The sequence below is a fragment of the Marinospirillum celere genome (genome assembly GCF_900112235.1).
Taxonomy (GTDB): Bacteria; Pseudomonadota; Gammaproteobacteria; order Pseudomonadales; family Halomonadaceae; genus Marinospirillum; species Marinospirillum celere.
Window position 1 is genome coordinate 230686 of sequence record NZ_FOLH01000003.1, and the last position, 56741, is coordinate 287426.

Sequence of the window (56741 nt, forward strand, 5' to 3'; positions counted from 1 at the left end):
ACATTATGAGAATCAAAACTGGTATTTTTTACCTTGGTGTAAGGTTTCATCCAGTCAATACGCTTACCCTGCTCTGCCCAGAAGGCTTCGGGATTTTCCACCGACTCCTTGTACATGGACAGGTATTTTTCCTTGTCGATCCAGGCCGTTTTTGCCAGTTCGGAAGGGACAGGATAAAGCTTTTGTTGTTCGCTCATCAGACTCAGCCTCTGTGTCTCAATGGATTTGTTTTTGTGTCGACTTACTGCAGGAAGTTATACATGCCTGAAGCAGGGTAACAACATTAGACCTTGGTAGAAGCTTTTTTGTATTATTTTTCAATAGCTTACAACCAAGTGACCAATAGGTCATCCTTCGGTCACGCTTTGATCCAGACGTACAAAGCCTAAAAAGCTATTGCACTCCCGGCAAATGTATCGCTGGCCACGCAAAATCTTGTTGTGACGCCTGACTGTCAAAGCGTGTTCTTTACCCGGACAGGCACATTGATAAATATAGCCCTGTCGAGCCGAACGTCGAGTATCAAATTGATGAGTAGCTTTGGGTTTCAGCTCAAAAACCTGTTGCATGATTTGCTGCCATTCACGGCCATGGGGTTTGATTTTTCGCCCATGCAGTTGCCAAGCCAGTAAGTGTGCCACTTCGTGAGGTACCACCTCAGACAGAAAAGCCTCCTGATTTTCTTTTAATAGCACCGGGTTAAACCTCAAGCGATTCCGGTTTAATTCAGCCACCCCGGCACTTCGCCCTCGAAGATCAAGACGCACCTCAGGGCGAGGAAAGGATTTCAGATAAAAGTTCTCTGCCAAGGCATAGCAATGCAGAACCTGACTGCGCAGCTGCACAAAGCCTGGGTTATGCCTAGGCCGGGCCAGAGACTCAAAAAGTGACTGCTGTTCGTTCAAAAGCCTGTTAACCTTGTGCAAATCCAATTTAAGCAAGATTCTAGCATGCAAGAAGATCAACAACCCCCTCAGAGCCTGCTCAATGACGACCAGTTGGAACAACTGGATGGGCTTCTATCACAACTGAACCAGGATGACGAGGCTACCAACCTGTTTACCAGCCTGGGTTATGTGACGGCTCAGGCCATGAACCCCCAACCCGAAAACGCAGCAGTTTGGCTGGATGCGTTGCTGGATAACCCTGAAGCAGCAACTACAGCCAAACAAGAACTGCTGGGGCTTCTTCAACAAGCACATCGCCTGGCAGCCCAGGGGTTTTACCAGGGGGCAGGAATCGAACTCCCCTTTATACCTGAGTGGCAGGATGAAACGGCTGAGTTTATTACCGACTGGTGTGCAGGCTTTATGCAGGCTGTCTTTGAACAGGAAGACGTTTGGTTCGATGATCAGGAACAGGCACTTGCCGAACTCCTGCTGCCTATCATGGCATTATCCGGTCTGTTTGCTGAAGAAGCTGACTTTGCAGAAATGGAAGAAGACCCGGCACTGCTGGATGCCTTTGCACGCCAGCTGCCTGAGTTGCTACTGGATATTTACTGCCAGCTCAATGCTCCAGAAGAAAAGCAGCCAAAAAGCACTGGCAAACCCAGTTCGGGTAAAAAAAACCGACGCAGGCGTTAACAGCTAGCTGGGGCTTTTAAACCGCTGAATCACTTCATCAAGCAGGCCCCAGAAATATTCCCTGATTTTTTGTCGGCGCGAACGCCTTTTCCAAAGCTCGGCATCCAACCAAAGGCTTTGCGCCCGACACTCTTGAAACCAGCTTTCAACCTGTTCGGCAAAAGCTGCATCCAATACCTCCTGGTTAGCTTCAAGATTCCAATGCAGTCCCCAGTGATCAAAATTGCAAGACCCCACCGAAGCCCAGTCATCGCAAAGGCTAACCTTGGCATGCAAAAAACTGGGTTGGTATTCATAAATCTGCACACCGGCAGCCAGGAGCTTCTGATAAAACCTTTGGCCAGCATAGCGAACTGGGGGATGATCCGTTTCTGGCCCTGGCAAAAGTAGATGCACCTCAACACCTCGACGGGCAGCAGCCATCAGGGCACGGCGCAAGCGCCTGCTGGGAGCAAAATAAGGCGTAGCCAACCAAATCTGCTGTTTGGCCTGCTGAATATTTCTCAATAGCGACAGCTTGATAGCGTGCAAATAAAGGCCTTGCCCATAGACCAAGCGGCCTTCACCACCCTGACGGTAAAGAGCAGGCGGTGAGCAGGCAAGCAGCTCCAGTTTTCGGCCTCGGGCCTGATGCCAGGTTCGCCAAAACAGGGTTTGCCAGTCAGCCACACAAGGCCCCTCGATTCTCACCACCACCTCTTGCCAGGCTGCTTCGCTGCCCGCAAAGTCATCAGTCAAACCAAAGCCACCGGTAAAAGCAATGCGTCCATCCACCAATAGCAATTTACGGTGATCACGCATCAAGTTACGACTGACCTTGCGCCAATGCAGGGGATTAAACCAGTTAATACGAACTCCGGCTGCAAGCAACTGCAAGCGCTCATCATCATTCAGTTGGGCAGCACCAAAGCTGTCCAGCAGCAAGGCAACCCGAACACCGCGCAGTGAAGCTGCAACCAGGTGCTGAATCCACAGCTGGGTTTGCTGGCCGGACTCAACCAGATACACTTCCAGCAAAATATATTCAGTTGCCTGATCTATCTCGGTTAACATGGCTGGAAAAAACTCCTGGCCCTGCACCAAGAGCTGTAACTGATTACCAGCACGCCAGGAAAAATGTTTAGCCATTAACGGTGGCTTCCTTACTCTTTGTGATTACAACAACCATGCTCAACCAACTGCTCAAGCCTCTGACCTACCCGGCCCGCAAGCTCATCAGCTGGCCCCTGTTACTTTGGACCAAGGCCCGTTTTATTCAAGAGCCCAAGGCTATTGAAACGGATAGAGAGACCTACTATCTACTGGCCCGTAGCAACCTGACCGAACCCCTGTTGCTTGAGCACCTTACCAAAAAGCAGCAACTACCGGCGGCTTCCAGCAACCGCTTGTTGTTTTTAGAGCAGGCACCCCCCTGGTGGAAGAGTCACCTGGGGCCACAAACCCGTGATGACCTTTATCAACTCTGGCAGAGCCTACAAGAAGACCCCGAGCGCCAGGTTCAGGTTATACCGGTTAGTTTCTACTGGGGTCGAGCACCCGGTCGGGAAGAACCCCTGGTTAAAATTCTAACCGCCGATACCTGGGCGTTCATGGGTGGTATCCGGCGTTTCCTGACCGTTATCCTTCATGGTCGCCAGCTCTGGGTTGAAATGGGCGCACCTCTCAATCCGCGCGAGGTTGTGAATCAGCAGCAACTGGATCAACGGGGGGTTGAATTTGCTGCAGAGAAGAGTTTGCGTCTGCTTAGACTCTACTTTCGCAGAGCCAGAACCCGGATTCTCGGTCCAGACTTATCGCATAGGCGCACCCAACGTAATACTCTAATGGCCAGTGCTCAGGTTCGTGAAGCTCTGGCCCAGGAAGCAAAAACCAGCTCACAAAAAAAAGCTCAGGACCTGGCCCTGCGCTATTTTAATGAAATAGCATCCAACGTTTCCTACCCGGTTCTACTGGTTTTGGACCGCCTGCTATCCAGCCTTTGGAACCGCCTTTATGACGGCGTAAGAGTAACCGGGCTTGAACAGTTGCGTGACCAAGCAGGCCAATACACTCTGGTTTACCTACCCTGCCACCGCAGCCATATCGATTATCTACTCCTCTCTTATCTGCTGTTCAAACAGGGACTCATGCCTCCCCATATCGCTGCAGGCATTAATCTCAATATGCCTCTGATTGGGCCTCTGCTCAGACGCGGCGGGGCCTTTTTTATGCGCCGCAGCTTCAAAGACAACCCCCTTTACTCAAAAGTATTCAATGAATACCTCTATCAACTCTACAATCAGGGCCACCCCGTAGAGTTTTTCATTGAGGGTGGACGCTCAAGAACTGGACGTACCCTGCCGCCACGTCCTGGCCTTCTGGCCATGACACTCAAGGCCGCCCAAAGAGGAACCAAAAAACCCTTGTTGTTGATTCCTGTCTATGTCGGCTATGAAAAAGTGCTCGAAGGCTCAACTTACCTGCATGAGCTGAAAGGAAAAACCAAGAAAAAAGAGTCGCCACTGGATTTACTGCGGATGCTGCGTAGCCTGAAACAGGAATTTGGCCAGGTCGATGTCAGCTTTGGCCAACCTCTGGCTTTAGAAGGGCAAACGCTCAAGCATCTGAATGATCTGGATAGCCATGAAGCTGTTGCCTATCTGGGCCTAACTCTGGCGACCAGAATCAACCAGGCAGCCACCCTCAATCGCGTCAATCTGGTTGCTGTGGCCCTGCTGGCCAGTAGCCATAGGGCGCTGGAAGCAGACAATCTTCAGGCTCAACTGGAAACCCTCTCCGCACTGGCAGGCATGGCAGGGGTCGCCCAGCAGCCCGCTGGTCAGCCTCAACACTGGATAGAGACCTGTGAGCACCTGGGCTTTATCGAACGTCTTGGGCATCCTCTGGGACCCATTTATCGCTGTGATGAGCGCCAGGGCATTTTGCTGACCTGGTATCGCAATAATATCCTCCACCTCTTTGCTCTACCAAGCCTGGTCGCCTTTTTGTTTATCAATCAAAAGGAAGTCACCAGCGAGCAGATCTACCAGCAGGCCGCCAGTGTTTATCCCTTGCTGGCCCGTGAATTCTTTCTGCCCTGGAATGACGAAGAACTCAACCTGCGCCTGCTGCAAACCCTCAATCAACTGGCTGAGCTGGGCTTGCTGGAAAAAACGCAAGATGGCAAATGGCAAAAGCCTGCTGAACAACTGGGCAGCCATATGCGACTGCGGTTGCTGGCCCAACTGGTTCAGCCCACCTTGGAAAGAATTTATCTACTCTTGGGATTACTGGAAAGGGAAGGTAGCGGTGAGTTAAGCCGTGACGAACTGGTCAAGCGCACTCAGCAAATGGCCCAGCGCCTCACCCTCTTGCAAGGCCTTAACTCTCCCGAATTTGCAGATAGCCGCTTGTTTGAGCAGGCTCTGGAACTCCTGATCAAACTGGATTGGCTACAAGAAAACACCCAAGCCAAGCTGACCTTTGATGAACAGCTCGTGGATGCCATGAGCCGGGGTCGCCAGCTGTTTGATCCACAGCTCAGGCACCGCCTGCTCAGTTTAACCGCAGGTCAATCCAGCCCCTTGTTAACGGGCGAGTGATTTGAGGGGATAAATATCAAAGCGGTTGGCCTTACCGGTTAAGGTTAGTCCTGGCTCACGTCCAGCCAAAGCTGGGGCCTTGCGCGGCCGTTTCACAACCACCCTATGGCTGGCCAAGTCCAGGGCACTAGTCAGCAATTGGTCAGCATCCTTATCCTTGCCGACCAGCTCACGAAAGAACTGCATTTCTTTTTTAACCTGGGCCCCTTTGCCGTCCTGCGGAAACATGGGGTCCAGATAAATCACCTGAGGTTGAAAAGCCATCTGCTGTGCCAGCTTGGCCATATCCTGGATGGCATCCCCCTGAACCAAGTGAAGCCGTTCAAGTATCAAAGCCAACTCAGGATCCGCTTGCCTTCCTCTTTGCTTAGCATCACTCACCAAAGCGGCGACCCAAGGGTGACGTTCAACAGCTAAAACCTCACAGCCCAGACAAGCCAGCACAAAAGCATCACCTGCCAAGCCAGCGGTCGCATCCAATACTCGGGGCGTTATTCCTGGCTTGAGTCCACAAGCCTTGGCAAGTGCCTGACCTCGCCCACCGCCATACATACGGCGGTGAGCTGTTGAGCCAGCGGTAAAATCAACGCGTACCGGATGGGTTTTAGAAGCCTCGGCAGAGGCCAAAGCCAGGCCTTGGGCATCCAGAAGTAAATAGTAACCAGAGGCTGGCGGTTCGAGTACCAGGGGAAGATCAAGAAGGTTTGCCCAATACTGAGCAGCTGCCGAATCAGCAGCAGAGGAAGTCATTAACATCAAACGTAGAGATCTATGCGCCGCCACTCTGCCCAAAGATGGCCTTGGTGAGCAACTGACCAGTAACCCTGAAGCGCACGGCGTGCTGAATGGGAAAGCTCCCGATCATCCCAGGCAGGCGTTTCTTCGCCAGAAATATAATCCATTTCTGGTGCCAAGCGAATAACCTCTGGTTGAGTCTGCGCTGGCAGTGGCGTTTTGTCTGTTGCCTCTTTACGCCTGCGGGGTGGCGGTAAGGGGGCTTGTAAGGGACCCTGAACGCGCATGAACACTCCTTGGGTTAAGCGCTGGCTGTTTACTAACTATCGACCTTAATAAGCTCAACTTTAACGCAAGCTTGGAGTTTTGACCATCCAATAAAGAGGACTTACATCCAACGAGGCACTTTGGCCTTATAGTTCAGATAGTCTTCGCCAAAGGCTTCTTCCAAAACAGCCTCTTCAGGAAGCACTTGAAACAGGTGCAAATAACCCAGGAAGAGTGGCAAAACCAGTAGTAACCAGGGCGAAGCCAACCAGGCTCCCCAAGCCGCCAGAAAACAGCCAAAACCAACATACATGGGGTTGCGGGTAATGCGATACACACCCTCGGTAACCAGCTCGCTGGTCTTTTCAGGGGTGCGCGGGTCAACCGTCGTCCGTGCCTTCTTGAAAGCACTGATTCCTGCCAGGCAAAAGTAGCTCCCCGCAAGCAGCATCATTAAAGTAATAATCCAACTCACCGGCTGATGCACTTCATAAACTGGAGTGATGGCTTCCAAGGTCCAAAGCAGAAGCAAAAAACCAATCAAAAGCAACAAAGGGGGAATTTTCTTTTCCAAAAAATGCATGTCTCGCTCCCTTAACCGGTGACCTGGTCTCGCAAATAAATCGGCTGACCTTCAGCAGCATCAACGGCCTGGCCAGCTTCCCAAGCTTCGGCAGCCAAGTAAACCAAAGCAGCAGCATCGGGATAGAGTTCGGGGATCTCTTGTTGAATTTGGCTGCGTAACACGGGTGGCAAGCGGTCACTGTAGACAGCACCTGAGCCAACTAGCAACCAGTCCTCACCCAGCTCTGGAGGCAACACCGCTTCAGGCTTGGCCAGACTTTCTTCAATTAAGGCCTGAGGAGCACCGGAGCCGGCTTGCCAAGCACACCAGTAGACCTCATCCATCCGGGCATCCAAGAGGGTCAGAATTTTACGGGCAAAGTATTTCTTCTGGGCACTCAAGGCAAGGGCTTGCAGGGTTGACAGGGGCAAGAGCGGCAAATCCCTGGCCAGAGCCAAGCCTTGTGCAGTGGCAGCAGCGATACGCAGACCGGTAAAAGAACCCGGTCCCCGACCAAAGGCCAGGGCATCCAATTCTTCCAAACGCACTCCGGAATCAGCCAGTAGCTGTCCTAACTGGGGCAAAAGGGCTTGAGCATGCTGGCGGGGTAGCATCTGAAAGTCTGCGGTGACTGTCCCTTCATTCCACAGGGCTACCGAGCAAGCATCAGATGACGTATCCAGGGCAAGGATTTTACTCATAAATCAGTATCACAAGGCGGCTAATGAATGGCGGGCAGTATACCAGCATCTAAAAAAAGAGGCCTGAACTTTCAGGCCTCTTGGTGTGTGCAGGATCCAGCTAATTACTGACCCAAGGCCTTAAGGACCTGTTCACGAATGGCTTCGACACTGCCAATACCTTTAACACAGGTATATACAGGTGCCTGCTTAGGGTCCTGGCGAGCCCAAGCCTGGTAGTACTCAACCAAAGGCGCTGTCTGCTCATGATAAACAGCCAGACGATGGCGAACTGTATCTTCGTTATCATCTTCACGCTGGATCAGATCATCACCGGTAACATCATCCTTACCTTCCACCTTGGGTGGGTTATGGATGATGTGGTAGGTACGACCTGATGCAGGGTGAACACGACGACCGGACATACGCTGAACGATCTCTTCGTCATCGACAGCAATTTCGACAACATTGTCCAGTTTCACACCGGCTTCTTTCATAGCATCAGCCTGGGGTAGGGTGCGCGGAAAACCATCAAACAGGAAACCCTTTGCACAATCTGGCTGAGAAATACGATCCTTAACCAAGCCGATAATAATATCGTCTGAAACCAAACCACCAGAATTCATGATTTCTTTAGCTTTCAGACCCAGCTCGGTTCCTTCTTTAACGGCTGCACGCAGCATGTCACCAGTAGAGATCTGAGGAATTCCAAAGGCTTCACAGATAAATTGAGCTTGGGTTCCTTTACCAGCTCCGGGCGGACCCAACAGAATTAGGCGCATGCATGTCTCCTTAATCGTTTGTTTTATTTTAAAATTGATTTTATTGGTTGAATAATTTCAGATTTAGGGACAATACAGGGAGTCCCCTCAGCTGACAAGCATCAGGGACTAAGACATAAGGCGAGTAGATCAGGAGATTTTAAAAACGCTGATCGCCTCTTGCAGCTCTTCAGTGGTTGCAGTCAAGGCACGGCTAGAGGCTGCCGTTTCCTGTGCTCCCTGGGCACTGGCATCACTACCATCCCTAATCCGCTCCAGATTAGCATCAATTTCACTGGCCACCGCTGACTGTTCTTCTGCTGCGGCAGCAATTTGCTGACTCTTGGAATCTATCGCGGTAACACCTTCCAGAATAGCAGCTAGGCTGGCATCCACTTGCTCAGACTGTTCAGCTGTCTGCTCGGCACGCTCACGGCTTTTGTCGATATGGCTGACTACACCATCCACGCCTTGGTGCAGATCAGCAATGATTTCTGCAATTTCATGGGTGGAATTTTGAGTTCGACTAGCCAAGGAGCGCACTTCATCAGCAACCACTGCAAAGCCCCGCCCGGCATCGCCGGCCCTGGCTGCTTCAATGGCAGCATTCAAGGCCAGCAGGTTGGTTTGCTCGGCAATACCGCGAATCACTTCCAAAGCTTCACCAATTCGGCTACTTCTTTCTACCAAAGAGTGGCCGGCTTCACCTGCATCCTGCAAGGCCAAAGCCAGGCGTTGCATACGATCACGCATCTCACCAACCACCTGCTGACCCTGCTCGGCTTTCTCCCGAGCAGTGGCAGCAGTAGTCGCTGCCGAAACAGCATGTTCTGCAACCTCAGTTGCTGTTGCCGTCATCTCATTCATCGAAGTGGCAACCTGCTCGGTTTCCGCCTGCTGCTGCTCACTTGTGCTTCGAGCCGTATCGGCATTACTCGATACCTGGCCGGCCTGACTACTAACCTGCTCAGCGCTAGCCCCCACCATACTGACCAGTTCGCGCATGCGTTGCGACATCTGTGCAAAGGCTTCGGTTAGAGTACCCATTTCATCCTTGGTACTGGCCTGAGGTGTCGTACGCAGATCACCTTCTGCAAAGCTTCTGACGCTTTTCAACAGACTGCGCATATTGCTATGCATGGAGACATAGAAGCAGGTGTATAGATAAGCAATAATTAAGAGTTGAAACGTAAGCAGGCTTCCCATCAAAAACAGGTTACGGTTCTGGCCGGTTTCCGCTGAGGCGAGTATCTGGTCAGCTTCACCCAGCAAGCGGTTACCCACGCTTACCAAAAGATCCCGTACCTGCTGGCTTTCCTCGTAAAACTCTTCCCAAGGCTCATCCAGACCTATCGCAAATACCACCTGATCTTCCAGAACTTCCTGGAAGTCCAATAAACCTTGGCTCACCTCATCGCCTAGAACCTCCAAACGCTCTGCCAGTTCAGGCGCACGAAATGCCAGACTATCCAAAAGAGATTGCCAGTTTTCATCCTGTCGACCCAGATCATCCAGAACGCCTTCAAGTTCGGTGCTGGTTCTTGAGTCCATGTACTCCTGCAGTAGAGCCAGATTGCCATAGCTGCGCCCTGTGCCAACACTTTCCAGAAGCAAAGGCAGCTCTGTGGTCAAGAGCATCTGCAATAGCTGGATTTCAGTACGGGAGTCACGCATCAGATCACTACTTTGTCTGATCTCCTGAAGAACACGCTGAGAACTGATCACCAGAGGCTGATAATGAGCCAAAGCAAGGCTGAAATTACCTAAGCGAGGGTCTTCATTGAACAGGGTTTCGGCTTGCTCGCGGAGAACATTCAAGTTGGCATTTAAATTGGAAGCCGCAAGAAGTTCGCTACTCAGCTCCACAAGCTGCTCATGAATATTCAACCAATGAGTTTTGGCCTCGTCAGAACGCTCCATAACTTCTGGGAGGTCACGGGTTTCCAATAGTGAAGCCAGGTCGCGGTAATCTTCCGCTGCTGCTGCAAGATCAAGTGTTAACCCCTGAAGCTCCAAGCCGGCTCTTTCTCTTTGGATTTGACGAAGATCACTCCAAAGCTGCTGAATCTGGATGCTGCTCAATAGCAGCATCGGTAGCAGAAATAGAATTGCCACCAAAGAAAATTTGGAAAAATAGGCCAGACGGTTCATTAAGGCCATGCCTGGTTGCAACAGCAGATTAAGCATTGCTTAAGCCCTCTCGTTTGTCCTTTTGTTTTTGTTTGCGGCCATTTGGCCACAGGACACTACCCCTACCTTAGCGAAAGCCAAGAAAAAATCAAACGCATGTTTTACTTTTTTTTTGAAGTAATTTATCAAGCCTTTCAGATTCAATACCTTACAACCAGTACAAAAAAAGGCCTAACCCTTTTTAAAGGTAAGGCCTTTTAATGAACTCCCTCTAGCTGTCTTTACAGACTAGAGAAGCATCTTGCGAATATCACCTAGCTGCTGGGACAGGAAGCTGGTAAATCGAGCCGCATCAGCACCATTGATTGCCCGGTGATCATAGGACAAGGACAGTGGAAGCATCAGACGGGGTTCAAATTTACTACCATCCCAAACCGGCTGCATACTTGCCTTGGAAACACCCAAAATGGCGACTTCCGGCGCGTTAACGATAGGTGTAAAGGCTGTGCCGCCAATAGAACCCAGAGAGGAGATGGTAAAGCAGCTGCCTTTCATGTCATCGCCTTTCAGCTGTTTCTTTTGAGCGCGTGCACCCAGATCGGCGGTTTCCCGCGCCAGATCATAGATACTCTTCTTATCCACATCCTTGACCACTGCGACCAGAAGACCATCAGGTGTATCCACTGCGAAACCTATGTTGATGTACTTCTTCCAGATCAGAGTATCACCAGAGGCACCTAGAGAAACATTGAACTGAGGGTAGGTCTGCAGAGCCAAAGCACAGGCTTTGATGATGAAAGGCAGAGGTGTCAACTTGGCACCCTGCTTTTCCGCTTCAGCCTTGACTGATTTGCGGAAGCTTTCTAGCTCAGTGATATCGGCCTGGTCAAATTGAGTCACATGAGGCACATTCAACCAGGAGCGATGCAGATTGACGGCACCCGCCTTCAGCAGGCGACCCATGGGCTTTTCTTCAATCTCACCAAACTGGCTGAAATCCTGTACGGGGACAGGTGGAATACCTGCGCCACCTGAAGCCGCTGCAGCACCGCCACCTTGCTGGGCTTGCTGCATCACCTGCTTAACATAGGCATGCAGGTCTTCTTTCAGAATACGTCCCTTGGGACCGCTACCCTTAACCTGGGCCAGATCAACACCCAATTCACGTCCCAGCATACGTACCGCAGGGCCTGCATGAACCGATTTGGCAGGCTTGTCTGCAATGGCCGAAGGCTGAGATGCCGCCGGCGCTGAAGCAGGGGCAGCGGCTTGAGGTGCCGGTTTTTCTGCTGGCTTGTCAGCGGCCTTTTCAGTTGAGGCAGCCGCAGCTGTGGGTTCAGCTGCCTGACCCGCACCTTCAGCCTGCATATAACCGATCAAATCCCCTTCGGAGACCTTGTCACCTTCTTTAACCAGCAGCTCCAATAGCTTGCCAGTGAAAGGACTGGGCACATCCATGGTGGCCTTATCGGTTTCCAGGGTAATCAAGGGGTCTTCTTCGTTGAGGGAATCCCCTGCTTTTACAGCGACCTCAATAATCTCAACTTGATCATGGCCGCCCAGATCAGGCACCCGGATTTCTTCTTTACTGCTTGCTTTTGCAGCTGGCTGAGCGGTTTCTTCCTGTTTGGAAGCAGCGGCTTTTTCTGCCTCTGGCTCAGGTGCCTTTTCTTCAGCAGGCGCGGCTTTGTCTTCCTCTGTGCCTCCCGAGGATCCCTCTACTTCCAATTCCAGAATATCGCTGCCTTCTTTAACCTTATCGCCTTCCTTAACCAGCAGTTTTTTAACCACGCCGGATTTGGGGCTAGGGATATCCATGCTGGCCTTATCGGATTCCAGAACGATCAAGGTATCTTCTTCTTCGACCCGATCACCTGGCTGAACGTTGAGTTCAATAACCTCAACCTCTTCATTACCGCCGATATCAGGTACTTTTATAATTTCATTACTCAAGGCTTTACTCCTTAAAATTCGGTCAGGACTGGCCCCTTGGGCCAGTCAATTCGCACCCGGCTGGCCTCAGCAGAGCAGAGGATCGCATTTTTCAGGGTTGATACCGTATTTTTTAATGGCCTCGGTGACTTTCTTGGGCTCAATTTCACCTCGGTCAGCCAGGGCCTTGAGAGCTGCCACTACCACAAAGTAACGATCTACTTCAAAGAAATGGCGCAGCTTCTCACGCGTATCTGAACGGCCATAACCATCCGTACCCAGTACCTTGTAATCGGTCGGCACCCAGGCACGTACCTGATCAGCAAACAATTTCATGTAATCTGTTGCTGCTATGGCCGGTCCTTGACGTCCTTCCAGCTGTTGGGTAATAAAAGCTTTTTTCTGTTCAGCTTCAGGGTTAAGGAAGTTGTGGCGCTCAACAGCCAGAGCTTCACGACGCAGCTCGTTAAAGCTGGTTGCACTCCAGATGTCAGCTTCAACGCCAAAGTCAGCTTTCAGTAACTCCGCCGCAGCTTCTACTTCACGCAAAATCGTACCTGAGCCCAAGAGCTGCACTTTCTGCTTGCTCTTGCCACCTTCTTTCAGCAGGTACATACCCTTGATGATTTCTTCCTCAATGCCTTTACGGTCGGGCAGCTCTGGATGCTCGTAGTTTTCATTCATCACGGTCAGATAGTAGAAGCAATTTTCCTTGTCTTCATACATCCGCTTGAGGCCGTCCTGAATGATCACCGCCAGCTCATAGCTGTAGGTAGGGTCATAACTACGGCAGTTGGGAATAGTGCCGGACAGCAGGTGACTGTGGCCGTCCTGATGCTGCAAACCCTCACCATTGAGAGTAGTGCGCCCGGCTGTACCCCCGACCAAAAAGCCTCTTGCCTGCATGTCACCTGCGGCCCAAGCCAGGTCACCGATACGCTGGAAACCAAACATTGAGTAGTAGATGTAAAAGGGCACCAAAGGATAGTTGTTGTTACTGTAGCTGGTTGCGGCTGCTATCCAGGCCGACATGGCGCCAGCTTCGGTGATACCTTCTTCAAGAATCTGGCCCTTCTTATCTTCTTTGTAGAACATAATCTGACCAGCATCTTCAGGCTTGTACTTTTGACCTTCAGACGTGTAGATACCCAACTGGCGGAACATGCCTTCCATACCAAAGGTACGCGCCTCATCGGGAACGATGGGCACGATACGCTGACCAATCTTCTTGTCTTTAGCCAAACCGGTCAGGATGCGCACGAAAGCCATAGTTGATGAAATTTCGCGCCCTTTGGAGCCCTGCAGCATGGCGTCAAAGGTTTTGTCCTTAAGTTCAGGGGTTTGCAGAGATTCAAAGTCAGAACGGCGTGCTGGCAGATAACCGTTTAACTCTTCACGCGTCCGGTTCATGTACTTCATTTCCGGACTGTCATCAGCTGGCTTGTAGAAGGGAACGTCTTCCAGCTGCTCATCACTCAAGGGAATACCAAAGCGATCACGGAATTTTTTTAGCGTTTCCAACTGCAGAGACTTGACCGAGTGGGTGTCATTTTTTGCTTCGCCATCATCACCCGTACCATAGCCTTTAACAGTATGCGCCAGCACGACTGTTGGACGACCATTGGCATTATTTACCGCCTCATGGTAAGCCGCATAAACCTTGTAGGGATCATGGCCGCCGCGGTTCAGGGCATAGATATCGTCATCCGTCAGATCCTTGACCATTTCTTTTAGTTCAGGGTACTCACCGAAGAAGTTTTCACGGGTATAAGCACCACCGCTGGCTTTGTAGTTCTGGTATTCACCATCAACTACTTCGTCCATGCGTTTCTGCATCAAGCCTTTGGTATCCTTTTCAAACAGCGGGTCCCAATGACGGCCCCAAACAACCTTGATGACATTCCAACCAGCACCACGGAAGACGCCTTCCAGCTCATCCATAATCCGGCCATTGCCACGAACCGGGCCATCGAGGCGCTGCAGGTTACAGTTAACCACAAAAATCAGGTTATCCAGATTTTCACGACCAGCCAGGGAAATCGCTCCCAGAGATTCAGGCTCATCACATTCGCCGTCACCCATAAAGCACCAGATTTTACGATCCAGCATGGGTTTTTGCTCACGTGAATCCAGATACTTCATGACGTGGGCCTGGTAAATGGCTTGAATGGGTCCAAGGCCCATGGAAACCGTCGGGAACTGCCAGAAATCAGGCATCAGCCAGGGGTGAGGATAGGAAGAAAGCCCCTCTCCATCCACTTCCTGGCGGAAGTTATCCAGCTGCTTCTCGCTCAGACGACCTTCAAGAAAAGCCCGGGCATAAACACCAGGGGCACCATGACCCTGGAAGTAAACCAAATCCCCTTCAAACTCATCCTTGGGAGCACGGAAAAAGTAGTTGAAGCCCACATCATAAAGGGTCGCACTCGACATAAAGCTGGAGATGTGTCCACCTATACCTGGCTTGGCCTTGTTGGCGCGCATAACCATAGCCATAGCATTCCAACGAACCAATGAACGGACACGTCTTTCCATGAATAGGTCACCCGGCATCCGGGCTTCGCGATGAACAGGGATGGTATTACGATGGGGGGTAGTGATGGAGAAAGGCAGCTGAGAACCATCACGACGCATGCGATCAGCAAGCTGAGTTAATAAAAATTTGGCTCTTTCTTCACCCTCATGGGTAAGTACCGAATCCAGGGACTCCAGCCATTCCTGAGTTTCCACTGGGTCCAGGTCTTTTACCTCCTGATTCATATAAAGATCTCCACTTATAGTTGGGATAAAAACAACAATGTAGCCTGACTACAGCTCAATAAGATCAGGCCAGAAAAAATCGGGTAAAAACCGGGTTCATGTACGCTGCCTTAGGAACTTCACTCCTAAGGTAAGCAGAAAAGTTGGCTATTTTCATGTTGCAGCGCACCATAAAACTCAATACCAGCAAGGACTTCAGATCCTTTTATAATTTCTTGTAATTTTACTACAAAAACTTCCAAATAAAAGCCCCTTCTGCTCAATTGGAAGAAAGGGCTTTAAAATCAGATGAGTAAGCTATCCCCAGAAAATCACACCCAAGGCAGTGATAGCAACCCAAAGAGCCAAAGCCTTCCAAATGCGTTCTTTTAGCTCCAATAATTCCTGGTCCGCTTCCTCAGTCATAATTTCAGGGCGCTGAACACAAACGTCGGCCACCTCATCACCATTGGAAACGACACCATAACCAGTCAGCAATTGACGGTTCAAAAAGTCTTCAGTAGGCAGTTGCCAGCGCAACAGATCCGCCATAAACTGTTTTAGACCCAAGAGTGGACGCCCCAACAGAGCTAAACTCAAGCCCAGCAAGCGGGCTGCAGGCCATTCCAAAACCCGCTGAAAGCGCTCTATCTGCTCATCACACCCCTGCTCGGAATCTTGACGAGCATTGGCAAGTGCCTGCTCACTCAATCTGGCCAACAAGGCGCCAACAGGTCCTAGCAATAGATACCAGAAGAGCACCAAAAACAATCGGTCAAAAGCAAAATAGGTCAGTCGGGACTGAACACGTGCGTGCAGATGACAGGGATCTTCACCAATTTCATCATCTTCAAGGATTTCCTTGGCATAGTAGCTAGCAGCCTGAAAATCTCCCTGGCGCCAGGCCACCATATAGCGCTCCACCCACAGGAGCTCACTGCGTCTACCCAGTGCATAAAAGACAATCAGCAGATGTATCAGCAGGGTAAACAAAGACCAAAAGGCAGCTTCCACCCACCAAAGCAGCAGCCACAGCAAGAAAATCCAGGGCAGAATACTGACCAAAAAACTGGCAGAAGCACCAGGATCATACCCCATGCGTTCGGCCACCCACCGCTGCCAGTCTCTAAAGGCCCTATCCAGAGTCCGAATCGGTCCCTGACCCGGCATTTCACGTAAAAAAAGCACTGCCAGCATTACAAAAAACTTCATCCTAGAGCTCCGCCAAGTAACTTTGCCAATCAAACGCAGGACCTGGATCAGTTTTGCGGCCATGCGCCAAGCTTGCGTGGCTGCAAATACGTTCCTGGGTAATGCCCGGGTACACATGCATCAGTGACCGGGTCACCTTGATCAACTGCTGGTACTGCACCTGAGTATAGGGCTGGTCGTCCGAACCTTCCATCTCTATACCTATAGAAAAGTCATTACAGTTCTCTCGACCCTGAAAATAAGACTGGCCTGCGTGCCAAGCCCGCTGATTAAACGCCACAAACTGGATCAACCGACCTGTACGCTCTATCAGCAGGTGTGCAGAAACCCTGACCCCGGCCAGACTTTCAAAATAAGGATGCTCGGTTGGCGGCAACTGGCCCTGAAAAAACTTTTCAATCCAACCTCCCCCATAGGTTTTTGGCGGCAAGGCTATATTATGGATCACCAGCAGGCTGATATCCTCTGGGTCTGGCCGTGTGTTGTAATGAGGCGAGGGGCAGGTTTCCGCCTCCTGCAACCAGTGCTCGAAGATCTGCATGATTTAATTGCAACAAATTTAAAAGTTAAGGGTGCAGCCAAGCGCCCTGAGTCCTCTTATAATGCACAGCCTCTCAGCTATTTTTCAATCCATGGAGCCTCCTATGCAGCAGTTTATTCAACCACCACCTACTTACCTTCTCGCCCAGCAGGTTGCTCTGGCCCTGCAAGAAGATGTGGGTAGCGGTGATCTGACTGCCCAATTGATTGCTGCAGACAAAAGGGCTAAAGCCCGTGTGATTACCCGCCAAGCCGGTGTATTTTGTGGCGGCCCCTGGGTTCGTGAAGTTTTCCACCAGTTGGATTCAAGAGTCACTGTTGACCTTCAGGTTGAAGAAGGCGAACGTCTGCAGGCCAATCAAACCCTTTTTGAGCTCAGCGGCCCAGCACGCGCCCTACTAACCGGTGAACGCAGTGCCCTGAATTTCGTACAAACCCTTTCGGCAACTGCCAGCCATTGTCGGGAGCTGGCCGATCTGGTCGCTCATACCCAGGTGCGCCTGCTGGATACTCGCAAAACCCTGCCTGGGCTGCGCCTTGCTCAGAAATATGCAGTAACCTGTGGTGGTTGCTACAACCACCGCATAGGGCTTTTTGATGCCTTCCTGATCAAAGAAAATCACATTGCCGCTGCGGGTGGCATTCAGGCCGCCGTTGATCGGGCCCGTCAACTCGCACCTGGAAAACCTGTAGAAGTTGAGGTTGAAAACACCACTGAACTGGAAGAAGCCCTGGTCGCTCAAGTCGATATCATAATGCTGGATGAGTTTTCTCTGGAAGCCACACGCGATGCTGTTGCCTGGGTTCAAGGCCGCTGTAAACTCGAAGCCAGTGGTGGCATTGACCGTGAAAAGCTAGTCGCTGTTGCTGAGACAGGGGTTGACTATATTTCTCTGGGAACCCTGACTAAAGATATCAAAAGCCTGGATTTGTCTATGAGGTTAAGTCAGTGAGCACAGTGAACGAAAAAGAAGGTGTCATTCAATATCTATGCGAGCTGAAAGAGAAGCAACAGCTCTGGCCAGCGGCCGTGTTGCAGAAGCTCAACCACTGGCGTGACAAGATGCTTGAAGCTGGCTGGATGGGGCAAAACCCTCAACGCTATCAAGGCCTGGGGTTTGGCAATCTGAGTCTGCGCTATCCGCAGGACCCGCACCCCCATGCTTTCATCATCACCGCCAGCCAAACCGGACATCTTCAGCAGCTTGACAGTGAGCACTGGCCTCTGGTTGTCAGCGCTGACCCTGACAACAACCGCCTCCTTGCCCAAGGCCAGCATTCTCCTTCTTCAGAAGCCCTCACTCATGCTGCTATCTATCAAGCGCTACCCGAAGCCGGAGCGGTGATTCATATTCACAGCCCGCAACTCTGGCAACTAACCTGCAAAGACCCTCAGGCTACTATTTCCTCTGAAATCAGCTATGGTACTCCTGCCATGGCTCAGGCTTTGGGGCAAAGTGCTAGGCAGCCGAGTGGGTTTCTGACACTTCTAGGGCACCAGGATGGCCTGGTCGCCTGGGGAAAAAACCTGGAAGCGGCAGCCGATCAGCTCTACTCTTTACAGCAAAGCTTAAGCCAATAAAACTATCAAGATTGCTATCCAGTCAGAAGGACTTACGAGGAAGTGCAGACCATGACAGTCACAGCCAGCTACGATTTACTTATTATCGGCGGAGGCCAGCAAGCAGCCGAACTCCTAAAACAACTACCGGAAAATATTGGCAAACTGGCAGTCATCGACAGCCGGTCTGGTTTTCCACCCGTTACCGTTGAAGCCAGTAGAAACTTAGAGCTTGGCAAGACCACTCTTGATCTGGTCGAAGCAGCGCCGATTATTGATCTGCGCCGCACACCCGATGGCAACTATCTCGCTAAAAGCAACCATGACAAGTATTTCCAGGCTCCACTGGTTTGGGTCGCAGCAGGGGCAACAACGCTCAAGCTGGCCCACAAGATGGGCTATGGACTGGATTACTTAGTATTTCCGCTTAAAGGCTATGGCTTCCAAGTAGAGGATAAGCAAGCAGAGGTGCGCTACTTTACTTTCCGGTTGGATGAGCAAAAAGCTTCTTCAGTATTAGATTTTTTCAGGCTGTTAAGGTTAGAGCGCCGCCTGCTGGCGGTGCTGCATTGCCTGATCAGCAGCAAGCTTACCCGAAGAGCAATGCTGGCAGGCTTCGGCTATCGCCTACCCTGGCTCAAAGACCAGCTGCTAAAACGCCAGGTACAAAAGCTGGCCGGTTCAGAAGTTTCTGATGACGCCTTGGAAATCCTTGGCCCCCTACCCCTGCAACGCCTGCTCGTTGACACTAAAACCAACAGGGTTCATGAAGAAAGCTTTCAGCTATCAGCCAGTGAAGGACTCAGCTTTTATTTCCCTGGAAGCAGCTTAGGGAGTTACTAAGCTCTTAGTTTTGCCAAATAAAGTTGGTCAGGAGGACATCCTGAACCACTTCAGCACCGATTTCTTCTTTCAATACCCGGTTAAGGGCTTCTTTCAATTCACTGCGAATTCTTTCCTGGCCGCGTGAAGTCACCACATTGTTCTCTGATTGCCGCGCCAGGTTAAGAACGATGGTATTGCGAACCAAAGGCCGATGTTGCTCAACGGCCTGATAAGCGCGAGCACTACCCAGCTCAAGGGTAATATCTGCTTTCAGGTACTTAAGCCGTCCCGGTCCACCATAGTTGGTTACAAACCCCGGAGAGAGCTGCAAATAATAAATATCACCAGAAGGCTCCGGATCCTGTGCAAATAACTGAGCTGGCAACATCAAGCTGACAACCAGCAGCAAACTAAGCAGGGGTAAGCGCATTTTCCTCTCCCTAAGGGCCTTTAGGTCTTAATATTTTCAAGTTTATAAATTTCCAGCCTGCTAGGCTAGCCTAACTGGCCAACAAAGACGATAGCCAAAACGTTAACGCCACTATTAAATTTGTGATCCAATAAGCAGGTGCTTGCGAAAGTCTACAAAATTACGTAAAACTAACAGCCTTGATTAAAGCAAACCTGTGGAGAACAACATGCTGGAATCCTGCAAAAATGCCCAGGAACGCTGGGGCGGTGTCCACCAGCTCATTGACCGCTGGCTGCAAGAACGCCGTGAGCTTTTGGTCAGCTTTAATCGACTGAGCCAAGCCCTACACCAAAAAGGCAAGGTTACCAGTGATAAAATTGAAGAATTTCGTGAACTCCTGGTGGACTATCTCAGTGCCGGCCATTTTGAAATCTACGAACAGCTGATGCATGAAGCTGAAGCTTTCAAGGACCAAGAGGCGCTTAAGCTTCTAGATACCACCCTGCCTTTGCTGCATGAATCCACCCAGCAGCTGATGAAGGATGAGGAGCACCTGGTTCCCATGGGGCTTAATGATCTGGAAAAAACCCTCAGCCATGTTGGCGAACTTCTTGCTGAACGTTTTGAACAGGAAGACCAGCTGATTGCAAAATTGCATGCCGCCCATGCTCCCCAGCAGCCAGCTTAAGCGTCCAAAGAAATTCCCAGGTTGCTGAAGCCCTGATTTCCAGCCAAGTCCCGAATACTTTTCAAAATTTCAGGATGCGGCTGGAATTGTGCTGAAACCAAGTTCAATAGCTCGTCCTGAAACGCATTTTCATCATCCATCAGATCCTGGTAACGCACCCACTGGCTGAGCTCCTGGTCATCCAAGTCTTCAGGAGCCTGCATTTCCAGGTATTGACGTACAGTAGAGCGTGACAGTTTACTGGCACGAATGGCATTTTCCTCATCATGCTTGAAGGCCTGCTCCACCGCCAATTCCAAAGCCATAATCGCATCCAGTGCCGGATAAACACCATAAACCTCAAATGCATCTGGGTTGGGCTGTAAATCAGGCAGCTTCTCCTGCTGCACTTCCCAATTAATACTGGCCGCTTTGGCTGTCAGTTCTTCCCAGAGCAGAGCCAGTAGCTTGAGATATTCATCTCTATGGCCAAAGTCGGTCGCCTCACTAAATAACAGGAAGTTAGGCGCTGACCGCTGCGCCAGAGCGGTAGCAAAAGCAAGTTGCTGCCAAGGGCGCAGACGTCTGAGCCGCTGATTGAAGGAAGGGGCTTTTTTCTCAGTCATACTAGGCTTCCCAAGCTTCTGCCAAATGCTTGTCTTTCAAACGCATATAATTGCCTGCTGTGTAGCTAAAAAAACGTTGCTCTTTCTCACTCAAGGCTCTGACTTGACGCGCTGGACTTCCTGCATACATATAGCCTGACTTGAGGGTCTTACCGGGTGTTACCAAAGCGCCAGCGGCAATAATGACTTCATCCTCCACCGTCACGCCATCCATGACTATAGCTCCCATCCCAACCAGTATTCGATTACCCAGCGTACAGCCATGAAGTACTGCTTTATGACCGATAGTGACCTCCTCACCAATAATCAGAGGGTAACCACCGGGATTAAAATCACTGGCATGGGTAATGTGCAATACTGAGCCGTCCTGAACACTGGTGCCCCGACCTATACGTATACGGTGCATATCACCCCGAATAACAACCATTGGCCAGACAGATACATCATCACCCAATTCCACATCACCCAGGACGACGGCCGTAGGATCAATAAAAACCCGCTCACCTAGCTTAGGGGCAGAACCCTGATAACTTCTTATGGTCATAAGCATCTCTTGCGTTTATAAAATGCTCACAGCTTACCTTTCAGCGTGAGCTTGGCAAGCTTTTTAAACTTGATAAACTTCTTTCAAACCCACCTAGACTCAGAGCCAAGTCAATGTCATCAACCCAAAAATCCAAAAACAAACCACGCCTTCTTCCCCGTTGGATTCAACACCTTTTAACCTTTGCAATTATCGCAGTCAGCTTAGCCCTAGCCTGGGCTCTGCTGCCAACGGATAGCTTTGACACTGATCTGCAAAAAATTGGACAAGGCCAACCCATTGCGGTTTTGATCCATGAAACCGCCAGCCCCAACAGCATGGAAGCGATGGACTTAATTAATGAAATCAGATACGAAGTTGAACCATTGGAATTTATTGTGGCAACTCTGGGCCATCCTGAGGGACGGGAGTTTGCACGACAACAACAGACAGAAACTCCCGGACTGCTGCTTTTTTTTGATGGCGAAGGCCAGCGCACGGAGGTTGTATTCGTGCAGTCACTGGAAGATATCAACCGGGGTATCCGTAGCCTTTTGTAAGCCTTGTGCTGGGCCTTTTTATTTACGTTAGAATACAGTTATCTATTTTCTGGATGGAGCTCCACCATGAATGCCAGCAACCCCTTATTAAATATTTCCGATCTGCCTGCTTTCGAAAAGATCACCCCCGATCAGGTCGAGCCAGCGCTGGATCAGCTACTGGCAGCCAATCGTGCAGCGGTTGAAGAAGTTCTTGCTCAAGCCAATCCTGATTGGAAATCCAGCATGGAGCCCATTGATGAAGCCGGCGACCGCCTGTCTCGCGCCTGGTCACCAGTCTCTCACCTGAACGGCGTCAAAAACAACCCGGAACTACGCGAGGCCTATGAAAAATGCCTGCCCAAGCTCTCCGAGTTTTCCACCTGGTTCAGCCAGCATCCAGGCCTTTATGAGCTCTACAAAAAACTGGCTGCCAGCGCAGATGACCAGGCACTCAATCCGGCTCAACGTAAGATGCTGGAAAATACCCTGCGAGATTTTCGCTTAAGCGGCATTGAACTACCGAAAGAAAAACAACAGCGCTTTGCGGAAATTCAAAAGCGCCTCTCAGACCTTTCCAACCGCTTTTCCAACAATGTCCTGGATGCCACCCAGGGTTGGACCAAGCTGGTCACTGACGAAGAAGAACTCAGTGGCCTGCCCCAGTCAGCCAAGGACTCAGCAGCAGCTGAAGCCCAGACTAAAGGTGAAGAAGGCTGGCTGTTCACGCTCAACTTCCCCAGCTTTCAGCCGGTGATGACCTATGCCGATAACCGCGAACTGCGCCGCGAAGTCTATACCGCCTTTGTCACCCGCGCTTCCGACCAGGGGCCCAATGCGGGCGAGTGGGATAACGCCCCACTGATGGAGGAAATCCTCGCCCTGCGTCACGAAAAAGCCCAACTCCTGGGTTTTGAGTCCTACGCACACCTGTCCGTAGAGCGCAAAATGGCGCGCAGTCCCGAAGAGGTAATGAGCTTCCTCACCGATCTGGCAGCCAAGGCCTACCCTCAGGCGCAAAAAGACTTTGCTGAGCTTCAAGCCTTTGCTAGCGAACAGGGTGTGGATAAACTGGAGCCCTGGGATGTCGGCTACTACTCGGAAAAGCTGCGCCAGGCCCGCTATGCCATCAGCCAGGAAGAACTGCGCCCCTGGTTCCCTGCACCCAAAGTACTTGATGGCCTCTTTCAGGTGGCAGGCAAGCTGTTTGATGTCGAGTTCAAGGCCGACCCTCAGGTTACCACTTGGCACCCGGATGCCCAGTACTTCCAGGTACTGCGTCAGGGACAGCCTCTGGCTGGCTTTTACCTGGATCTCTATGCCCGTGAAGGCAAGCGGGGCGGTGCCTGGATGGCCGATTGCCGTAACCGCCGCCGTACAGCAAATGACCAGGTGCAACTGCCGGTGGCCTTTTTGACCTGTAACTTCACGCCCCCGGTGGATGGCAAGCCCAGCCTTTTGACCCACAATGAAGTCACCACCCTCTTTCATGAGTTCGGACACGGCCTGCATCACATGCTGACCCAGATCGAAGTACCGGATGTCGCCGGCATCAATGGCGTGGCCTGGGATGCCGTGGAGCTACCCAGCCAGTTTCTGGAAAACTTCTGTTGGGAAAGGGAAGGTCTGGACCTGATGACCGGTCACCATCAAACCGGTAAACCCCTGCCCCAAGAGCTGTTCGAAAAAATGCTGGCGGCAAAAAACTTCCAGTCCGCCATGCAGATGGTGCGTCAGTTGGAGTTTTCCCTGTTTGATTTCCGACTACATCTGGAAAAACAAGTCCCCAAGGCTGCAGAAATTCAGGCTCTGCTGGATGAAGTCCGCTCACAAGTCAGCGTAGTGCCCACAGCGGATTTCAACCGCTTCCAAAATGGCTTTGGTCATATCTTTGCCGGTGGTTATGCCGCTGGCTACTACAGCTACAAGTGGGCCGAAGTCCTCTCTGCCGATGCCTTTAGTGCATTTGAAGAAGAAGGTATCTTCAACCCGGCCACGGGCCGCCGCTTCCGTGAAGAAATTCTGGAAAAAGGCGGCTCAGAAGATGCCATGACCCTGTTCATCAACTTCCGGGGTCGTGAACCCCAGGTCGATGCCCTGCTCAGGCATAATGGTATTGAAGGCTGATGAAAGAAAAGCGCTACCTACTGCTTCACTCTTCTCTGTCCAGCGCACGTCAGTGGCAGCCTCTGATGGCGCTACTGGATCCGGAAAAGTGTGTCGCCCTTGACCTTCTGGGCTATGGCCAAGCCATGACCCAAGCCTGGCCACGCCGAGCGGTCACTCTGGATGAAGAACAGGCGGCACTCCTAAAGCAGCTGCCCAGCAATTGGCAGGATTTTTCCTGGCACCTGATCGGGCACTCTTACGGGGGTGTAAATGCTTTGAAGCTGGCACATGACTTCCCTGAAGCCATTGCCAGCCTCAGCCTTTATGAACCTGTGGCTTTTTTTCTATTAGTTGGAGAAGAAAGAGAAACGGCCTTGGCGTTAATGGCAGAAATCAGTGCCAGTCTGGATGCAGGTCAGCCTGAAAAAGCTGCCGAGCGTTTTATCGATTACTGGAATCAGCCAGGCAGTTTTGCTGCGCTACCTGAGCGCCAGCAGCAGGCATTTACCCTGGGCATCCACAAGGTGGCTGCTGATTTCCATGCTCTGATGAGTGCCTCCTTGAATCTGGATCAGCTTAGGCAGCGAATCACTCAGCCGACCCTGCTGATGCAAGGTAGCTTTAGCCAACCCACGGCCCACCAGGTCATTCAACAACTGGCAGCAAGCCTTTCGCTAAGTCAGGTTGTTGAATTCCAAGCGGGCCATATGGGCGCCATTTCTCATAGTCACGAAGTTAATGAAAGAATTATCCATTTTCTTAGCGAGCAACCTAAAATCACAAGCCACTGACTTCGTTATTCGACAGCCAAAGCAGTAATCACTCCTGCTCTTCTGAAGGCTTAGGATCACTAACTGGTAGTTGTTGGCGCTCCTCTTCCTTTAATAAATGTAAAGGGTTGCAGTTACGGATACGCACTTCGCCTTCCAATACACTACCGCGTGAATATTCACGGAAGATGCACTCATTGGTTGCCGGGTTATAGTTCTGAAGCCAAAGGTTGTCACCCTTCCAGGTCACACCAATATGGCGCTGTCCATCAGGTACATTCAAGCTCATAGAACCGCCATAACTCTTGACCAGAATCTGCTCTAAGTAGAAATAGTAAAAACTATGGCTGAGTACACCCATCACCAGAGCAACGATCAAGGCAATCTTCAGCTTACCCAGACGCACACTGATCAGGTAAAAAACACCCAGCAAAACAGCCACTACGAGCAACCAGTAAAGATTGGCCAGCATAACAAACTCCTTGTGCTTGAAAGAAAACGAAGAAAGGAATAAAAGAGTAAACCCTTGATTTACGTCATGAGCAGACTCATCAACCATGGGTTTATTATCGCCGGAGTATAACCTCTTGCTGCTGCCCCTGCTCACCTCGATTAGCACAAAAATCCTGCTCAACACCGTCAGCATAGCGGGCCACAACATTAAAGCCAGCTCCGGGTTCGTGGTTTAACAGTAGAGTCCGCCTTTCCCCTGGTGCTAGACGTAGAGAAAGCAGGCTGGTTTGCCCTTGGGCATTACCAAAATCCAGCTGCAAACTGTTCAGCATTACATCCGTTGTATTCACAAACTCGACTCGCATGGTTTTTTCCGGCAAAGAACTGGAAAACCAACTGCAAAGTAAAAAGCCGGCCACCAGGCCAGCTGAAAGGCATAAAAGAAGCTGCTTTCTATTCACTGAGGAGATCTCTTGATTAAGATAAGAACACTCTAAATTAAAGTGATCAGTCCACAAGTGGCAGAAGGACGCAGTCAAAGATTTTCCATCCATTGATGAAAAGCCTCAATAGGCAAAGGGCGCCCAAAGAAATACCCTTGATAGCTAAAACAACCCAGAGCAGCCAAACGTTCCTGCTGTTCCTGGTTTTCAACACCCTCAGCAATCACCGCCAGGTTAAGACTGTGCCCCAAGGATACGATAGTACGGGCAATATCCAAATCCTGCGCATCAATCAGCAAATCACTGACAAAGGATTTATCGATTTTCAATTGATCCAGAGGCAGTTTTTTCAAATAAGTTAGGGAAGAATAGCCGGTACCAAAATCATCCAAAGAAAAGCCAACTCCGAGTGCTTGAAGCTGTTCCATTTTCTCTGCTGTCAAAAGTATATCCTCATCATCCATCAGAAGACTTTCAGTGACTTCCAGTTTCAAGCGTTTGGGATTCACAGCATAACGCTGGATCAATTCAGTCACCTGTTCAACAAAGTCAACTTGCTGAAATTGACGAACACTAATATTCACGGCCAAGGTCAAGTGTTCATACCCCTGTCTTGATGACCAGTCCAGAAGTTGTTGACAGGCCGTTTCCAGAACTTGTTGGCCCAAGAGCAAAATCAGGTCTGTTTCTTCTGCAATCGGGATAAAAGCTGCCGGTGAAACTGTTCCCTTTTCTGGGTGCTGCCAGCGTACCAGTGCCTCTGCCCCTATCACTTCACCCTTATCAGTAACCTGCGGCTGATAGTAGAGTAGAAACTCCTTGTTGTGCAGAGCCTTGCGAAGATCATCAACTAGCTGTGCCCGCTCCAGTACCTGATCAAGCATTTCTGGAGAGAAGAAGCGATAGGTATTGCGCCCGGCGGCCTTAGCCTGATACATCGCCAAATCCGCTTCCTGCATTAAGGTTTCCACCTTGGAAGTACCCAGTTTAAACAGTGTAACCCCCATGCTCACAGTGGCGTGATGCTTAAGACCCTCCAAAACAAAGGGCCCATTAAGGTGCGCTTGCAATTGCTCAGCAAGGTTTTGAACTATTTCAACAGCAGGAGAGTAATTCTTGCCTAAATTCCTGATCAGCAAAACAAATTCATCACCACCAATTCTGGCAATTCGGTGTTCCATAACCAAAACTGCTTCCAGCCTCTGTGCGAGCATTTTTAAGAAGTAGTCACCGACCTGGTGCCCTCTACTATCATTAAGGGTTTTAAAGTCATCCATATCCAGATAGATCAAAGCGCCCCAAGTGTCTCTGTTTGGGGGGTCATTCAGGAGTTCGCCCAGTTCTTTCAACAACAGCTGCCTATTGGCCAGTCCGGTCAGCTGGTCATAATAGGCCAAGTGGCGTATTTGCTGTTCGGCGGCATGTCTTTCGGTGATGTCCATCAGAGTAATCACATAGTTCAGCAACCGCTCGTCAACATCACTAAAGACAGCCGAAATGCTTAACCAGAGTAAACGCGGGTCCCCTAGTTGAGTTGAGCTTTCCAACTCGCCTTGCCAGAAACCTTCTTTTTCCAACTGCAGATAGATTTCATTGAGCTGCTTCTGTTGTTTGAATTCAGGGTCCAACACCTGATCGAGTGGCTGGCCCAAAACCTCCTGTTGCTGGTAACCCAGCATTTCAGTGAACGCCTTGTTCACTCTGAGCAAGTGTTTATCTGCATCAGCCACTAGCATCACTTCAGCGGATTCAAAAACCCGACCAGCAACTTTTAACTCTTCCACCATCTTCTCCATGGCCCGGCCAACCCGGTTGTACTCATGGATACCTGTTGCCAGAAACCCAGTCACCTGACTACCTTCTTGAATACTTCGGATATAATCCAAAAGACTGTCAATAGCTCGCCGATGGGTGCTATTCAAAAGGGCCGCTGCCAACAACAGAAAGAACAAAAAACCGCCACCTGTTAGTGCAAACAAATTCCAAAAGCTCGCTTTTAATGCTTCAAAGCGTTCTTCGCTAACACCTAGTTTGACTTCCAGCTTATCCGAACCCCTAACAGCTGAAAGCCTTAGGGGCTTTTCAATCATATAAAGGTTGGGCAGGGGGTTATTTTCATCAGCAGCGGCCGTAAAAAGTGTGCGTGAAAAGATCAGCTCCCCAGTGGCTTCTGGAGTAGTTCGGGCTTTCAATTCAATAAGGTCCACATCCAACTGATCAAACACTTGTTGCTGAAACTCAGGATTACCACTTAAAGCAAGACCAACAAAGACATAACCCTGGAGGTTAATGCTGCCAGGATCAAACAAGGGGGCTGCTTTGAGTAGATATACCTCTCCATTATGGCTAAATAAACGCCAGTCGCTGGTATAGAGCAGGGCAGGCTCCAAGCTGCCCATTAAATGTTCAATCGGATAAAGGGGGGAGCTGGCATCCATGACCAAGGCTTCATTGGTATCCAAAACAAACATTAAATCAACGACTTCACTGGCAGCCGAGTCACGAAAATGAAAGAGGATGTCATCGGCAGAAGCATCCAGACCGAGTTGACGACTTAAAAACTCACCCAGCATCTGATTGCCCAGGCTGGTTTTCAGATAAATATCCAGCAGTTCAAGACGATTGGTTAACAGGCTTTGCAGGGTGCGCTGTTTTTGTTCAAGGTTGTTTTCGATTTCCTGCTCCAGGTTCTGCTGGCTAACATGCAGTGAATACACCAGGGTCAAAGCAACCGCCAGCAAGCCCAGAAATCCAAAAATCAGAAGAATGCCGGTCGTAAACCGGTATTCCCAGGCCTTGCCACCACGCTGCTTGTTATCTTTATTCTTCGCAGTGATAGCCATAACACTCCTCAAGGGGCTGATTGATCAACCAGAAACTGCAAAGTACGTGCCTGTTCATGCATAAAGGTTTCCAAAGCTTGATCCTGCTTGAAGATGACCGGAATACCTATTTGCTCTTCGGTCAAACGTACAAAGCTTTGATCTTCCACGATGGCTTTCAAGGCAGCCACCAACACTTGAACCTGAGAATCAGGGGTATTGGCCGATACTGCTAAAACACGCAGTACTTCAAGATCAACTTCGTAACCAGCATCCTTCAGGGTAGGCACTTCGGGGAAGTTCATCAGTGGCTCACTTCCCAAAGCGAGCAGCACTCTCACCCTGCCTTCCAAAGCTGGAGCGATATAACTACCTCCACTAAATGCAAAATCAGTTTCACCGGATAGCACCAAAGGCAAGGTCGAGCTGCCACCTGTTGTCGGCACACTTCTTAAACGCAAACCTTCCAGTTCAGCCAAATGAGTGACCAAAAAACGGTCCAATTGAGTTTGCGAGGCATAAACCAGCTCACCGCCTTCTCTACCCGCATTCAAAAGCCCTTGCCAATCCTGATAAGCTGCCTGTTTACCGGTCACCAAAGCCAGCTGATCCCGGCTTATCGCGGCCAGGTAACGAAAGCTGTGTAGGTCGTAGGATGCCGAAGACACCAAAGGGGGAAAGGTGAAACTCAGTGAGGGTGAAAATTGGAGAATATTGCCCTGCTCATGGCTGGCGGCCAACATGGCAGCAGCTGCGCCACCGCCTGAGCCTGGAAAATAAATGATTTCAACTGCTTGGCCCAACTGCTCTTCCAGTAGGCCCGCCAGAATTTGGGCCTGTTGATCCATACTACCACCGGGATTAAAGCCCACCAGGAGTATTAAGGGTTTCTCTGGAAAAGCCTCTGCCTTGGCAGGTAACACCAGGAATAAAAACAAGCAGGCATAATATAAGAGCTTTATCATCGGTAGCGACTCAGCAAAAGATTACCTATTTATTTATAGCCCACTTCTGCGAAAAAAAGATGAACACTGAGCATATCAAAAAAATTGGCTTTGGCCGTACTCTTTACCAAATGACTTGGCCCATGCTTTTTGGGGTATTGGCATTGATGAGTTACCAACTGGTCGATGCCGCCTGGATTGCTCTCTTGGGTGTCGACCCTTTAGCCGCCCTGGGTTTCACCCTACCGGTTCAACAACTGATCATCGGTTTTCAGGTCGGTTTGGGGATAGCCACCACGGCCATCATTTCACGCACTCTGGGCGCAGGTAACCCCGAAAAAGCCCAGCAGCAAGGTCGCTTGATCCTGATTACTGGTCTGAGCCTGTTGGCCTTGCTGATGCTGTTCTTGTGGCTGTTGCGCCCCTTGATTTTGAATTTTCTAGGTGCAGATGCTGAGTTGAGACCCTTAATCGATCGCTACTGGGCACCCTGGTTACTGTCAGCCTGGCTGGGAGCGGGTGTCTATCTGGGCTACAGCCAGCACCGTGCTCAGGGCGATACCAAGTTTCCAGGGCTAATGATGCTGGTGGTCAGCCTGCTGAATCTGGTTTTGGACCCCTTGTTTATTTTTACCTTTGGCTGGGGGTTACCCGGCGCTGCCTGGGCGACCGTTGTTGCCTTTGCTTTTGGTGGGTTGATGACCTACCCACGGATCTTCAAAAAAGGCTGGATCAGTCCAAACCTTCAGGGCCTAGCCATCATTCAAGAACTCAGAGCACTGTTTGGAACGGCTCTGCCTGCAATGCTCAGTCAATTGATGCCCGCTTTCTCAGCCATTTTAGCAACCAGCCTGGTTGCTGGTTTTGGTACAGTTGCCGTGGCTGCCTGGGGGCTAGGTACACGTCTGGAGTTCTTTTCTATCGTCGTGGTTCTAGCCCTGACGATGTCTCTTCCCCCTATACTGGGACGCTTTGCTGGAGCAGGTGACTGGGATTCGGTAGAACGCTTGTTGAAATTGGCTGTAGGCTTTGTGATTGTTTGGCAGCTGGGCATTGCTCTGGTCTGGATGCTGGTCAGCCAACCTTTGGTCAACCTGATCACTGAAGAGGCTGCGGTAAGCGAACTGGTCCAGGAGTATCTTTTCAAGCTGCCCATCAGCTATGCCGCCCTGGGGGTCTGCATGCTGATGGTTTCAGCGAACAACGCCGTGGGTATGCCGTTACGCGGACTCATGACCTCTTTAGTGCGCTTGTTCGCCTGCTATCTGCCCTGTCTCTGGCTGGGTGCTCAGCTGGCCGGAATTTCGGGGCTCTTTACCGGCGCTTTGATCGGCAACTTCTTGGCTGGCACCCTGGCCTGGCTGATGTATCGCCAAGGCCTCAACCAGCTGCGTCAGCAAAGGCTTGGCGAACTTCGTCAGCAATAATCCTCAGACCCTTGGCAACCTGTTCATCATCCTGAGAGTAAGTGACTCTCAAGCATTCATGACGATGCGGCCAGTCATCCTCGTTGGGCATACCGGGAAAGAAATAGTGCCCGGAGACCACAAGCACACCGCGAGCTTTCAGGCGTTGATAGAGTTCATGGCTAGTGATTGGCAGGCCAGGGAACCAAAGCCAAAGAAACATGGCCCCTTCCGGTTGATGGATATACCAGGGGCAGGCATCTTCAAAGGCTTCGTGAAGAACGGCAACCGCCTTATGCATTTTAGCCTGATACCAGGGTCTCACCTGTTCTCTACTGAGGGTCAGGATTTCACCAGAACGCACCAGGTTTTCAGTGAGTTGCGGGCCAAAGCTGCCCGTAGCCAGATTGAGAATGGCATTGGCACCACTCAGGGCACGGATGACCTCAGAGGGGGCAATCACTATGCCGGTGCGGGCTGCGGGCAAGCCCAGCTTGGACAGACTCAAACAAAGAATAATCTGCTCATCCCAAATCGGGTTAGCTTGGGTATAAATCAATTCAGGGAAAGGGCTACCATAGGCTCCATCAATAATTAAAGGAATATCCCAGTCCTTGGCCAGCTTATGCAGCTTATCGATTTCCTCATCCGTCAGGACATTGCCGGTGGGGTTAGTCGGGCGAGAAACACAAAGCGCACCCACCTGCTCATCCAGGGCCAGTTGATCAAAATCAACACGATATTTAAAAGTATGCTCACCCACGTAGTCGATCTTAGGGCGCACACTCCGGAAGGTATTTGCTCCCAAGCCAGCATCGGCATAGCCCAAATATTCAGGGGCCAAAGGCAATAGAATTTGACGTTCTTCACCTTCGGGGGTGGTGCCGGCAAAGAGGTTAAACAGCATAAAAAAAGCCGCCTGACTGCCATTGGTCAGGGCAATATTCTCTTCGCTCAAACCCCAACCATAGGTTTCATTGAGCAGGTCTTTCAAAGCACTAATAAAACGCGCCTCCCCTTGCGGGGCATCATAGTTGCCAACCAAGCGTGCAAAGGCTTCAGGGTCCTGACCAATCTTTTGGAATTCTTCACGCAGCCGTTCTTGAACAGGTGAAAAGTGCCCTGGATTACCACCACCCATCATGATCATTGGCTGGTCACCCGCCATCGCCTTGCCCAGATCATCCATCAGGCTATTAATACCGGCCTGTTCGGAGAATTTTTTTGCAAAAGCTGTCATTTTCATTCTTCCAAACCTCCCAAAAAGCTTTTTGCTTGCTGCACTGTCATAACTTCTGTGGTTTCGGTTTCTACATCGTGCAAGATGACCAGCTCACCCTTTTGCATCTGGTGCTTTAGCTGCTCCACCCACTGGCTGCTGGCATCGCCACTGGTCGTATCATAACCCTGACGTGTCACAAAGGTTTCCAGCAGGGCTTCCAGAGTCTCTGCTTCCAGCAAGCCATAGGGAATTTCGACAAAACGTTGGTGCATGGGAAGTTCAGGCCTTCTCTGAGAGTTAAAAAAACAAGTGTAACAAGAAGCCAGAGTATTGTTCAGAGGCCAGGTATACGAACCTCATCACAAATCAGGCCTTTCACTCTGGCATAAAAATTTCATCAAGGTTAGGCTGCGTTGCGTGGCGGTTAAGTCACGGAAGTATCTATCAATGGAATCTTTTAAGGATAAAATCATGAGTGATATCTCACCCGATCATCAGGAAACTGATAACGTCAATGAATCTAGGCTGCTGGAAGCTTACATTCAAAAACCTGAAAAAATGTCTTTCTATCAAAAAGGCCTGGAGAAAATGCAGCAAGCAGGAGTGTTTGGCTTTCGCTGGCACTGGAGCTGGTGGGCTTTTTTCTTCGGCTGGGCCTTTCTACTTTATCGCAAGGCCTACCTGCCCGCCCTGGGTGCCTTCTTTTTTGTTGCAGTACTCAGCATCATTCCTTTTGGCTTTCTCATCGGCATGATCGTCGTGGGCGGTAGCGCCAGCTATTTTATTCTCAAGCGTTTTAATGACCTCAAGAACACCTTGAAAGGCACTGAAGAAGAAAGAGTGAAAGCCATGTACGCCTTTGGTGGATTCCACACCTGGGTGATCTGGGCCGCCGCCATTTTCTATACCCTGACTTTTATCACTGCAGTCGTGAGCCTTTTTGTTATAGGTGCAGCCATGAATAGCGGCAGCCCCTACGGCTATTAAGCTCCAACTTCAGCAACAGGCTTGACCACCCACGCGGTGGCCTTTTTTGTGCTGGCCGACGCGATCAAGCTTCCAGCTCTGCCAGTCGGTCGAGCAGAGCTGCCTCATCCATTACTGGAACACCTAAGGATTCAGCCTTGGTCAGTTTAGAGCCTGCGGCTTCTCCGGCAACCAGTTGGCTGGTTTTCTTGGAAACACTACCAGAAACCTTGGCTCCCAGGGCTTCCAGGCGTTCTTTGGCCTGATCACGGGTCAGGCTTTCCAGGCTGCCGGTCAGCACCCAGGTCTGGCCAGCCAAGGGCAGGTCTTCACGACGCTGCTGGGTTTCTGGCCAGTGGATACCAGCCCCTTGTATCTCTGTTCCAGCAGGGCTGGTCAATTGCTGAATAATGGCTTGATTGTGCGGCTCTTCAAAAAAAGCACGCAGGTGTTGGGCAACGATAGGCCCAACATCGTCAACTTCCAAAAGCTGTTCTTCACTAGCCTGCATCAGAGCATCCAGATTGCCGAAGTAACGTGCCAGATTGGCGGCTGTGGCTTCGCCAACTTCACGAATGCCCAAGGCATAAATAAAACGCGGCAAGGTGGTTTCTTTACTGGCTTGCAAGGCTTTAAGCAGGTTGCTTGCTGATTTTTCTGCCATGCGCTCCAGGCTGGCCAACTGCTCCAGTGTTAAATGATAAAGATCAGCAGGTGTTTTCACCCACTCCTTTTCCACCAACTGGTCTATCAGTTTGTCGCCCAGACCTTCAATATCTAGGGCTTTGCGACTGGCAAAATGTTTGAGGGCTTCTTTACGCTGAGCGGCACAGTAAAGCCCCCCGGTGCAGCGATAAACGGCTTCACCTTCGGCTCTCTCAACATGGGAAGCACAAACGGGGCATTCGCTGGGGACTTTAATTACTTGGGCATCATCAGGGCGTTGTTCAAGGATTACCTTGACGATTTGGGGAATTACATCACCCGCCCTGCGCACGATCACCTGATCGCCAATACGTACATCCAGGCGCGCCACCTCATCCATATTGTGCAGGGTCGCGTTGGAAACAGTGACGCCAGCCACCTGAACCGGATCCAGGCGGGCAACCGGGGTTACCGCTCCGGTACGACCCACTTGAAATTCAACATCCAAAAGACGGGTTGTTTCTTCTTGAGCCGGGTACTTGTAGGCTGTGGCCCAACGGGGTTCACGAGCCCGAAAGCCCAGCTCGGCCTGTAGGCGCAGATCATTGAGTTTAAGAACCGCACCATCAATGTCAAAGGGCAGTTGGTCACGTTTTTCGGCCAGTTGATCACAATAGTCTTTCAGCCCGGTATAACCCTTCACTACGGCAAGTTCACTGCTGATTTTAAAGCCCCAGGCAGCGAGTTGCTGCATGGCCTGATAGTGGCTGGTTGCAGCCTGTTCATCACTCACTCGGGCCAGCTGATAGGCGGTAAACTCCAACGGACGGGTGGCGGTAATACGCGGATCCAATTGACGCAGGCTGCCAGCAGCTGCATTACGGGGATTGGCAAAGACCTTGTCATCTGCTTCTCTGGCCTTGTCATTCATGGCTTCAAAGGCTGCTCGGGGCATATAAACTTCACCCCTAACCTCCAGCAATTCTGGCCAGTCTTGTGGACTACCCTGTAAACGCAGAGGAATCGATTTGATCGTTTTCAGGTTTTCGGTAATCCCTTCCCCGCTCTGCCCATCCCCGCGCGTGACGCCCTGCACCAAAACCCCTTGTTGATAAGTCAGGCTGACGGCCAGACCGTCCAACTTGGGTTCACAGCAAAACTCAGGGGACTCAAGCAACCGACCGCGATCCTGAAGCGCTTCCTGTAGCCGTTTGACGAAGGCCTGCAAACTGGCATCATCAAAGACATTACCCAGCGACAGCATGGGCACCTGGTGGCGTACTTCTGGAAAGTGACTCAAAGGCGCTGCACCAACCCGCTGGGTCGGAGAATCGGGAGTTACCCATTCAGGGTGCTGGGCTTCCAGTTGCTGAAGCTCCTGAAAAAGGCGATCATATTCAGCATCCGGGATACTGGGATCATCCAGTACATAGTAGCGATGGTTGTGCAGGTGAAGCTGCTCGCGGAGTTGTTGCAGGCGTTCCTGGCTAGCCGAGGTTGTCATATTAAATTCGCAAGGGTTTACTGATTATTTGTTGGCTTTTTGAGCCTTGATTTCTTTTAATCGCGTCTTGCGTTCAAACTCCTGAATGCGCTGACGGTAATGCTCTATGGTTTGCAGAGTCAGGTTACTGCGTTGTTCATCCTGAAGTTCGGCTCCCCAGTTGCGCTCAAATACTCGTGCCGTTTCCAGCATCCGCTCAAAAATGGCCTGGGGTTTTCGGGAGTTGGGCAAGGCCATCACCAGCACCACGCCGTGAGTGCTGAAGTCATCCAGGGTTTCTTTATTGAAAGTGCCCGGGCTGAACATATTGACCATGGAATAACCCAGAACCGGCTCTTCTGACTTGTCGTCGACATAGTGGAAAAAGCCGGAAGCGCTCAACTGCATACCTATCATGTCCATCAAATAGGCCAGCTTGTGACCTTCAAATGGCAAATCTGCCCGGGCATTGATATTGATAGTCAGAAACTCTTCAGCTTTCCCCCAGGCCAGCTGTTCCAGGCTGACCAGTAAGGAGGTCCGCAAGTCCTCAACCTCTTCCTGTTCAGGCTCAGGAGCTTCAGGTTCAAATTGAGGCTCAGCAGCAGGCTCTTCAAGGGGTGGCTCTTCGTGACTTTCAACGGGAACCGGATCACTGACAGCCGGGGGTTCTATATCCACCAGGTCTTGATAAACCTCTTCCGGCTCTTTAGGTTCAACGGTTTCTTGGACACTGGCTGTTTCAGCAATTTCTGAAGTCGCTGCCTCCACCTGTTGACTGATTTCCTGTGCTGAACGCCTGGCTTCGGCATCAAATTCAGGGTCTCTTTCAAACAGGCGCCGAACTTCTTCAACGGTCATCGGGCTAGCTGGCGGTTCCTGTTCTTCGAAAGGCTCGTCCCAGTCATCAAAACTCTCGGGCGTGGCTTGCTGTTCAGGCTCTTCATCCAGTTGCACGCTTTTACGGAGGACAGGAATAGGGTCATCATCAAAGATATCGATATCATCAAACAGCGGATCGAGATCCTTGCGGGTTTTCTTAACGTCAGGGTCGTCAAGGCCTGGAAGTTCACGAGCCAGCTGTTCCCTACGCGCCTGCTCTTCAGGATCTTCATGGTCTTCGAAATCACGGCGAGCAGCTGCACGTTTGCGGCGAAGAGCATCAAGTAGTATCAGCAGGAAAACCGCTACCCCCAGCAGTATCAACCCTTCTTGCAAACCCATATAAAAATTCAGCCCCTGAAATATAAAAAAGTGAACACCAACTTACAAAAAGGTCATTAGCATAATATTAGCAATTTTGTGCACCTGCTTACAGCAAAAAAACTAGCTGGCAACCATAGCAGAAGCTTCTTCAAGGTCAACTGTCACCAAACGGGAGACACCTGGCTCCTGCATGGTAACACCCATCAGTTGCTCAGCACTTTCCATGGCCTGTTTGTTGTGGGTAATGTAGATAAACTGAATGCGTTCAGACATCTCACGCACCAAGCGGGCATAGCGCCCTACGTTGGCATCATCCAAGGGCGCATCAACTTCATCCAGCATACAAAAAGGGGCTGGATTGAGTTCAAAAATTGAGAAAACCAGGGCCAGGGCGGTCAGGGCCTTTTCACCACCGGAAAGCAGGTGAATGGTTGCATTCTTTTTCCCGGGAGGACGCGCCATGATGGCCACTCCCGTTTCCAGGAGGTCATCACCGGTCAGTTGCAGCCAGGCTGTGCCACCACCAAAAACTCGGGGAAAAAGCTCCTGGAGTCCACTGTTAACCTTTTCAAAAGTTTCCTTGAAGCGAAGCCGGGTTTCCCGGTCAATCCGGCGGATCGCTTGATCCAGAGTCTGCAAGGCAGAAGTTAACTCTTCATGCTGGGCATCCAGATAGCTTTTGCGCTCATACTGCTGATCGTACTCCTCAATGGCCGCGAGATTAATCGCACCCAGACGTTTGATGCGCGCTTGCGTATCTTCCAGCTCATGTTGCCAACGCGATTCGATTGCCTCTTCGGGTAGGGTTTCCAATACTTCCTTGAGACTTAACTCCTGTTCACGCAGGGTTTCCAGATGGTTGTCCCTTTTCACCATCAGGCCTTGTTGTTGCAGTCTTTCCTGTTCGAGCAGGTGGCGGAGTCGGTCCAGTTCCCGATCCTGCTGCCCCCGTTCCTGTTCGAGAAGACGCTGCTCTTCTTGAGCCTCTTGCTGTTGCTGACGGAGCTTTTGAACTTCTTCTTCCTGCTGCTGGTGTTGGGCAAGCAGCTCTTCCAGCTGCTCCATTTGTTCATCACCCGGTTCTCTGGCAGCTAAGAGTTCCTGGGTCAGCTGCTGATGTTTTTCAGCATGGCTGGCCAACTGCTGTTGTAAGCGTTGCAGGGCTTGCCTGGCCGCGGCCTCTGAAGTAATCAGCTGCTGTTGTTTGATTTTGACTTCCTGCAAAGCCAGTTGCTGTTGCTTGACCAGCTGGCGTTTTTGGTCACGTTCTAAACGCAGCTGCTCTCTCTGCTCTTGTTGTTGTTCGCGTTCTTCGCTGTTGGCTTCAACTTTAAGCAGGGCTTCCTGCCAGACTTCCCGGTCCTCTTGCAGAGTCTCCAGCAACTGCTGCTGCTCTTCTTCCAGAAGCTGCCGCTCTTCAGTTAACTGTTCGTGCCGCTCTTGCGCCGAATCCAGACGGGCCTCAAGGCTGGCGACCTGGCTGGCCAGCTCACTGCTTTGTTGCTGCAAGGGTTTGCGCACTTGGACTAGCTCTTGAAGTCTTGCTTCCTTGGTTTGCAGCTCTTCCTGAAGTTGGCTTTCCTGTTCTTTTAATTCCTGCCCCTCTTCTTCAAGCAGTTCGTTGCTTTCATGCAGCTGGCGAATTTCCTGTTGGCGCGCCAGCACGCCGGTTGATCTGGCTCGGTTGGCCTGGAGGAGAAGACCGTCCGCAAAGACTCGTTCACCCTGGGGTGTGACCAGGCTTTGTCCCGGTTGAAGATGGTTACGCTGAGCCCAGGCAGCAGCCAGATTCTCACAGGTTTGAATCGCATTTAAATGCCGCTGCAAACTCATAGGCAAGGTGGTTAAAGAGCGTATTTTAGCCAAGAGGCTCTGGGTAGAAACCTCCAGAGAGCCAGCAGCATGGCTGGTGTAGATTTTGAGGTCACCTGAGGGCAGGTCAACCAATTCCTGTATCCAGTCTTTGTCCAAGGGCACAGAAGACATAAGGGCTGCCATTTCGCCCAGCAAACAGGTTTCAACGGCTTTTTCCCAGCCAGGTTCGACATCCAGCAGCTCGCCTAGACGCGGCCAGGAGTTCAGTTCACGCTCTTCCAGCCAGGAGTCCAGCTCAGCATCCTGGCCTTCCAGCTCAGCTTGTTGTAAAGCTTCCAGTGAGGCAAGTCGGCCCTGCTGCTGTTGTAGGCGGGTCGCTTGCTGTTGACTGCTTAAACGCAGCTGTTGTAGCTGCTGGTGAAGCGCTTCTTTGTCAGCGTTCAGCTGTTCTTCTTCATCATCCAGCTGTTGTCGACGTGCTTCCAGGCTTTCCTGTTCAAGTTGCAACTTGGCAAGCTGCTGCTCTGTTTCTTCAGAGGAAGGCAGTAGACGTTGGTTTTCTGTTAAGCGTTGCAGCCGCTCACGCAGGCTTTGCAGACTTCGCTCATGCTGCTGGATTCGGGCCTGAGCCAGAGTGGCCTGACTTTGATCTTTTTCGATACGGCTTAAAAAGGCTTCCCAACTGAGGTCCAACTGATGCAGGGCTGTTTCCACCTGATCCAGCTTTTCCTGCTCTAAAGCTTCGGCCTCGATTCTTTCTTCCAGCAGTGGCTGAACGTCTTCTAGTTGCTGCTGTAGTTGTTCCAGTTCTTCCTGGTCTTGCTCCAGCTCTTGATGCGCTTGTTGCTTTTCAAGCGCCAGAGTTTCCAGCTCTTGCTGCAGTTGGCGTTCCCGCTGCTGACGATGCTGCAGGCCTTGTTCAAGTCGTGCAATTTGAGCACTGGTTGAGGTTAGCTGCTGTTGAGAGGTATCCAGGTGTTCGCTGGCTGCGGCTTGGCGCTCGCGGCTGGCTTCCAGGCGGGCTTCACCCTGGCGCAGTTTGGCCAGGCAGGCTTCCTGCTGGAGTTCATATTCAGCAATCTGTTCAAGCACACTCACTAGGCGCTGATCGGCTTCACGCCAGCGCAAGACCGCCAATTCAGATTTATATTTACGCTCATTAGCTTTGAGCTGCTGGTAGCGGCGGGCTGCTTCTGCCTGGCGTCCCAGACGCTCCAATTGGCGGCCCAGCTCTTCACGCACATCTTCCAGCCGCTCAAGGTTGTCTTGAGTCCGTCTGATTCTATTTTCGGTTTCCCGCCTTCTTTCCTTGTACTTGGAAATACCGGCTGCTTCTTCCAGATAAACACGCAGCTCTTCGGGACGTGCCTCTATCAAGCGTGAAATCATACCCTGTTCAATGATCGCGTAGCTGCGGGCACCCAGACCGGTGCCCAGAAACAGGTCGGTTATATCACGTCGGCGGCATTTACTGCCATTGAGAAGGTAGTTGGATTGGGCATCACGGGTGACCACACGCTTGACCGAAATTTCAGCATACTGGGCGTAGGCGCCGCCCAGCTTGCCTTCGGAATTATCGAACAGGAGTTCGATGGAGGCCTGCCCCACCGGTTTACGATTACGCGAGCCATTAAAAATGACATCCGTCATAGATTCGCCGCGCAGGTATTTGGCTGAGGACTCACCCATCACCCAACGGACTGCATCGATGACATTAGACTTGCCGCAGCCATTAGGCCCGACAATTGCTGTCATATTGCTTTTAAAGCTTACCGTGGTGGGGTCCACAAAGGATTTGAACCCCGCCAGCTTGATGGATTTTAGCCGCATGCCTGTCCGTGCCGGTGGTTAACAGCCGCTATTGTAGTTGCTGGTTGATCTCCACCTCAACCCGTTGCTGACCCCGCACTTCCAAAACTTCTGTTTGACCCTGCCAATCGCCTTCTTGAGCCTGAGGTTGACCCGAGTGAGAAACCCTGGCCTGGATCACTACCTCTTCAGCAGATGACAGGTTGTTATCGCTGGTCATGGCATGCTGATCACTCAAAAAGATGGTGGCTGGCAAATCAGAAACGCGAACACGGGTTACTGCAACTGGCGCACCGCCACTTTGTCCTTGAGGGTGAGCAAAGATAAAAACCGTAGCCCGTGGATCAACCAAAAGGCTGGCTGCATTACTCAGGCTAACACTAACCGTAAAACCAGGGCCTTCTTCATCCAGTGGCTCCATACCCAGGCGCTCACGCGTTTCATTAATACCTTCACGCAGCGATTGGCGGGCATCGGCACTATCAACACGACGTAGTGCTCTTTCCCAGTAGCGGCGGGCATCATCCCATTCCTGCTGCTGGTAGGCTGCCATCCCCAACAGACTCATCACAGCGGGTTCATTGGCATCCAGCTCTCTGGCCTGATCAATCAAATCCTGAACCCGTGAGCTGATGACATTACCGTCAGCAAAGTAGAGTGCCTGGGCTTTTTGTGCCAAAAGGCGGGCATTGGGTCCGCGTATTCTAAGCAGCTCACTCATGGCGTCGGCAGCGTCTTCCAGGCGGCCCATATCCATATAAATACGCCCAAGAAGCGACCAGCCTTCGATATCGTCAGGATTAGCCTTCACCGTTTCTTCCAAACGACGCAGGAGGCTACCAAAATCCTGCTGGCCTTCTCGAATCAATTCCTGCTGGGAAAAATAGGTTTGCAAAGCAGGCGCATAACCCACCTGAGTATACACAAACCAACCACTTGAAAGGCCTGCGCCCATCACCAGAACAATGCCTGCGATGACCATTTTCTTGCCAGGCAGCTGCCAGGGCTTGCTGGTTTGCCCGTCAGCATCATCCAACAGCAGATCTTCAATTTCCCGTTTGTAAAGCGGGTAGTCTTCTTGCTCGATCAGACCTTCTTCAAGGTCTTGTTCCAACTGTGCCAGCTTTTGCTTGTAAATATCGATGTTGGCCAACTGTCTTGCATTTTGTTGGGCAAGGAGCTGCTCTGTGAGTTTTTCCCTGCGCAGTGCCGGCCAAATCAGAAAAAGTGCGGTCAACACTGCCAACAGGACCATACCGATCCATAATCCAGTCATGAGGAACCCTTAGAATTGGATGTTGATGTTTGTTCCGAATCCAGCTCAAGAATCTTCTTCAGCTTCAGTTGACGTTCAGAAAGAGATTCTCCGGTGCCCGGCGGATCTTCTTTGCTGCGTGACCTTGCCAAAAATACCAACAGCAAAAGGCCGCCCACAATTAAGACAGGAGGCAAAAACCAGAGTAGCCAGGTATCCTGGCGAACCGGCGGGCGATAGTGAATAAATTCACCAAAACGCGATTTCAAGTATTCAAAAACCTCATCATCGGTATAGCCTTCTTCGAGCAATCGATAGAGTTCCTGGCGCATATCAAAGGCACTGGGTGACTCAGAATCGATGATGCTTTGGTTTTCACACATGGGGCAGCGCAGAACAGCACCCAGCTCATGAAACCTGGCTCTTTTTTCTTCACTGCTGAAATCATAAAGCTCAATAGCCGCATGACTTAACGGGGCTATCCAGAGCAGCATTAGAGCAATTAGTAAGCGTTTTGCCATTTGCGCACCTCCGGAAGGATAACTTCATCAACCATCCGGGCCGTAATTTCACCGGATACGTGATAGCGAACAATACCTTCCTTGTCGATCAAAAAGGTTTCTGGGGCTCCATAAACACCCAGATCAAAAGCCAAAGCACGTACGCCATCTGGCTCATAAAGATTGACTGTATAAGGATTACCCAACTGGCTCAGGTATCTAAAAGCCTTAGGGCGCTCATCCTTATAGTTAAGTCCAACAACAGGAACTCCTTCTTTGGCCAGGCGCAGAATTTCATCATGTTCTTCATAGCAGGCAGGACACCAGCTACCCCAAACATTGATTAGAAAGACTTCACCCAGCAAATCGTCACGGGTTACTTTCAGCTCTTCATTATCCAGGCGAGGCATGGAAAACTCAGGCAAAGGCTTATTGAGCAAAGCGGATTCCCTGGCCGATGGATCCATCCCCAAGCCTTTGTAAAGGAAGACACCCAAACCCATAAAAATAATCAAAGGCAAGAAAAGCAATGCACGTTTCATCTTTCAGCTCCGAATCAATCTGCCTGCCTGGCCTGGGTCAACTTATCACCTGAGGCTTCAGGCACACGAATCCGGTAACGACGATCCATCACGGCCAGAATAGCTGCCAGCCCAGCAATAAATGAGCCCCACCAGATCCAACGCACAAAAGGCTTGTAATGAATACGCATAGCATAGGCATCATCCGCAACGGGTTCACCCATGGCAACATAGATATCCTTCAAGGGACCCCAATCAATGGAAACCTGAGTCATGGGCATGCCCCTAACGTGATACATGCGCTTTTCAGGGCGGAAGGTTCTTTGCAGACGACCGTTGGGATTACGCATTTCCACAACGGCTGTATCGGCTGAAAAGTTAGGGCCTTCGCGCTCACCCAGCGAAACCAGAGTAAATTCATAGCCCTTCACTGTCACAGGCTCACCGATCGCCATGCGAACATCACGCTCTTCGCCATAGTTGGAAACCATGGTCACACCCAGCACGATCAAAGCAGCGCCCAGGTGCCCTCCATACATGCCCCAACGGCTGAGGGTAATTCCTTTCCAGCCTTTCTTGGTACGTGAGGTCTCCCACATGTCTCGGAAGGTAGTGGTGACAATCCACAAAACCAGTGTCAGACCCAAGGCAACCCAAAGATTCCAGCTACCATCATAGACCCAGGGTAGAACTGCAAAGCCCAGCACCAAGGTAATTGCACCGGCCAGCCAGATTTTTTTCCTGAGCTTATCCAGACGCATGGATTTCCAGTCGGTTAAGGGGCCCAGACCCATAAACACACCAAGCAACAGCATCTGGGGGACAAAAAGCGCATTAAAGTAGGGAGGGCCTACCGAAATCTTACCAAGATTCAGCGCATCCATAATCAAGGGGTACACGGTTCCCAAAAGAACCGTTAGGGTTGCCACCACGAGAATGACATTGTTGGCCAGCAAAAAGACATCTTTGGAAATCAACGAATAGCTGGCTCTGGCTTTCAGGGTCGGCACGCGCAGTGCATAAACAAGCAGGGACAAGCCTATAGTGGCCCCTAGTAGCATCAGGAGGAACAGCCCCCGATCAGGATCATTGGCAAAGGCATGAACGGAATTGAGTACACCAGAACGTACCAGGAAAAAGCCTAGTAAACTGGTTGAGAAGGTCGCTATGGCAAGTAGAACCGTCCAACTCTTAAAGAGTCCCCGCTTTTCTGTTACAGCCAGGGTATGCATCAATGCTGTACCCAGAAGCCAGGGAAGCAGGGAAGCATTTTCAACAGGGTCCCAGAACCACCAGCCGCCCCAGCCGAGTTCGTAGTAGGCCCACCAGGAGCCCAGGGCAATACCGGCAGTCAGAAAAGCCCAGGCCACAGATGTCCAGGGACGTGACCATCTGGCCCAAGCCGTATCCAGCTTACCACTCCACAGAGCAGCCAAAGCAAAGGCAAAAGTCACCGCAAAGCCAACATAGCCCATATAGAGCATGGGCGGGTGGAAAATAAGGCCGGGGTCCTGAAGCAGAGGGTTCAAATCAGCCCCATCGGTCGGAATACGGGGCAGATAACGATCAAAGGGATTGGATGTCAATATCACAAACAGCATCATACCAATGCTGACAAATCCGAGTACTGAAAGCACACGAGCCAAAACTTCTACCGGTAACCCCTTGGACAGACTGACGGCAAAGGTCCAGCCAGCCAGTATCCACAACCAGAGCAAAAGTGAACCTTCATGCGCCCCCCAAACTGCACTGAACTTGTAATACCAGGGCAGAGCTGAATTGGAGTTGTTGGCAACATAGGCGACACTAAAATCATCAACCAGGAAACTAGCCGTCAGAAATGCAAAACTGACCGTTAGCAGGGCAAACTGGGCCCAGGCAGCAGGTTGCGCATAGGCCAGCCACAGTGGCTGGCGAGTCATGCTACCTGCAAGGGGCATCAGTGCTTGAACACTGGCCATAACCAGGGCGAGAATCAGGGCAAACTGCCCCAGCTCCGGTAAATAGAGTATATCCATCAAAAGTACACCCAGTCGTTTTTAGTAGTCGTCAGAAGAATTCTTTTTGGCGAAAGGAGAGTGGTCAGGCATCTTGCCCGCTGCTTTTAAGGCTTCGGCAACTTCTGGCGGCATATAGTTTTCATCATGACGCGCCAGAACCTGAGAGGCGACCAGTTCGTTCTGATCATTCAAATGACCCACAGCAACAACCCCTTGACCTTCACGAAAGAGGTCAGGAAGTATCTTGTCATAAGTAATCCAAATATCTTCATTATGATCAGTCACTGCAAAGCGTACCAAGAGACTGTCGGGATCTCTTTTCACACTGCCTTCAACAACCATTCCGCCAGCTCGAATTTGACGATCCTTAGGCGCATCACCCGCTGCTATCTGGGTGGGCGCGTAGAACAGATTGATATTGGCGCTCAAGGCATTGAGTGTCAGGCCAACAGCCAGCGAAATACCCACCAACATCAGACCCAGCAGCCAGAGTTTTTGCTTTCTTTTGGGTGTCATACTTGCTCACCTTGTTGCTCAGTGATAGAAGAATTAGCTTGTTGCTTGGCTTCGCGCCGCAATTGACGCTGCAATTGCAGGCGGGTTGCCTTGAAGTTCCACCAGGGCAAAATAATATTGAGAAGCATCAGCAGCAGACTAATTGCGAAAGCACTCCACACATAAAGGGCATGGCCCCCCATATTGAAGAAGTCGGACAAGCTATCGAAATACATGGTTCACTTCCGTTGCAATAATTCTTTCACCCAACCGGCTTTATATTCCCGCTTGAGAACCTCGGCACGTGCTCTGAGAATCACAGACCACCCCAACAGCGCATAGAAGCCCAACAGCATAATCAGCAAGGGAACCCACATGGAAGCAGGCATCGCAGGCTTTTCAGTAAGGGTAAAGGTGGCTGGCTGATGCAGGGTATACCACCAGTCCACCGAATACTTGATGATGGGAATATTGATGACCCCAACAATGGCCAAGAGCGCACAGGCTTTGGCAGCCACTTCCTGAGGTTGCAGGGCTTCGCGTAAAGCGATTACCCCTAAATACAAGAAGAACAAAATCAGCATCGAAGTCAGCCGTGCATCCCACATCCACCAGGTTCCCCAGGTAGGAACTCCCCAAATAGCACCTGTTAACAGGGCTAGAAAGGTCATGGTTGCACCAAAGGGTGCCAAAGACTGGGCAACCACGTCGGCCATTTTCATCTTCCAGACCAGGAGCACCACACCGGCAACAGCCATCATGATATAAACTGATTGGGCCAAGAAGGCGGCTGGTACATGGATGTAGATAATCCGAAAACTATTGCCCTGTTGATAATCTGCAGGTGCAAAGGCCAAGCCCCAAACCAGGCCCACACCTAGAAAGACGACAGCAGCCCCAGCAAACCAGGGTAGCCAGCTCCCGGTAATCTGGTAAAACCATTTGGGAGAACCCAGACGGTGATAGAGGGTTTTAAGCCATTTCCACACGTTAACTACCTCAACACAGCAAGTCGCATTTTTTAATTTATTCGCCCGAAACAGCAATTTTAAGGCCCGCTGCTATGGCCCAGGGAGCCAGGGTAATCGCCAAAGCAGCCAAAGCACCCAAAAGTGACAAGTGAGCCATGGCCGAGCCACCACTGATTGCTGCTTGCATTGCGCCGGTTCCAAAAATCAGCACAGGTATATAAAAGGGCAACACCAGCAGCGTCATCAAAACCCCTGATTTGCCAACCCCAGCCGTTAAAGCTGCACCTATGGCACCCACCAGGCTCAAAGCCAAGCTACCCAGCAACAAGGCCAGCATCATCACGCCCTGAGCTTCCCAGGGCAGGTAGAGCATGATCCCCAAAAAAGGCGAAAGCAAGATCAAGGGCAGGCTCGACAACAACCAGTGAACGCCCAGTTTAGCCAGTGCCAGAGGGGCCAGCGGATAGCCTGTGACTAGCTGTTGCTCAAGGGAGCCATCCAACAAGTCTGGCCTGAACAGGGCATCCAGAGACATTAAGGTTGCCAAAAGAGCTGCCACCCAAAGTACACCTGGCGCTACAGGGGCGAGGATATCCTCAGTAGGTGAAATGCCCAGCGGAAAGAGAACCACCACCAGCGCAAAAAACACCAGGGGGTTAACCAAATCACCCCGACGCCTGACCTGCATTCGCCACTCACGCCCCAAAGCTGCTTTAAAGACAGCAAAAAGACCTGGCAAGTTCGCAGGTTTTTGCTTTAAGCGACAAAAAGCCGCAGCAGGCTTATTCATGAATGGCTTCCTTAACACCAGCCTGAGGAGCACCCAAATGGATTTTCCTTAAGCCGGTCAGTTGTTCCAGTGCATGGTGACTGGTCAAAATAACCGTACCGCCTGCTTGCGCATGTTCAACCAAAAGGTGCTCCATAGCGGCGACGCCCTGTTTGTCCAAGGCAGTAAAGGGCTCATCCAGCAGCCATAGAGAGCGTCGGGTAAACAGCAAGCGGGCCAAGGCCACCCGGCGTTTTTGTCCTGCGGAAAGCTGCTGACAGGGTTGATCTTCAAAACCTGCCAGGCCAACTCGACTCAAGGCCTCTTCAAGGTCTTCTTCCTCTTGCCCACCTTCAAGAGCAGCAAACCAGTGTAAATTCTCAAGGGGAGTGAGTTCTGCTTTAATACCGGCAAGGTGGCCAATAAAAAGCAGCGCTTGATGCATTTCTTCCCAGCAGCCTTCTACAGGTTTACCCTGCCAATAGATGCGCCCCCCACTGGCAGGCAGAAAACCGGCCAAAAGGCGCATCAGGCTGGTCTTGCCTACCCCGTTGGGGCCCTCTAACTGCAACAATTCACCTGGGTAGAGGTCAAAATCCAAACCTGAAAACAGCAGCCGCTCATCTCTCTCGCAGCTTAACTGCCGAACAGATAGAATTGATGGCGGAGAGGGCGCAATGGACATTGAAGGTTAATACCCTTACTTAAAGAGAGTTCAATTCAGGCGCACACTTTACTATGATCCTGCTTAATCTGCCAGACAACACCGTCCGGCTACAGATATTGGAGAGGGGCTATGCAGGGGTTGTCACCCAACGCAGTAAGCCAGGCTGATAGCAACAGAAACCCACCACCCACCATTAGGGGTACTATTAGCGAAGGTCGAGCTCAGCTTCCGGCCGGACAAGCTGCTGGTGCCCAGGTGACCTCCAGCGAAGCCAGCCGTGATGGACAGGGTTACCGGGTGCAGGTCCAGCTAACCTCCGGCGAGCAACTGACGCTTAGACTGGAGCGTCCCTTACCAGAGGGTCAGCAGCTTCACCTTCAAGGACGTGCCAAAGGGCAGGTTGAAGTACGCCTGTTGACACAGCTATCGCCAGAAGCCCTGACTGCTCAGCGCCTTAGCCAAGTAATCAGTCAACTGCCCAGCCTAAGCGCTCAGCCGCAAACCGGCTCACCACTGCCCATCAACCCAAGTCAAACCCTGATCGGCCAGGTCATCACCAGTCAAACCCTAACCCCGGTCACCAGCCAGAACCCGGCAAGCTATCTAACCCAACTCAACCTGCCCGGCGGCCAACGCCTGGATGTCATTACCAGCCAGCCCTTGCAACCCGGACAGGAAATTCAGATCAATCGCCCTGATGCCTCTACTCGACTGGAACTAACGCCACTCAATCAGGAAGCCTTGCAATTGCTCGCCAGTTTGCAAGCCAGCAGCCAGAACACCAGCAGTCGCAGTGAACCGGCCAGTTTACAAAGCCTGTTGCAAACGGCTAGCGCTCAGCTGCGCTTAGCGCTACCCCGCCAGGCCCCTTTAAGCCAGTCGCTACAACAGCTCAGCCAATTGACTGCTCAGCTGCCCAGACAAACACCCAGCCCCACTGCCCCTAACAACCCTGCTCCCCTGACCCAACAGCCAGCAGCCTCTAGCAACAACACCTCGCCGGCTTCCAGCCTGCAAGCTCATCTGGGCCATATTCTAAAGCTCATTCCCCAGGGTGACCGGACGCCAACCAGCCAGCAACTGCAGACCTTCCTCCCTCTAAGCGGTCTGCTGATGGAAGCCAGCATGGCCCGAGGTGCTCCTCCTTCGCAATTACAGGCAGACCTCAAGTTTTTATTGCAGCAAGCCAGTGCCCAACTGCGCTCTCAAGCCTCTTTCCAGCAAGGTAATCAGCAGGTCAATCAACAGCTGGGACGCCAGCTGGATGCCGCCCAGGCCCGCATCCAGGTTCTACAACAAAGTAGCTTGCAGGCGACTCAGGTCAGTCATGAACGAGGGCAACCTGCCCAGGTTGTTCAGATGGATTTACCCTATAGTGTTCGCGGCGACTGGTTTCAGGCGCAGCTGGAAATCCGGCGCTGGATAGAAGAGAAGGACGCTGAAGCCAATGCAAAAGAAGCGGCGCGTAAAACCCGCAGCTGGGAAGTTCAATTAAGCTTTGATCTGCATACCTGGGGACGGGTTCATACCCGGCTGAAACTAACGGCAGGTCAATTAAAAGCTGATGTTTTTGTTGAAGCCAAAGAGGCCTGGGAGCCGATGCGTCAGCAAGTTGGCCTGCTGGAAGCCCGACTTAGACGCCTCGGTGCTGAAGTTGACCGGGTTGAGTGCCATCTTGGCAAGCCACCTCAGCCCTTTCTGCACCGCCACCCCCAACAGATTATCGATACGGAGATTTAATGATGCGCCTTAACCCTGATAGAAAGCCGCAACCCAAACGGGCTCTTGCTTTACAGTATGACGGTTTAGGTGCGCCCCGGCTGACCGCCAAGGGATGTGCGGAAATTGCTGAGAAGATTATTGCTCTGGCTGAAGAGCATGATATTCCGCTTTATGAAGATGCCTATCTAGCAGCTGCCCTGGCCCACCTGGAATTGGGTGAAGAAATACCTGAACTTTTATATATGGCAATTGCCGAGGTGCTGGCATTTGTCTACGACCTGGACACCCTGAAAAGCAAGACGCCACCTAGTTGATGGAATAGTGCTCTTCACGATCAGGAGCATCGCGCTGGGCCTTGAGTTCAGTGTGCACCAAAGTAATGAGTTCAGCTTCTACTCGTGCCAGGCCACAATTATTGACCAAGTCATCAACACTGGCACCCATTTCAACCAGACGAACAGCATAAGCATAGGGCAGACTGCCCGGATCCCGCTGCTCCATTTCCATTTGGCGCTCAACAGTTGAGTTAAGGCGTTTTTCAACTTCGACAAGACGATGCCCCATCCCTATGGCACCGCTGCCCATCGCATGGCTTTCATTGCGCAACGCCTTGATTAGCAGATGGGTCTCATGACGAGCCTCATCAAGACGCCCCTTGAGCCTGCGAATATGCGCAAAGGCCAATAGTGCCAAGCCTAGTCCACAAAAGGCCAGCACCAGGGCAGCCAACTCAAACCAAGAGGGCGTAGACATCAGAGAGCCGCCAGTTCTGACCACTCTTCATCAGACATGAGTTTATTCAGCTCAACAAGAATAAGCAGCTCGCCATTCTTATTACAAACACCCTGAATAAACTTGGCACTTTCTTCATTGCCGACGTTAGGGGCGGTTTCAATTTCGGATTGTTTGAGGTAAACCACTTCAGCAACCGAATCAACCATGATCCCAACCACCTGCTGGTCAGCTTCAATAATCATAATACGGGTTGCATCAGAAACCTCGCCAGGCATCAAACCAAAACGCTGACGGGTATCTATCACGGTCACCACATTACCCCGGAGGTTAATAATTCCCAGGACATAATCTGGGGCACCGGGAACAGGCGCAATTTCGGTATAGCGCAGAACTTCCTGCACCATCATCACGTTGATTCCGTAGGTTTCTTCAGCCAGACGGAAGGTTACATACTGAAGTACCGGATCTGAGGTACTTTCAGCCTGAATCTTTTGTGGGCTAGACATGGTTCAATCCTTCAGTTCAGTTGGGACACACACCCATAAATTACTATGCTAATACACCTCTGAGCATAAAAACAGTAGCCAGTAGCCAAGTTTACTCAGTATCCAACTGTTTTAACGCACTCAAATTGGCTGGTTCCATTTGACCGTGGCCTTCTTTTAGCAAACGGTCAAAGGCAGCCACATCAATTAATGCACACATATGCTCAATCACAGTACCCGCAAGCCAGGGACGTTTGCCCAAGGAAGTACGCCAGCGGACCTGATCCGGCTCCAGGGAAATAGAGCGGTCCACTTCATTGCAGGCCAACCCCCAAACACTATCATGAATACGAATAATCAGTTGATAGGGTTCCGGATGTTTTTCTATTAAAGCTGACGGCAGCACCCACTGAGCAGTATCCACCATACAGACATTCATATCATTGGCACGCAACATCCCCATAAACCAGTCAGGCTGGCCAAACAAAGGGGTTGGTTCCCGGTCTATCTTGATAATGCCACCCAGCTCAACCAGAGGAACGGCCAAAGTTAGGCCTTTAACTTTAAACAGCAGGCATTCAAAGCGTTCCTGCGCCCAAACAGGTCTGCCATTTTTCCAACCTGGGGGGCTGGGTGGCTGGTCAGGCACCTGATCTTCTTTAGGCGGAGCGGGAGCCGGTGGAACGGGTTTAGCAACTTCCGGCTCTGCTGGCTTAGGCTTGGCAACAGGTTCAGGAGTCGCGACTGGTTCGGGCTCAGGTTCAACTTCAGGTTCAGGCGGCGCAAATTTCAGCTCCGGCATCAATACCTGGGGTGTGGGTTCTGCTTCATCCAGTTGTGTCTTGGGTGCTGCAACTTCGGGTTCTGCAAGCTGCTTGGCTCTGGCCATAGAGTCACTTAAATGACGGCCCTGAAACGATTCTTCGCGTCTTGCCGGGGCTCGCTCAGTATCCTGCTCCAAAGCCTCGTCTTCAAAATCCTGGCCATCATCCCGCAACAAGGCTTCCAAATAGCCTTCAATCGCTTGTTGAGGAGTTTCATGCCAACTCATTGAGCACCTCTCCCCTCAGGGCTAGCAGCACGACGTGCTTCACCTTCTTTTTCCTGTAAAAACTTGAGCAGCACACTATAGGCATGAACGCCACGGCTTTCGGGATCCAACATCGAAGCAGGCATCCCAGCAACACTGGCATCCCTAAACTTGGTATCCACAGGAACCATTGAGTGCCAAATGACATCGCCATAGGTATTTCTCAGCAACCGCAAACTTTGAATCGAGGCCTGGGTACGCCGATCATAAAGTGTGGGCACGACAGTATAAGGAAGAGCCTGTTTGCGCGCCTTGTTAATCATTTTCAAGGTGCGCATCATCCGCTCCAGGCCCTTAATCGCCAAGAATTCCGTTTGCACCGGAATAATCAGCTGCTCGCAGGCGGCTAAAGCATTGATCATCAAGAGCCCCAAAACTGGGGGGCTGTCAATCAAAACATAATCAAACCTGTTCCACAGCTGAGCCAGGGATTTGGCCACCACCAACCCCATGCCCCCTTTACCGCTCATCTGGCGCTCAAGAGTCGCCAGGGCTGTAGAGGCGGCAATAATTTTTAATCGATCATGGCCAGTATCCAGCAAAAGACTGGCCGGCAGGTCTTCAGGGACCTGCTTATGCTGAAAGAGGTCATACACACTCTTTTCAACACTGTCAGGGTCATATTTAAAATAACTGGTGAGGGACCCATGCGGGTCCAGATCCAGCAGAAGCACCTGATGACCACGGTCAGCAAGGATACCCCCGAGGGTTACGGCAGTTGTTGTTTTACCAACTCCACCTTTTTGATTAGCAACCGCCCAGACATGCATACCCGTTTCAACTCCTGTTGACCACCTGCGTCAGGTGACATCACTGGTTAACTTGTCGGCTATATCCGCAAGATTTATTATTTCTTCTGCCAAGTTAGCCTTGGCAACAGCCATGGGCATTCCGTAGATCACCGAACTGGCTTCATCTTGTGCCCAGATGACTGAACCTGTCTCTTTGAGCATTCTTGCCCCTTCTCGACCATCTGCGCCCATTCCCGTTAAGACCAATGCCAAAACCTTACCAGGAAAAACCTTGGCCGCGGAACCAAAGGTTACATCAACACAAGGCTTATAATTCAAGCGCTCATCACCCGGAAGGACTCTAACGCTGCCACCATTGCGTTTATCAACCATCAACTGCTTTCCGCCTGGTGCCAATAATGCCAGACCCGGCTTTAGAAGGTCACCATCTTCAGCTTCCTTGACTCTAATCTTACAAAGGCTGTTAAGTCTTTCGGCAAAAGCGCCCGTAAATGTAGAGGGCATATGCTGAATTAATACCAAAGGTGCAGGAAAATCAGCAGGCAAGCGGGTTAATACCGTTTGCAAAGCCATAGGCCCCCCTGTTGAGGTACCTATCATCACCAGCGAAAAATGGCGCGGCTGAGCTTTGGGCTTAACAGCAGGAGCCAGCCGTGATTTGGCATCTGCCTTTTCGGCAAGCTGCTGTTCCTGTTTTTTACGGGCTTCTTCACGGCGAGCGGCTATACGGTCATGCAGCGATGGACGTGATTTTGCGATTTCTGCTGATTCAGCGCCAGGTGATTTGAGCGCCTGCCGAGAAGCCACCTGGGGCCGGCTTGCCGGTGCAGATGAAGCCTGGCTACGTGCGACTGTGATAACCCGGTCACAGAGCACCTTGGCCATCTTCTCGGTATTACGGGAAATGTCTTCAAAATTTTTGGGAAGATAGTCAACTGCACCGGCTTCCAGAGCATCCAGGGTAACCCTTGCACCCTCATGCGTTAGCGAAGAAAACATTAATACCGGAGTCGGTTGCCTGGCCATGATCTCACGCACGGCTGAGATACCATCCATAACGGGCATCTCATAATCCATGGTGATCACATCAGGTTTCAGCTCCAGTGTTTTTTCTACAGCTTCACGGCCATTTGCTGCAGTACCTATGGCCTTGAGCCGCGGATCTGTTTCCAGGAGTTCACAGACCCTGCGTCGAAAAAAACCTGAATCATCAACCACCAAGACGGTGATTGGCATTTTCTTCTCCCAAACAATTATCTGATGGCCCTGATCCAGGGCCATTTGCTATTCAGTCAAGCAACACGTTAATCAACGGCGTCCGGTATAGTTTTTCAACAGCCCCGGAATATCCAGAATCAAAGCAATACGACCGTCACCGGTAATCGTAGCCCCAGCTAAACCAGGAGTACCGTGCAGCATTTGCCCCAAGGGTTTGATAACCACTTCTTCCTGGCCAATCAAGTCATCAACTACGAAGCCAACCTGCTGGTTACCTATAGATACCACAACAACATGGGCTTCTTTGAGTTCTTCCTTAGAAATCTCACGCTTGGCAGGATCACGAACCAACCAGCGACGCAAATAAAAGAGCGGCAGGGTACGTTCGCGAATGATAATGACTTCCTGGCCATCAATCTTGTTAGCGCGTGAAATATCCAGCTGGAAGATTTCATTGACATTAACCAGAGGCAGGGCAAAGGTCTGATCTTGTAGCTTGATCATCAGTGTCGGCATGATCGCCAGAGTCAAAGGCACCTTGATAATAATCTTGCTGCCCTTACCCAACTCCGACCAAACATTAATGGTCCCATTCAGCTGAGAGATCTTGGTTTTAACCACGTCCATACCGACACCCCGACCCGATACATCGGAAATTTCATCCTTGGTCGAGAGACCAGCAGCAAAAATAAGATTGAAGGCTTCCTGGTCGCTAAGGCGGTCGGCCGCATCCTGATCCAGCTGACCTTTTTCCACTGCCTTGCGTTTGAGCACTTCAGGGTCCATTCCTGCGCCATCGTCAGAAATGGTCAACAGAATATGGTCACCTTCCTGTTCAGCAGCCAGAATGACTTTACCTTCTCTGGGTTTGCCTTTCTTCTCGCGCTCTTCAGGCTGTTCAATACCATGGTCAGCTGAGTTGCGAACCAGGTGGACCATGGGATCAGCCAAGGCTTCAACCAGGTTTTTATCCAGGTCGGTGTCTTCACCGATCATTTCCAGACGAATTTCCTTATTCATCTTACGTGACAGATCCCGGATGATACGTGGGAAGCGACCAAAGACCTTCTTGACCGGCTGCATACGGGTTTTCATGACCGAGGTCTGCAAATCCGCAGTAACCACATCAAGATTGGCTACAGCCTTGGCTAGCTCACTATCGGTACTATCAGAACCCAGACGCACCAGACGGTTACGCACCAACACCAGCTCACCTACCATGTTCATAATTTCATCAAGGCGTGAGGTATCAACGCGAACGGTGCTATCCGCTGCGGCCTCTTTTTTGGCGGGCGGCTTGGCCTGGGTAGCCGGTGGTTTGGCCTGACTTTCCGTGTCCTCGGCTGGTTTCTTGGGAGCGGCTGGCTTGGGCGCAGGCGCTGCAGGTTTTTGAGCCGATCCGGCCGTACCTGGGCCCTTACCTTTACCGTGAAGCTCGTCGAGCAGCTTGTCGAATTCTTCCTCGGTAATTTCATCATCACCAGCAGCCGGGGACGAAGCAGGCTTGGCAGGCTCTTCAGCTTTAGGAACAGCGCCCGGTCCTTTACCCTTGCCGTGCAACTCATCCAACAGCTTATCAAATTCTTCCTCGGTGATTTCATCGTCACCGGGTGCTGAAGCTGCAGGCTGTGCTGGCTTTTTGGGAGGTTGCTCTTTAGCCATCGCTGCCTTGTCTTCAGGGCTCAGGGCATTAAGCAAAGCTTCGTATTCTTCATCGGTAATATCACCCTCATCACCAGGGCTCGCTTCATCGCCGCTGTCTTCTTGAGGGCTCGTGGCCTGCTCTGTTTGCTCAGTAACTGCTTGTGGCGGCTCGCCAGCTTCATTTTCAGGCTTAGCATAGTAGGCAAGGGCTTCAAGGATGGAAGCATCCGCAGGCTCAGGCATTTCATCGCCACGGACCGTTTCGAACATTTCATTGACACTATCCAAAGCACTAAGCACTGTGTCCATCAGCTCTGGAGTGACTGAACGCTGGTGTTTGCGCAGCGTATCAAAAACATTTTCTGCGTTGTGGCAGCAGTCTACCAGAGGGGTGATCTGCAAAAAGCCAGCACCACCTTTCACGGTGTGAAAACCACGAAAAATGGCGTTAAGCAGCTCAGGGTCATCTGGTGACTGCTCCAGATCGACCAACTGTTCAGAGAGCTGTTCCAGGATTTCACCTGCTTCTACTAAGAAATCCTGCAGAATATCCTGATCTGCATCGAGACTCATCCATCGGCTCCTTTAAAACCCGAGACTGGAGAGAAGGTCATCAACTTCGTCCTGACCTGATACGACGTCAATGCCACGTTTTTCAGCATTGATAGCCGGACCTTCTGGTGCTGGCGTAGCATCGACGACCTCGGTTTGTTGTTCGGTATTCTCATGTCGAATACCTGTTATCTTATCAACCTGGCTGGCCATTCTGACGAGTTCTACCAGGCTGTCTTCAACTTCATGCACCAGGACGATAACCTTTTTTACAACCTGACCTGTCAAATCCTGGTAGCCCTGAGCCAGCGTAATTTCACTGAAATTGCTGCTCAGTTGCTCTGCTTGCTGTTCAGTGGATTCCAGAAAAAGATCCATACGTTTGTAGAGATCACGAAACTCTTCAGGAGACATTTCCCGTCGCTTGAGGCGTGCCCACTCACTACGCAAGTCACTCGCTTCCTGGCCTAGTTTTTCAGCTACCGGGATACACTCATCCACCTTATCCATAGTGGTGTTGGCTGCATCCTGGGTCATCTTAATGACGTAGTTGAGCCGGTCAGCAGCGTCCGATATATCAGAAAATTCTTCTTGGTTACCGACAGCTGCTGAGGTATCCAGGTGAAAGTCCCTGATGGCATCATGCAGCGCGCGTGTCAGGCGACCTACTTCAATATAAAGATTTTTATTTCTTGCATCATTGATCTGCTGCAAGAGGTTGACTGCGTCGATCAGCTCTCCCTGCTCAATCTTCTCAATCAGCTCACCTGTTGTGCTGCGCAACAGCTGTTCGAAATTTTCTGACTGGCTTGACTGATCGCTCATTCACTCACCCAAACACGGGGTACAACAAGGTTTTGCACCATTATTTTTCGATGCGCTCAAAAATCTTTTCGATTTTTTCTTTTAGTACTGCAGCAGTAAAGGGCTTGACGATATAGCCGTTAACCCCTGCCTGGGCAGCAGCAACTATCTGCTCGCGCTTGGATTCTGCTGTTACCATCAGTACAGGTAAGTCTTTCAGCTCGGGATCAGCACGAATATGCTTCAACAGGTCAAAGCCTGTCATGCCTGGCATATTCCAGTCCGTCACGACAAAGTCAAAGTTACCCGTATTTAGCATCGGGATGGCGGTCAGACCATCATCTGCTTCATGAGTATTGTTGAAACCCAGATCGCGAAGCAGGTTTTTTACAATCCTTCTCATGGTGGCAAAATCATCCACTATGAGAATCTTCATATCTTTATTCAAGGCAACCTCCGTTAAACCTTGCCAACAGCAGCAATGATTATAATACAACCCTGACTGAAGAAGGGCACACTATACATTTTTCCAGTCTGAAAGTTTTGTCCGTAACCGGGCAGCAGCCTGGCTCAGTATTTGACTGACT

Annotated in this window: 56 protein-coding genes (2 of these 56 only partly in view); 13 read left to right on the forward strand and 43 right to left on the reverse strand. The window is 51.0% G+C overall.

Annotated features, from left to right (window positions below):
• Positions 1-197, reverse strand: partial view of an acetate--CoA ligase gene (gene acs, locus BM185_RS08140; RefSeq protein WP_091961900.1) — the 5' end (the start) only. It extends 1753 nt beyond the left edge of the window; only the first 197 of its 1950 coding nucleotides appear in the window; it begins with the start codon at positions 195-197; its stop codon lies off the left edge, out of view.
• Positions 198-347: 150 nt separating this feature from the next.
• On the reverse strand, positions 348-905 hold the full coding sequence (locus tag BM185_RS08145; RefSeq protein ID WP_245751734.1) for a SprT family zinc-dependent metalloprotease: 558 nt from the start codon (positions 903-905) through the stop codon (positions 348-350).
• A gap of 45 nt (positions 906-950) precedes the next feature.
• Here BM185_RS08145 and BM185_RS08150 point away from each other — a divergent pair, with 45 nt between their 5' ends.
• Entirely contained in the window at positions 951-1586 is a 636-nt protein-coding gene (locus BM185_RS08150) for a YecA/YgfB family protein (RefSeq protein ID WP_091961903.1), read from the forward strand.
• A 3-nt stretch (positions 1587-1589) separates the two neighbouring features.
• Here the strand turns inward: BM185_RS08150 and BM185_RS08155 are convergent, their stop codons facing one another.
• Positions 1590-2714 (reverse strand): phospholipase D-like domain-containing protein, encoded by a 1125-nt coding sequence (locus BM185_RS08155; protein ID WP_091961905.1) that lies wholly within the window; start codon positions 2712-2714, stop codon positions 1590-1592.
• A gap of 38 nt (positions 2715-2752) precedes the next feature.
• Here BM185_RS08155 and plsB point away from each other — a divergent pair, with 38 nt between their 5' ends.
• Positions 2753-5167, forward strand: coding sequence for a glycerol-3-phosphate 1-O-acyltransferase PlsB (gene plsB / locus BM185_RS08160; protein ID WP_091962741.1), 2415 nt, complete (start codon positions 2753-2755; stop codon positions 5165-5167).
• Here the strand turns inward: plsB and BM185_RS08165 are convergent.
• The 10 genes from BM185_RS08165 to ampD all read right to left on the reverse strand — a co-directional run bounded on the left by BM185_RS08165 (position 5153) and on the right by ampD (position 16729).
• The gene (locus BM185_RS08165) at positions 5153-5917 is read right to left on the reverse strand and encodes a class I SAM-dependent methyltransferase (protein ID WP_218149418.1); all 765 of its coding nucleotides are present in this window, start codon (positions 5915-5917) and stop codon (positions 5153-5155) included. The two genes, plsB and BM185_RS08165, sit on opposite strands and share 15 nt — an antisense overlap.
• A gap of 5 nt (positions 5918-5922) precedes the next feature.
• Positions 5923-6189, reverse strand: a complete 267-nt coding sequence (locus tag BM185_RS08170; RefSeq protein WP_091961911.1) for a hypothetical protein — start codon at positions 6187-6189, stop codon at positions 5923-5925.
• A gap of 101 nt (positions 6190-6290) precedes the next feature.
• The gene (locus tag BM185_RS08175) at positions 6291-6752 is read right to left on the reverse strand and encodes a methyltransferase family protein (RefSeq protein ID WP_091961914.1); all 462 of its coding nucleotides are present in this window, start codon (positions 6750-6752) and stop codon (positions 6291-6293) included.
• 11 nt (positions 6753-6763) lie between these two features.
• Positions 6764-7435 (reverse strand): tRNA (adenosine(37)-N6)-threonylcarbamoyltransferase complex dimerization subunit type 1 TsaB, encoded by a 672-nt coding sequence (gene tsaB, locus BM185_RS08180; protein ID WP_091961918.1) that lies wholly within the window; start codon positions 7433-7435, stop codon positions 6764-6766.
• A 104-nt stretch (positions 7436-7539) separates the two neighbouring features.
• A complete protein-coding gene (gene adk / locus BM185_RS08185; RefSeq protein WP_091961921.1) occupies positions 7540-8196 on the reverse strand; it encodes an adenylate kinase in 657 nt (218 codons plus the stop codon).
• Positions 8197-8325: 129 nt separating this feature from the next.
• Positions 8326-10362: a methyl-accepting chemotaxis protein gene (locus BM185_RS08190; protein ID WP_091961924.1), complete on the reverse strand. Its 2037-nt coding sequence runs from the start codon at positions 10360-10362 to the stop codon at positions 8326-8328.
• 231 nt (positions 10363-10593) lie between these two features.
• Positions 10594-12258, reverse strand: a complete 1665-nt coding sequence (gene aceF, locus BM185_RS08195) for a dihydrolipoyllysine-residue acetyltransferase (protein ID WP_091961927.1) — start codon at positions 12256-12258, stop codon at positions 10594-10596.
• A gap of 66 nt (positions 12259-12324) precedes the next feature.
• A complete protein-coding gene (gene aceE, locus BM185_RS08200) occupies positions 12325-14997 on the reverse strand; it encodes a pyruvate dehydrogenase (acetyl-transferring), homodimeric type (RefSeq protein ID WP_091961928.1) in 2673 nt (890 codons plus the stop codon).
• 297 nt (positions 14998-15294) lie between these two features.
• Complete coding sequence (ampE, locus tag BM185_RS08205) at positions 15295-16188, reverse strand: regulatory signaling modulator protein AmpE (protein WP_091961930.1); 894 nt, start codon at positions 16186-16188, stop codon at positions 15295-15297.
• Position 16189: 1 nt separating this feature from the next.
• On the reverse strand, positions 16190-16729 hold the full coding sequence (gene ampD, locus BM185_RS08210; protein ID WP_091961932.1) for a 1,6-anhydro-N-acetylmuramyl-L-alanine amidase AmpD: 540 nt from the start codon (positions 16727-16729) through the stop codon (positions 16190-16192).
• A gap of 103 nt (positions 16730-16832) precedes the next feature.
• Here ampD and nadC point away from each other — a divergent pair, with 103 nt between their 5' ends.
• Genes nadC through BM185_RS08225 form a run of 3 tightly spaced genes read left to right on the forward strand, consistent with a single transcriptional unit; the run spans position 16833 to position 19132 of the window.
• Positions 16833-17681, forward strand: a complete 849-nt coding sequence (gene nadC, locus BM185_RS08215; RefSeq protein ID WP_091961935.1) for a carboxylating nicotinate-nucleotide diphosphorylase — start codon at positions 16833-16835, stop codon at positions 17679-17681.
• Positions 17678-18310 carry a class II aldolase/adducin family protein gene (locus BM185_RS08220; protein ID WP_091961938.1) on the forward strand — a complete coding sequence of 211 codons (633 nt, stop codon included), beginning with the start codon at positions 17678-17680 and terminating at the stop codon, positions 18308-18310. Before nadC ends, BM185_RS08220 begins: the two co-directional genes overlap by 4 nt.
• Before the next feature lie 51 nt (positions 18311-18361).
• Complete coding sequence (locus BM185_RS08225) at positions 18362-19132, forward strand: hypothetical protein (protein ID WP_091961941.1); 771 nt, start codon at positions 18362-18364, stop codon at positions 19130-19132.
• Between the two features lie 4 nt (positions 19133-19136).
• Here BM185_RS08225 and BM185_RS08230 read toward each other — a convergent pair whose 3' ends face one another.
• A complete protein-coding gene (locus BM185_RS08230; protein WP_091961943.1) occupies positions 19137-19544 on the reverse strand; it encodes a flagellar basal body-associated FliL family protein in 408 nt (135 codons plus the stop codon).
• Positions 19545-19752: 208 nt separating this feature from the next.
• On the opposite strand from BM185_RS08230, the gene rsd reads away from it, so the two are divergent.
• A complete protein-coding gene (gene rsd, locus BM185_RS08235; protein WP_091961946.1) occupies positions 19753-20214 on the forward strand; it encodes a sigma D regulator in 462 nt (153 codons plus the stop codon).
• Here the strand turns inward: rsd and BM185_RS08240 are convergent.
• Together BM185_RS08240 and BM185_RS08245 are read right to left on the reverse strand one after the other, a co-directional pair.
• Positions 20211-20819 carry a YjaG family protein gene (locus BM185_RS08240; protein WP_091961949.1) on the reverse strand — a complete coding sequence of 203 codons (609 nt, stop codon included), beginning with the start codon at positions 20817-20819 and terminating at the stop codon, positions 20211-20213. The genes rsd and BM185_RS08240 overlap by 4 nt on opposite strands.
• A gap of 1 nt (position 20820) precedes the next feature.
• Positions 20821-21363 (reverse strand): gamma carbonic anhydrase family protein, encoded by a 543-nt coding sequence (locus tag BM185_RS08245; RefSeq protein WP_091961952.1) that lies wholly within the window; start codon positions 21361-21363, stop codon positions 20821-20823.
• A 113-nt stretch (positions 21364-21476) separates the two neighbouring features.
• On the opposite strand from BM185_RS08245, the gene BM185_RS08250 reads away from it, so the two are divergent.
• From BM185_RS08250 to BM185_RS08260, 3 genes are all read left to right on the forward strand, one after another.
• Positions 21477-21902, forward strand: a complete 426-nt coding sequence (locus BM185_RS08250; protein ID WP_091961955.1) for a hypothetical protein — start codon at positions 21477-21479, stop codon at positions 21900-21902.
• Between the two features lie 66 nt (positions 21903-21968).
• Positions 21969-24008: an oligopeptidase A gene (gene prlC / locus BM185_RS08255; protein ID WP_091961958.1), complete on the forward strand. Its 2040-nt coding sequence runs from the start codon at positions 21969-21971 to the stop codon at positions 24006-24008.
• Positions 24008-24781 carry an alpha/beta fold hydrolase gene (locus BM185_RS08260; RefSeq protein WP_091961962.1) on the forward strand — a complete coding sequence of 258 codons (774 nt, stop codon included), beginning with the start codon at positions 24008-24010 and terminating at the stop codon, positions 24779-24781. The genes prlC and BM185_RS08260 overlap by 1 nt, the downstream gene beginning before the upstream one ends.
• Before the next feature lie 28 nt (positions 24782-24809).
• Here BM185_RS08260 and BM185_RS08265 read toward each other — a convergent pair whose 3' ends face one another.
• The 4 genes from BM185_RS08265 to BM185_RS08280 all read right to left on the reverse strand — a co-directional run bounded on the left by BM185_RS08265 (position 24810) and on the right by BM185_RS08280 (position 29443).
• Positions 24810-25232, reverse strand: coding sequence for a hypothetical protein (locus tag BM185_RS08265; RefSeq protein WP_091961965.1), 423 nt, complete (start codon positions 25230-25232; stop codon positions 24810-24812).
• Positions 25233-25326: 94 nt separating this feature from the next.
• Positions 25327-25578 (reverse strand): hypothetical protein, encoded by a 252-nt coding sequence (locus BM185_RS08270; RefSeq protein WP_143089500.1) that lies wholly within the window; start codon positions 25576-25578, stop codon positions 25327-25329.
• A gap of 170 nt (positions 25579-25748) precedes the next feature.
• Positions 25749-28499, reverse strand: coding sequence for an EAL domain-containing protein (locus BM185_RS08275; RefSeq protein ID WP_091961971.1), 2751 nt, complete (start codon positions 28497-28499; stop codon positions 25749-25751).
• Positions 28500-28507: 8 nt separating this feature from the next.
• Positions 28508-29443, reverse strand: a complete 936-nt coding sequence (locus BM185_RS08280; protein ID WP_091961974.1) for a tripartite tricarboxylate transporter substrate-binding protein — start codon at positions 29441-29443, stop codon at positions 28508-28510.
• 59 nt (positions 29444-29502) lie between these two features.
• Here BM185_RS08280 and BM185_RS08285 point away from each other — a divergent pair, with 59 nt between their 5' ends.
• On the forward strand, positions 29503-30849 hold the full coding sequence (locus BM185_RS08285; protein ID WP_091961977.1) for an MATE family efflux transporter: 1347 nt from the start codon (positions 29503-29505) through the stop codon (positions 30847-30849).
• Here the strand turns inward: BM185_RS08285 and BM185_RS08290 are convergent.
• A complete protein-coding gene (locus BM185_RS08290; protein ID WP_245751735.1) occupies positions 30803-32068 on the reverse strand; it encodes a valine--pyruvate transaminase in 1266 nt (421 codons plus the stop codon). The two genes, BM185_RS08285 and BM185_RS08290, sit on opposite strands and share 47 nt — an antisense overlap.
• Before the next feature lie 2 nt (positions 32069-32070).
• Positions 32071-32322: a YheU family protein gene (locus tag BM185_RS08295; protein ID WP_091961983.1), complete on the reverse strand. Its 252-nt coding sequence runs from the start codon at positions 32320-32322 to the stop codon at positions 32071-32073.
• A 199-nt stretch (positions 32323-32521) separates the two neighbouring features.
• Here BM185_RS08295 and BM185_RS08300 point away from each other — a divergent pair, with 199 nt between their 5' ends.
• The gene (locus BM185_RS08300) at positions 32522-33037 is read left to right on the forward strand and encodes a DUF2628 domain-containing protein (RefSeq protein WP_177203514.1); all 516 of its coding nucleotides are present in this window, start codon (positions 32522-32524) and stop codon (positions 33035-33037) included.
• Between the two features lie 64 nt (positions 33038-33101).
• Here the strand turns inward: BM185_RS08300 and ligA are convergent, their stop codons facing one another.
• The 12 genes from ligA to ccmA all read right to left on the reverse strand — a co-directional run bounded on the left by ligA (position 33102) and on the right by ccmA (position 47170).
• Positions 33102-35165: an NAD-dependent DNA ligase LigA gene (gene ligA / locus BM185_RS08305; protein ID WP_091961990.1), complete on the reverse strand. Its 2064-nt coding sequence runs from the start codon at positions 35163-35165 to the stop codon at positions 33102-33104.
• Positions 35166-35189: 24 nt separating this feature from the next.
• A complete protein-coding gene (locus BM185_RS08310) occupies positions 35190-36368 on the reverse strand; it encodes a cell division protein ZipA (RefSeq protein ID WP_091961993.1) in 1179 nt (392 codons plus the stop codon).
• Positions 36369-36470: 102 nt separating this feature from the next.
• A complete protein-coding gene (gene smc, locus BM185_RS08315) occupies positions 36471-39995 on the reverse strand; it encodes a chromosome segregation protein SMC (RefSeq protein ID WP_091961995.1) in 3525 nt (1174 codons plus the stop codon).
• 28 nt (positions 39996-40023) lie between these two features.
• Positions 40024-41250: a c-type cytochrome biogenesis protein CcmI gene (ccmI, locus tag BM185_RS08320; protein ID WP_091961998.1), complete on the reverse strand. Its 1227-nt coding sequence runs from the start codon at positions 41248-41250 to the stop codon at positions 40024-40026.
• On the reverse strand, positions 41247-41750 hold the full coding sequence (locus BM185_RS08325) for a cytochrome c-type biogenesis protein (RefSeq protein ID WP_091962001.1): 504 nt from the start codon (positions 41748-41750) through the stop codon (positions 41247-41249). Before BM185_RS08325 ends, ccmI begins: the two co-directional genes overlap by 4 nt.
• On the reverse strand, positions 41732-42271 hold the full coding sequence (locus BM185_RS08330) for a DsbE family thiol:disulfide interchange protein (RefSeq protein ID WP_091962004.1): 540 nt from the start codon (positions 42269-42271) through the stop codon (positions 41732-41734). Before BM185_RS08330 ends, BM185_RS08325 begins: the two co-directional genes overlap by 19 nt.
• Positions 42272-42285: 14 nt before the next feature.
• A complete protein-coding gene (locus BM185_RS08335) occupies positions 42286-44268 on the reverse strand; it encodes a heme lyase CcmF/NrfE family subunit (protein WP_091962006.1) in 1983 nt (660 codons plus the stop codon).
• Positions 44269-44289: 21 nt separating this feature from the next.
• Positions 44290-44766, reverse strand: a complete 477-nt coding sequence (gene ccmE / locus BM185_RS08340; RefSeq protein ID WP_091962009.1) for a cytochrome c maturation protein CcmE — start codon at positions 44764-44766, stop codon at positions 44290-44292.
• Positions 44763-44981, reverse strand: a complete 219-nt coding sequence (gene ccmD / locus BM185_RS08345; RefSeq protein ID WP_091962011.1) for a heme exporter protein CcmD — start codon at positions 44979-44981, stop codon at positions 44763-44765. The genes ccmE and ccmD overlap by 4 nt, the downstream gene beginning before the upstream one ends.
• 3 nt (positions 44982-44984) lie before the next feature.
• A complete protein-coding gene (locus BM185_RS08350) occupies positions 44985-45734 on the reverse strand; it encodes a heme ABC transporter permease (RefSeq protein WP_091962014.1) in 750 nt (249 codons plus the stop codon).
• Between the two features lie 37 nt (positions 45735-45771).
• The gene (ccmB, locus tag BM185_RS08355) at positions 45772-46506 is read right to left on the reverse strand and encodes a heme exporter protein CcmB (RefSeq protein WP_091962017.1); all 735 of its coding nucleotides are present in this window, start codon (positions 46504-46506) and stop codon (positions 45772-45774) included.
• The gene (ccmA, locus tag BM185_RS08360; RefSeq protein WP_091962021.1) at positions 46499-47170 is read right to left on the reverse strand and encodes a cytochrome c biogenesis heme-transporting ATPase CcmA; all 672 of its coding nucleotides are present in this window, start codon (positions 47168-47170) and stop codon (positions 46499-46501) included. The genes ccmB and ccmA overlap by 8 nt, the downstream gene beginning before the upstream one ends.
• 111 nt (positions 47171-47281) lie before the next feature.
• Between ccmA and fliK the strand changes: the two genes are divergently transcribed.
• Positions 47282-48892 carry a flagellar hook-length control protein FliK gene (gene fliK / locus BM185_RS08365; protein WP_091962024.1) on the forward strand — a complete coding sequence of 537 codons (1611 nt, stop codon included), beginning with the start codon at positions 47282-47284 and terminating at the stop codon, positions 48890-48892.
• A complete protein-coding gene (locus BM185_RS08370; RefSeq protein WP_245751736.1) occupies positions 48892-49188 on the forward strand; it encodes an EscU/YscU/HrcU family type III secretion system export apparatus switch protein in 297 nt (98 codons plus the stop codon). Before fliK ends, BM185_RS08370 begins: the two co-directional genes overlap by 1 nt.
• Here the strand turns inward: BM185_RS08370 and BM185_RS08375 are convergent.
• From BM185_RS08375 to BM185_RS08415, 9 genes are all read right to left on the reverse strand, one after another.
• Positions 49181-49627: a DUF2802 domain-containing protein gene (locus tag BM185_RS08375; protein WP_091962027.1), complete on the reverse strand. Its 447-nt coding sequence runs from the start codon at positions 49625-49627 to the stop codon at positions 49181-49183. The genes BM185_RS08370 and BM185_RS08375 overlap by 8 nt on opposite strands.
• On the reverse strand, positions 49627-50115 hold the full coding sequence (locus BM185_RS08380) for a chemotaxis protein CheW (protein ID WP_091962030.1): 489 nt from the start codon (positions 50113-50115) through the stop codon (positions 49627-49629). The genes BM185_RS08375 and BM185_RS08380 overlap by 1 nt, the downstream gene beginning before the upstream one ends.
• A gap of 91 nt (positions 50116-50206) precedes the next feature.
• Entirely contained in the window at positions 50207-51145 is a 939-nt protein-coding gene (locus tag BM185_RS08385; RefSeq protein WP_091962033.1) for a chemotaxis protein CheW, read from the reverse strand.
• Positions 51142-51954 carry a ParA family protein gene (locus tag BM185_RS08390; protein WP_091962035.1) on the reverse strand — a complete coding sequence of 271 codons (813 nt, stop codon included), beginning with the start codon at positions 51952-51954 and terminating at the stop codon, positions 51142-51144. The genes BM185_RS08385 and BM185_RS08390 overlap by 4 nt, the downstream gene beginning before the upstream one ends.
• Before the next feature lie 30 nt (positions 51955-51984).
• A complete protein-coding gene (locus tag BM185_RS08395) occupies positions 51985-53172 on the reverse strand; it encodes a protein-glutamate methylesterase/protein-glutamine glutaminase (protein ID WP_091962747.1) in 1188 nt (395 codons plus the stop codon).
• A gap of 72 nt (positions 53173-53244) precedes the next feature.
• Entirely contained in the window at positions 53245-55371 is a 2127-nt protein-coding gene (locus BM185_RS08400) for a chemotaxis protein CheA (RefSeq protein WP_091962038.1), read from the reverse strand.
• A gap of 12 nt (positions 55372-55383) precedes the next feature.
• Positions 55384-56175: a protein phosphatase CheZ gene (locus tag BM185_RS08405; RefSeq protein ID WP_091962040.1), complete on the reverse strand. Its 792-nt coding sequence runs from the start codon at positions 56173-56175 to the stop codon at positions 55384-55386.
• Positions 56176-56215: 40 nt separating this feature from the next.
• A complete protein-coding gene (cheY, locus tag BM185_RS08410; protein WP_425434203.1) occupies positions 56216-56590 on the reverse strand; it encodes a chemotaxis response regulator CheY in 375 nt (124 codons plus the stop codon).
• An 81-nt stretch (positions 56591-56671) separates the two neighbouring features.
• Positions 56672-56741, reverse strand: the 3' portion of a protein-coding gene (locus BM185_RS08415) for an RNA polymerase sigma factor FliA (protein WP_091962045.1). The gene runs 668 nt beyond the window's last position; only the last 70 of its 738 coding nucleotides appear in the window; the start codon falls outside the window, past its right edge; it ends in the stop codon at positions 56672-56674.

What these genes read in the sequence shown, in the direction of transcription:
- prlC (WP_091961958.1), top strand. Translation starts at nt 21,969, where the DNA reads ATGAATGCCAGCAACCCCTTATTAAATATTTCCGATCTGCCTGCTTTC.
- BM185_RS08290 (WP_245751735.1), bottom strand. Translation starts at nt 32,068, where the DNA reads ATGACAGCTTTTGCAAAAAAATTCTCCGAACAGGCCGGTATTAATAGC.
- BM185_RS08380 (WP_091962030.1), bottom strand. Translation starts at nt 50,115, where the DNA reads ATGTCTAGCCCACAAAAGATTCAGGCTGAAAGTACCTCAGATCCGGTA.
- BM185_RS08295 (WP_091961983.1), bottom strand. Translation starts at nt 32,322, where the DNA reads ATGCACCAACGTTTTGTCGAAATTCCCTATGGCTTGCTGGAAGCAGAG.
- BM185_RS08370 (WP_245751736.1), top strand. Translation starts at nt 48,892, where the DNA reads ATGATGCGCCTTAACCCTGATAGAAAGCCGCAACCCAAACGGGCTCTT.
- BM185_RS08270 (WP_143089500.1), bottom strand. Translation starts at nt 25,578, where the DNA reads ATGCGAGTCGAGTTTGTGAATACAACGGATGTAATGCTGAACAGTTTG.
- BM185_RS08395 (WP_091962747.1), bottom strand. Translation starts at nt 53,172, where the DNA reads ATGCCAATCACCGTCTTGGTGGTTGATGATTCAGGTTTTTTTCGACGC.
- BM185_RS08260 (WP_091961962.1), top strand. Translation starts at nt 24,008, where the DNA reads ATGAAAGAAAAGCGCTACCTACTGCTTCACTCTTCTCTGTCCAGCGCA.
- nadC (WP_091961935.1), top strand. Translation starts at nt 16,833, where the DNA reads ATGCAGCAGTTTATTCAACCACCACCTACTTACCTTCTCGCCCAGCAG.
- BM185_RS08230 (WP_091961943.1), bottom strand. Translation starts at nt 19,544, where the DNA reads ATGCGCTTACCCCTGCTTAGTTTGCTGCTGGTTGTCAGCTTGATGTTG.
- BM185_RS08400 (WP_091962038.1), bottom strand. Translation starts at nt 55,371, where the DNA reads ATGAGTCTCGATGCAGATCAGGATATTCTGCAGGATTTCTTAGTAGAA.
- BM185_RS08310 (WP_091961993.1), bottom strand. Translation starts at nt 36,368, where the DNA reads ATGGGTTTGCAAGAAGGGTTGATACTGCTGGGGGTAGCGGTTTTCCTG.
- BM185_RS08405 (WP_091962040.1), bottom strand. Translation starts at nt 56,175, where the DNA reads ATGAGCGATCAGTCAAGCCAGTCAGAAAATTTCGAACAGCTGTTGCGC.
- BM185_RS08275 (WP_091961971.1), bottom strand. Translation starts at nt 28,499, where the DNA reads ATGGCTATCACTGCGAAGAATAAAGATAACAAGCAGCGTGGTGGCAAG.
- BM185_RS08250 (WP_091961955.1), top strand. Translation starts at nt 21,477, where the DNA reads ATGTCATCAACCCAAAAATCCAAAAACAAACCACGCCTTCTTCCCCGT.
- ccmI (WP_091961998.1), bottom strand. Translation starts at nt 41,250, where the DNA reads ATGACTGGATTATGGATCGGTATGGTCCTGTTGGCAGTGTTGACCGCA.
- BM185_RS08245 (WP_091961952.1), bottom strand. Translation starts at nt 21,363, where the DNA reads ATGACCATAAGAAGTTATCAGGGTTCTGCCCCTAAGCTAGGTGAGCGG.
- ccmA (WP_091962021.1), bottom strand. Translation starts at nt 47,170, where the DNA reads ATGTCCATTGCGCCCTCTCCGCCATCAATTCTATCTGTTCGGCAGTTA.
- BM185_RS08155 (WP_091961905.1), bottom strand. Translation starts at nt 2,714, where the DNA reads ATGGCTAAACATTTTTCCTGGCGTGCTGGTAATCAGTTACAGCTCTTG.
- BM185_RS08385 (WP_091962033.1), bottom strand. Translation starts at nt 51,145, where the DNA reads ATGAGTTGGCATGAAACTCCTCAACAAGCGATTGAAGGCTATTTGGAA.
- ligA (WP_091961990.1), bottom strand. Translation starts at nt 35,165, where the DNA reads ATGACAACCTCGGCTAGCCAGGAACGCCTGCAACAACTCCGCGAGCAG.
- BM185_RS08190 (WP_091961924.1), bottom strand. Translation starts at nt 10,362, where the DNA reads ATGCTTAATCTGCTGTTGCAACCAGGCATGGCCTTAATGAACCGTCTG.
- BM185_RS08150 (WP_091961903.1), top strand. Translation starts at nt 951, where the DNA reads ATGCAAGAAGATCAACAACCCCCTCAGAGCCTGCTCAATGACGACCAG.
- rsd (WP_091961946.1), top strand. Translation starts at nt 19,753, where the DNA reads ATGCTGGAATCCTGCAAAAATGCCCAGGAACGCTGGGGCGGTGTCCAC.
- ccmB (WP_091962017.1), bottom strand. Translation starts at nt 46,506, where the DNA reads ATGAATAAGCCTGCTGCGGCTTTTTGTCGCTTAAAGCAAAAACCTGCG.
- cheY (WP_425434203.1), bottom strand. Translation starts at nt 56,590, where the DNA reads ATGAAGATTCTCATAGTGGATGATTTTGCCACCATGAGAAGGATTGTA.
- BM185_RS08325 (WP_091962001.1), bottom strand. Translation starts at nt 41,750, where the DNA reads ATGGCAAAACGCTTACTAATTGCTCTAATGCTGCTCTGGATAGCCCCG.
- BM185_RS08300 (WP_177203514.1), top strand. Translation starts at nt 32,522, where the DNA reads ATGAGTGATATCTCACCCGATCATCAGGAAACTGATAACGTCAATGAA.
- BM185_RS08165 (WP_218149418.1), bottom strand. Translation starts at nt 5,917, where the DNA reads ATGACTTCCTCTGCTGCTGATTCGGCAGCTGCTCAGTATTGGGCAAAC.
- ampE (WP_091961930.1), bottom strand. Translation starts at nt 16,188, where the DNA reads ATGAAGTTTTTTGTAATGCTGGCAGTGCTTTTTTTACGTGAAATGCCG.
- BM185_RS08225 (WP_091961941.1), top strand. Translation starts at nt 18,362, where the DNA reads ATGACAGTCACAGCCAGCTACGATTTACTTATTATCGGCGGAGGCCAG.
- plsB (WP_091962741.1), top strand. Translation starts at nt 2,753, where the DNA reads ATGCTCAACCAACTGCTCAAGCCTCTGACCTACCCGGCCCGCAAGCTC.
- BM185_RS08280 (WP_091961974.1), bottom strand. Translation starts at nt 29,443, where the DNA reads ATGATAAAGCTCTTATATTATGCCTGCTTGTTTTTATTCCTGGTGTTA.
- ampD (WP_091961932.1), bottom strand. Translation starts at nt 16,729, where the DNA reads ATGCAGATCTTCGAGCACTGGTTGCAGGAGGCGGAAACCTGCCCCTCG.
- tsaB (WP_091961918.1), bottom strand. Translation starts at nt 7,435, where the DNA reads ATGAGTAAAATCCTTGCCCTGGATACGTCATCTGATGCTTGCTCGGTA.
- aceE (WP_091961928.1), bottom strand. Translation starts at nt 14,997, where the DNA reads ATGAATCAGGAGGTAAAAGACCTGGACCCAGTGGAAACTCAGGAATGG.
- BM185_RS08170 (WP_091961911.1), bottom strand. Translation starts at nt 6,189, where the DNA reads ATGCGCGTTCAGGGTCCCTTACAAGCCCCCTTACCGCCACCCCGCAGG.
- smc (WP_091961995.1), bottom strand. Translation starts at nt 39,995, where the DNA reads ATGCGGCTAAAATCCATCAAGCTGGCGGGGTTCAAATCCTTTGTGGAC.
- BM185_RS08285 (WP_091961977.1), top strand. Translation starts at nt 29,503, where the DNA reads ATGAACACTGAGCATATCAAAAAAATTGGCTTTGGCCGTACTCTTTAC.
- BM185_RS08330 (WP_091962004.1), bottom strand. Translation starts at nt 42,271, where the DNA reads ATGAAACGTGCATTGCTTTTCTTGCCTTTGATTATTTTTATGGGTTTG.
- adk (WP_091961921.1), bottom strand. Translation starts at nt 8,196, where the DNA reads ATGCGCCTAATTCTGTTGGGTCCGCCCGGAGCTGGTAAAGGAACCCAA.
- ccmD (WP_091962011.1), bottom strand. Translation starts at nt 44,981, where the DNA reads ATGTATTTCGATAGCTTGTCCGACTTCTTCAATATGGGGGGCCATGCC.
- fliK (WP_091962024.1), top strand. Translation starts at nt 47,282, where the DNA reads ATGCAGGGGTTGTCACCCAACGCAGTAAGCCAGGCTGATAGCAACAGA.
- ccmE (WP_091962009.1), bottom strand. Translation starts at nt 44,766, where the DNA reads ATGACACCCAAAAGAAAGCAAAAACTCTGGCTGCTGGGTCTGATGTTG.
- BM185_RS08265 (WP_091961965.1), bottom strand. Translation starts at nt 25,232, where the DNA reads ATGCTGGCCAATCTTTACTGGTTGCTCGTAGTGGCTGTTTTGCTGGGT.
- BM185_RS08335 (WP_091962006.1), bottom strand. Translation starts at nt 44,268, where the DNA reads ATGGATATACTCTATTTACCGGAGCTGGGGCAGTTTGCCCTGATTCTC.
- BM185_RS08375 (WP_091962027.1), bottom strand. Translation starts at nt 49,627, where the DNA reads ATGTCTACGCCCTCTTGGTTTGAGTTGGCTGCCCTGGTGCTGGCCTTT.
- BM185_RS08390 (WP_091962035.1), bottom strand. Translation starts at nt 51,954, where the DNA reads ATGCATGTCTGGGCGGTTGCTAATCAAAAAGGTGGAGTTGGTAAAACA.
- BM185_RS08240 (WP_091961949.1), bottom strand. Translation starts at nt 20,819, where the DNA reads ATGACTGAGAAAAAAGCCCCTTCCTTCAATCAGCGGCTCAGACGTCTG.
- BM185_RS08175 (WP_091961914.1), bottom strand. Translation starts at nt 6,752, where the DNA reads ATGCATTTTTTGGAAAAGAAAATTCCCCCTTTGTTGCTTTTGATTGGT.